The 57,671-nt window shown below is 37.7% G+C and carries 49 protein-coding genes (1 of these 49 running past the window's edge); 30 read left to right on the forward strand and 19 right to left on the reverse strand.

Annotated elements, in window-relative coordinates; translation table 11 throughout:
• Positions 1-36: 36 nt before the first annotated feature.
• From ccmE to AC0QT4_RS06250, 10 genes are all read left to right on the forward strand, one after another.
• On the forward strand, positions 37-516 hold the full coding sequence (gene ccmE / locus AC0QT4_RS06205) for a cytochrome c maturation protein CcmE (RefSeq protein WP_473200853.1): 480 nt from the start codon (positions 37-39) through the stop codon (positions 514-516).
• A 7-nt stretch (positions 517-523) separates the two neighbouring features.
• A complete protein-coding gene (locus tag AC0QT4_RS06210; RefSeq protein ID WP_473200854.1) occupies positions 524-2,509 on the forward strand; it encodes a heme lyase CcmF/NrfE family subunit in 1,986 nt (661 codons plus the stop codon).
• On the forward strand, positions 2,506-2,931 hold the full coding sequence (locus tag AC0QT4_RS06215) for a cytochrome c-type biogenesis protein (protein WP_473200855.1): 426 nt from the start codon (positions 2,506-2,508) through the stop codon (positions 2,929-2,931). Before AC0QT4_RS06210 ends, AC0QT4_RS06215 begins: the two co-directional genes overlap by 4 nt.
• Positions 2,932-3,148: 217 nt before the next feature.
• Entirely contained in the window at positions 3,149-4,660 is a 1,512-nt protein-coding gene (locus AC0QT4_RS06220) for a Do family serine endopeptidase (RefSeq protein WP_473200856.1), read from the forward strand.
• Positions 4,661-4,739: 79 nt separating this feature from the next.
• Positions 4,740-5,426, forward strand: coding sequence for a winged helix-turn-helix domain-containing protein (locus AC0QT4_RS06225; protein WP_473200857.1), 687 nt, complete (start codon positions 4,740-4,742; stop codon positions 5,424-5,426).
• Positions 5,423-6,805: a sensor histidine kinase gene (locus tag AC0QT4_RS06230; RefSeq protein ID WP_473200858.1), complete on the forward strand. Its 1,383-nt coding sequence runs from the start codon at positions 5,423-5,425 to the stop codon at positions 6,803-6,805. The genes AC0QT4_RS06225 and AC0QT4_RS06230 overlap by 4 nt, the downstream gene beginning before the upstream one ends.
• A gap of 95 nt (positions 6,806-6,900) precedes the next feature.
• Entirely contained in the window at positions 6,901-9,825 is a 2,925-nt protein-coding gene (locus AC0QT4_RS06235; RefSeq protein WP_473200859.1) for a bifunctional [glutamine synthetase] adenylyltransferase/[glutamine synthetase]-adenylyl-L-tyrosine phosphorylase, read from the forward strand.
• An 813-nt stretch (positions 9,826-10,638) separates the two neighbouring features.
• The gene (locus tag AC0QT4_RS06240; RefSeq protein ID WP_473200860.1) at positions 10,639-10,854 is read left to right on the forward strand and encodes a hypothetical protein; all 216 of its coding nucleotides are present in this window, start codon (positions 10,639-10,641) and stop codon (positions 10,852-10,854) included.
• Positions 10,855-10,856: 2 nt separating this feature from the next.
• The gene (locus AC0QT4_RS06245) at positions 10,857-10,985 is read left to right on the forward strand and encodes an outer membrane protein (protein WP_473200861.1); all 129 of its coding nucleotides are present in this window, start codon (positions 10,857-10,859) and stop codon (positions 10,983-10,985) included.
• 438 nt (positions 10,986-11,423) lie between these two features.
• Entirely contained in the window at positions 11,424-11,957 is a 534-nt protein-coding gene (locus AC0QT4_RS06250) for a methylated-DNA--[protein]-cysteine S-methyltransferase (protein ID WP_473200862.1), read from the forward strand.
• Here the strand turns inward: AC0QT4_RS06250 and AC0QT4_RS06255 are convergent.
• The 9 genes from AC0QT4_RS06255 to thiC all read right to left on the reverse strand — a co-directional run bounded on the left by AC0QT4_RS06255 (position 11,944) and on the right by thiC (position 23,315).
• Entirely contained in the window at positions 11,944-14,265 is a 2,322-nt protein-coding gene (locus AC0QT4_RS06255; RefSeq protein ID WP_473200863.1) for a sensor histidine kinase, read from the reverse strand. The genes AC0QT4_RS06250 and AC0QT4_RS06255 overlap by 14 nt on opposite strands.
• 287 nt (positions 14,266-14,552) lie before the next feature.
• The gene (gene pepN / locus AC0QT4_RS06260) at positions 14,553-17,180 is read right to left on the reverse strand and encodes an aminopeptidase N (RefSeq protein ID WP_473200864.1); all 2,628 of its coding nucleotides are present in this window, start codon (positions 17,178-17,180) and stop codon (positions 14,553-14,555) included.
• 77 nt (positions 17,181-17,257) lie between these two features.
• Entirely contained in the window at positions 17,258-18,076 is an 819-nt protein-coding gene (locus tag AC0QT4_RS06265) for a uracil-DNA glycosylase (RefSeq protein WP_473200865.1), read from the reverse strand.
• A gap of 126 nt (positions 18,077-18,202) precedes the next feature.
• Complete coding sequence (locus tag AC0QT4_RS06270; RefSeq protein WP_473200866.1) at positions 18,203-18,961, reverse strand: hydroxymethylpyrimidine/phosphomethylpyrimidine kinase; 759 nt, start codon at positions 18,959-18,961, stop codon at positions 18,203-18,205.
• A complete protein-coding gene (locus tag AC0QT4_RS06275; RefSeq protein ID WP_473200867.1) occupies positions 18,952-19,557 on the reverse strand; it encodes a thiamine phosphate synthase in 606 nt (201 codons plus the stop codon). The genes AC0QT4_RS06270 and AC0QT4_RS06275 overlap by 10 nt, the downstream gene beginning before the upstream one ends.
• Positions 19,554-20,327, reverse strand: coding sequence for a thiazole synthase (locus tag AC0QT4_RS06280; protein WP_473200868.1), 774 nt, complete (start codon positions 20,325-20,327; stop codon positions 19,554-19,556). Before AC0QT4_RS06280 ends, AC0QT4_RS06275 begins: the two co-directional genes overlap by 4 nt.
• A gap of 4 nt (positions 20,328-20,331) precedes the next feature.
• On the reverse strand, positions 20,332-20,529 hold the full coding sequence (gene thiS / locus AC0QT4_RS06285) for a sulfur carrier protein ThiS (protein WP_473200869.1): 198 nt from the start codon (positions 20,527-20,529) through the stop codon (positions 20,332-20,334).
• Between the two features lie 3 nt (positions 20,530-20,532).
• Positions 20,533-21,483 (reverse strand): FAD-dependent oxidoreductase, encoded by a 951-nt coding sequence (locus AC0QT4_RS06290; protein WP_473200870.1) that lies wholly within the window; start codon positions 21,481-21,483, stop codon positions 20,533-20,535.
• Entirely contained in the window at positions 21,480-23,315 is a 1,836-nt protein-coding gene (thiC, locus tag AC0QT4_RS06295) for a phosphomethylpyrimidine synthase ThiC (protein WP_473200871.1), read from the reverse strand. Before thiC ends, AC0QT4_RS06290 begins: the two co-directional genes overlap by 4 nt.
• A gap of 1,788 nt (positions 23,316-25,103) precedes the next feature.
• Here thiC and AC0QT4_RS06300 point away from each other — a divergent pair.
• Positions 25,104-26,084 carry a phage tail protein gene (locus AC0QT4_RS06300; protein WP_473200872.1) on the forward strand — a complete coding sequence of 327 codons (981 nt, stop codon included), beginning with the start codon at positions 25,104-25,106 and terminating at the stop codon, positions 26,082-26,084.
• Positions 26,085-26,868: 784 nt separating this feature from the next.
• Here AC0QT4_RS06300 and AC0QT4_RS06305 read toward each other — a convergent pair.
• The 5 genes from AC0QT4_RS06305 to AC0QT4_RS06325 all read right to left on the reverse strand — a co-directional run bounded on the left by AC0QT4_RS06305 (position 26,869) and on the right by AC0QT4_RS06325 (position 33,204).
• A complete protein-coding gene (locus tag AC0QT4_RS06305; RefSeq protein WP_473200873.1) occupies positions 26,869-27,663 on the reverse strand; it encodes a heme ABC transporter ATP-binding protein in 795 nt (264 codons plus the stop codon).
• Complete coding sequence (locus AC0QT4_RS06310; RefSeq protein ID WP_473200874.1) at positions 27,660-28,757, reverse strand: FecCD family ABC transporter permease; 1,098 nt, start codon at positions 28,755-28,757, stop codon at positions 27,660-27,662. The genes AC0QT4_RS06305 and AC0QT4_RS06310 overlap by 4 nt, the downstream gene beginning before the upstream one ends.
• Positions 28,758-28,762: 5 nt before the next feature.
• Entirely contained in the window at positions 28,763-29,665 is a 903-nt protein-coding gene (locus tag AC0QT4_RS06315; RefSeq protein ID WP_473200875.1) for a heme/hemin ABC transporter substrate-binding protein, read from the reverse strand.
• A gap of 16 nt (positions 29,666-29,681) precedes the next feature.
• Complete coding sequence (locus AC0QT4_RS06320; protein ID WP_473200876.1) at positions 29,682-30,728, reverse strand: hemin-degrading factor; 1,047 nt, start codon at positions 30,726-30,728, stop codon at positions 29,682-29,684.
• A 268-nt stretch (positions 30,729-30,996) separates the two neighbouring features.
• Complete coding sequence (locus tag AC0QT4_RS06325; protein WP_473200877.1) at positions 30,997-33,204, reverse strand: TonB-dependent hemoglobin/transferrin/lactoferrin family receptor; 2,208 nt, start codon at positions 33,202-33,204, stop codon at positions 30,997-30,999.
• 237 nt (positions 33,205-33,441) lie between these two features.
• Here AC0QT4_RS06325 and AC0QT4_RS06330 point away from each other — a divergent pair, with 237 nt between their 5' ends.
• Complete coding sequence (locus AC0QT4_RS06330; RefSeq protein WP_473200878.1) at positions 33,442-34,224, forward strand: energy transducer TonB family protein; 783 nt, start codon at positions 33,442-33,444, stop codon at positions 34,222-34,224.
• Positions 34,225-34,320: 96 nt separating this feature from the next.
• Here AC0QT4_RS06330 and AC0QT4_RS06335 read toward each other — a convergent pair whose 3' ends face one another.
• The gene (locus tag AC0QT4_RS06335; RefSeq protein WP_473200879.1) at positions 34,321-36,432 is read right to left on the reverse strand and encodes a lytic transglycosylase domain-containing protein; all 2,112 of its coding nucleotides are present in this window, start codon (positions 36,430-36,432) and stop codon (positions 34,321-34,323) included.
• A 242-nt stretch (positions 36,433-36,674) separates the two neighbouring features.
• Here AC0QT4_RS06335 and dapA point away from each other — a divergent pair, with 242 nt between their 5' ends.
• Together dapA and smpB are read left to right on the forward strand one after the other, a co-directional pair.
• Entirely contained in the window at positions 36,675-37,559 is an 885-nt protein-coding gene (gene dapA, locus AC0QT4_RS06340) for a 4-hydroxy-tetrahydrodipicolinate synthase (RefSeq protein WP_473200880.1), read from the forward strand.
• 15 nt (positions 37,560-37,574) lie between these two features.
• Positions 37,575-38,051 (forward strand): SsrA-binding protein SmpB, encoded by a 477-nt coding sequence (gene smpB, locus AC0QT4_RS06345; RefSeq protein WP_473200881.1) that lies wholly within the window; start codon positions 37,575-37,577, stop codon positions 38,049-38,051.
• Between the two features lie 40 nt (positions 38,052-38,091).
• Here smpB and AC0QT4_RS06350 read toward each other — a convergent pair whose 3' ends face one another.
• Positions 38,092-38,760 (reverse strand): uracil-DNA glycosylase, encoded by a 669-nt coding sequence (locus tag AC0QT4_RS06350; protein WP_473200882.1) that lies wholly within the window; start codon positions 38,758-38,760, stop codon positions 38,092-38,094.
• 451 nt (positions 38,761-39,211) lie between these two features.
• On the opposite strand from AC0QT4_RS06350, the gene rpoZ reads away from it, so the two are divergent.
• From rpoZ to panB, 11 genes are all read left to right on the forward strand, one after another.
• Positions 39,212-39,610 (forward strand): DNA-directed RNA polymerase subunit omega, encoded by a 399-nt coding sequence (gene rpoZ, locus AC0QT4_RS06355; protein WP_473200883.1) that lies wholly within the window; start codon positions 39,212-39,214, stop codon positions 39,608-39,610.
• A 106-nt stretch (positions 39,611-39,716) separates the two neighbouring features.
• Positions 39,717-41,942 carry a RelA/SpoT family protein gene (locus AC0QT4_RS06360; RefSeq protein ID WP_473200884.1) on the forward strand — a complete coding sequence of 742 codons (2,226 nt, stop codon included), beginning with the start codon at positions 39,717-39,719 and terminating at the stop codon, positions 41,940-41,942.
• A gap of 16 nt (positions 41,943-41,958) precedes the next feature.
• A complete protein-coding gene (gene pyrE, locus AC0QT4_RS06365; RefSeq protein WP_473200885.1) occupies positions 41,959-42,537 on the forward strand; it encodes an orotate phosphoribosyltransferase in 579 nt (192 codons plus the stop codon).
• 94 nt (positions 42,538-42,631) lie between these two features.
• On the forward strand, positions 42,632-43,234 hold the full coding sequence (locus tag AC0QT4_RS06370; protein WP_473200886.1) for a DUF2062 domain-containing protein: 603 nt from the start codon (positions 42,632-42,634) through the stop codon (positions 43,232-43,234).
• On the forward strand, positions 43,231-43,632 hold the full coding sequence (gene acpS / locus AC0QT4_RS06375; RefSeq protein WP_473200887.1) for a holo-ACP synthase: 402 nt from the start codon (positions 43,231-43,233) through the stop codon (positions 43,630-43,632). The genes AC0QT4_RS06370 and acpS overlap by 4 nt, the downstream gene beginning before the upstream one ends.
• A 71-nt stretch (positions 43,633-43,703) precedes the next feature.
• Entirely contained in the window at positions 43,704-44,516 is an 813-nt protein-coding gene (lepB, locus tag AC0QT4_RS06380) for a signal peptidase I (RefSeq protein ID WP_473200888.1), read from the forward strand.
• Positions 44,497-45,204: a ribonuclease III gene (gene rnc, locus AC0QT4_RS06385; protein ID WP_473200889.1), complete on the forward strand. Its 708-nt coding sequence runs from the start codon at positions 44,497-44,499 to the stop codon at positions 45,202-45,204. Before lepB ends, rnc begins: the two co-directional genes overlap by 20 nt.
• The gene (era, locus tag AC0QT4_RS06390; protein ID WP_473200890.1) at positions 45,197-46,102 is read left to right on the forward strand and encodes a GTPase Era; all 906 of its coding nucleotides are present in this window, start codon (positions 45,197-45,199) and stop codon (positions 46,100-46,102) included. The genes rnc and era overlap by 8 nt, the downstream gene beginning before the upstream one ends.
• Position 46,103: 1 nt before the next feature.
• A complete protein-coding gene (gene recO, locus AC0QT4_RS06395) occupies positions 46,104-46,850 on the forward strand; it encodes a DNA repair protein RecO (protein ID WP_473200891.1) in 747 nt (248 codons plus the stop codon).
• Between the two features lie 27 nt (positions 46,851-46,877).
• Positions 46,878-47,723 carry a pantoate--beta-alanine ligase gene (gene panC, locus AC0QT4_RS06400; RefSeq protein WP_473200892.1) on the forward strand — a complete coding sequence of 282 codons (846 nt, stop codon included), beginning with the start codon at positions 46,878-46,880 and terminating at the stop codon, positions 47,721-47,723.
• An 11-nt stretch (positions 47,724-47,734) separates the two neighbouring features.
• Positions 47,735-48,550: a 3-methyl-2-oxobutanoate hydroxymethyltransferase gene (gene panB / locus AC0QT4_RS06405; protein WP_473200893.1), complete on the forward strand. Its 816-nt coding sequence runs from the start codon at positions 47,735-47,737 to the stop codon at positions 48,548-48,550.
• Between the two features lie 411 nt (positions 48,551-48,961).
• Here the strand turns inward: panB and AC0QT4_RS06410 are convergent, their stop codons facing one another.
• Together AC0QT4_RS06410 and ygfZ are read right to left on the reverse strand one after the other, a co-directional pair.
• Positions 48,962-49,582 (reverse strand): YfbR-like 5'-deoxynucleotidase, encoded by a 621-nt coding sequence (locus AC0QT4_RS06410; RefSeq protein ID WP_473200894.1) that lies wholly within the window; start codon positions 49,580-49,582, stop codon positions 48,962-48,964.
• A gap of 3 nt (positions 49,583-49,585) precedes the next feature.
• Positions 49,586-50,449, reverse strand: a complete 864-nt coding sequence (ygfZ, locus tag AC0QT4_RS06415; protein WP_473200895.1) for a CAF17-like 4Fe-4S cluster assembly/insertion protein YgfZ — start codon at positions 50,447-50,449, stop codon at positions 49,586-49,588.
• A gap of 64 nt (positions 50,450-50,513) precedes the next feature.
• On the opposite strand from ygfZ, the gene AC0QT4_RS06420 reads away from it, so the two are divergent.
• On the forward strand, positions 50,514-51,842 hold the full coding sequence (locus AC0QT4_RS06420; protein ID WP_473200896.1) for a dihydroorotase: 1,329 nt from the start codon (positions 50,514-50,516) through the stop codon (positions 51,840-51,842).
• A gap of 160 nt (positions 51,843-52,002) precedes the next feature.
• Here the strand turns inward: AC0QT4_RS06420 and AC0QT4_RS06425 are convergent, their stop codons facing one another.
• Positions 52,003-52,407: a TIGR02301 family protein gene (locus AC0QT4_RS06425; RefSeq protein WP_473200897.1), complete on the reverse strand. Its 405-nt coding sequence runs from the start codon at positions 52,405-52,407 to the stop codon at positions 52,003-52,005.
• 513 nt (positions 52,408-52,920) lie between these two features.
• Between AC0QT4_RS06425 and cysS the strand changes: the two genes are divergently transcribed.
• The 4 genes from cysS to AC0QT4_RS06445 form a co-directional block, all read left to right on the forward strand.
• Positions 52,921-54,429, forward strand: a complete 1,509-nt coding sequence (gene cysS / locus AC0QT4_RS06430) for a cysteine--tRNA ligase (protein WP_473200911.1) — start codon at positions 52,921-52,923, stop codon at positions 54,427-54,429.
• A 42-nt stretch (positions 54,430-54,471) separates the two neighbouring features.
• The gene (locus tag AC0QT4_RS06435) at positions 54,472-55,143 is read left to right on the forward strand and encodes a DUF421 domain-containing protein (RefSeq protein ID WP_473200898.1); all 672 of its coding nucleotides are present in this window, start codon (positions 54,472-54,474) and stop codon (positions 55,141-55,143) included.
• A gap of 112 nt (positions 55,144-55,255) precedes the next feature.
• Entirely contained in the window at positions 55,256-57,133 is a 1,878-nt protein-coding gene (locus tag AC0QT4_RS06440; RefSeq protein WP_473200899.1) for an ABCB family ABC transporter ATP-binding protein/permease, read from the forward strand.
• A gap of 114 nt (positions 57,134-57,247) precedes the next feature.
• Positions 57,248-57,671, forward strand: partial view of a phosphatidylserine decarboxylase gene (locus tag AC0QT4_RS06445; RefSeq protein WP_473200900.1) — the 5' portion only. The gene runs 275 nt beyond the window's last position; only the first 424 of its 699 coding nucleotides appear in the window; it begins with the start codon at positions 57,248-57,250; the stop codon falls past the right edge of the window.

Here is a 57,671-nt window from a genome sequence, read left to right on the forward strand (position 1 = left end):
ACACCGCATTTATAAAAGAAATTTTGTAGATAGTCTATGAGTAGCTTCTCCTTCCATAACGCCCCTTCATTGAGGGACATTTTAAAGCAGCGGAAAAAAAAGCGATTGCTGTTAACCTTATCATATTGTTTGATTATAACAATTGCATCGAGTCTTATTATGTATGCAATGCGTAATGCAGTTAGTTTTTTTCGAATACCATCTGAAATCACAAGAGAAGATATTTTAACTGGGCGTTCTTTGCGTTTAGGTGGTTTTGTTGAAAAGGGGACGGTTGAATATATCGGAGAGATGGGCGTTATTTTTTTTGTAACGGATAACATAAAACGTGAAAAAGTGATTTTCAATGGTATTTTACCCGATCTTTTTCGGGAAGGTCAGGGGGTTATCGTAGAAGGATATTTCGATAAAAAGTTTTTTTTCGTAGGTACGCGTATTTTAGCAAAACATGATGAAACTTATATGTCTAAAGAAACAGCTGATCGTTTGAAAAAACATCACAATTTGGAGAAATAATTCGGTTGTGTTTGTTGAATTGGGTCATATTTTTTTATCTGCAGCTTTTGCAGTGAGTTTATTAGGGGCTTTCCTTCCTATTTTAGGTTTTTTGTGGAAGGAGCGCTCGTTAATGCAAACAGCTGTTCCCCTAACATATATTACTTTTACATTATTGTTTTTATCTTTTTTGATTATTGTTCACGCCTATATCGTATCTGATTTTTCTGTTTTGAATGTTGTTGAGAACTCTCATTCAGAAAAACCGATGCTGTATAAGATCACTGGTGTTTGGGGAAACCACGAAGGATCTATGTTATTATGGGTTTTAAGTCTCGCTTTTTTTAGCACATTGATGGCCTTATTTAGCCAACATTTTCCAGAACAGCTTAAAGCCCTTATTTTAATATGCCAAAGTTGGATTACTAGCGCTTTTCTTTTTTTTATGCTTTTTATGTCCAACCCCTTTTTACGTGTTAATCCACCGGCATTACAGGGAAAAGATCTCAATCCTCTTTTACAAGATATCGCGTTAGCAATTCATCCACCACTTCTTTATTTAGGCTATGTTGGTTTTTCACTTTGTTTTTCTTTTGCAATAGCAGCATTGATTATGGGACATGTTGATGGGCTTTGGGCACGGTTACTTCGTCCTTGGATTCTCCTTGCGTGGTGCTTTTTGACTTTAGGTATTATGGTTGGGTCTTATTGGGCTTATTATGAGCTAGGATGGGGTGGTTATTGGTTTTGGGATCCAGTTGAAAACGTTTCGTTTATGCCATGGCTTTCGGGAACGGCTTTTTTGCATTGTGCTCTTGTTCTTGAAAAGCGGGAGACATTAAAGAGTTGGACTTTATTTTTAGCTCTCCTTACTTTTTCCCTTTCTCTTATGGGAACTTTTCTTGTTCGTTCTGGTCTTTTAACGTCTGTCCATAGTTTTGCTGTAGATCCAGCACGGGGACGAGCAATTCTTGCACTTTTATCCTTTTTCACTGGAGGGGCTTTTTTTCTTTTTGCATTACGCGTCCCTGTTTTGAAAACAGGGAAATTATTTCAGCCAATTTCGCGTGAAGGTTTTATTGTCTTAAATAATTTATTACTTACAACAATAACAGCAACAGTCTTAATAGGAACACTCTACCCTTACTTAATTGAAGCATTAACTGGGCAAAAAATTTCTGTAGGTGCTGCCTTTTTCAATATTACTTGTGGGCCGTTAATGGTGTTATTGTTATTATTTGTTCCGTTCGGATCAATGATGGCATGGAAACGTGGTGATTTCCTTGCAGTTGTTGAGCGGTTGTGGCTTGTTTTTATATTAGTTTGTGTAATCTGTTTTATAACATTTTATGCAGCACCTTTGCGTGATATTTTTGCTACTTTAGGAGTTGGACTTGCAGCCTTTGTTTTCTTAAGTAGTTTAGTTGATCTTTGGGAAAAAAGCGGACACCGAAAGACAGCGTTTTCGGTGCGGATTAAGAGATTTATTGGATTACCATGGTCAATTTTTGGTGCGGCAATGGCCCATATGGGATTAGGTGTTACATTGTTTGGCATTGTTTGTGTTGCGACTTTCTCACAAGAGCGGATTTTAACCATGCAGATAGGAGATATGGTCACAATAGCAGGTAAAACACTTCATTTGGATAAAGTCCGCGATGGTGCTGGACCAAATTATTCTATAATAGAATTTCATTTTACAATATATGAAAATAAAAATGGTGTGCGCAATATAACGGCATCAAAACGTTTTTATTCAAGTCAAAACACGTCAACAACAGAAGTTGGTATTCAAAATCATGGCTTATCTCAGCTATATATTGTGCCGAGACGGATGGATAATAAAGGGCTTGTTGTGTCTATATGGTGGAAGCCTTATGTAATTTGTGTTTGGTTAGGGGCATTGATGATGGCTATGGGCGGATGTTTTTCTCTTTTTTGTTATTGGCTCCGTAGAGGGTTGCATCAACGTATAGCCTTCCGCTTTAAATTTTTTGAGAAGGTATCGAGATGAAAAAGGGTCTATTTTGGACTTTGCTTTTTTTTGTTACTCTTTTTTCTTTGTCGTTAGCAAGAGCAGTGGAGCCGGATGAAATTTTAAACGATACAGTTCTTGAGTCACGTGCACGTGAGATTTCATCATATTTGCGTTGTCCAATTTGCCAAAGTCAATCAATTGATGATTCAGATACTCCCTTAGCACGTGATTTACGGTTGTTGATTCGGGAACAATTAAAAGTGGGTCATACTAATCAAGAAGTGATTGATTTTCTTGTTGAGCGATATGGTGAATTTATTCTCTTAAAGCCACCATTTAATAAAATAACTTGGTTTTTATGGTTGTCTCCTTTTATAATTCTCTCTATTGGTGTGAGTGCCATCTTGTTTCGGATAAGATGCTGCAAGCAGAAAAATAATGATTTTGAGTGTTTTTGAGGGAAAAAAGTCAAAAATACTGTTGTATTAGAGGAAATACTGTATGAAAAAATTTAGGTTGTTTAAATTAGCAATTCAATCTTATTGATAATTATACGTTGTTGTGACCTTAAACCTTACAAAACTTTAACGATTTAGACAGAAAACGGTAAGGTCTGGTGTCTTATACATGATCGCCATCTAGAGAAGAATATGATTGAATAGGAGCGTATACCAAATGGTTAAAAAAACTTTCTTTAAAACATTAGTTGCAGTAAGCTTTTCTGCTGTGTTGGAAAGTGCACTGTTTTTTAGTGGATGTGCATCAAGCTTGTGGACGACAACGGCTCATGCAAGTTCTGTATTTACTTCGTTAATGCAGCAGCCGGGATTTGCAGATATTGTTTCTCAAGTGAAACCTGCAGTTGTTTCAGTGCAAGTGAAGAGCAATAAAAAGAAAGAAGATTGGTTTTTTAGTAATTTTTTTAGTGGACCGGGTATTGACCAACTACCAGATCAACATCCTTTAAAAAGATTTTTTAAAGAGTTTTATGAGTTGGATAAGCCTAAAAACAAGTTCCCCTCACGCTCACATAGACTCCGTCCTATAGCTTTTGGTTCCGGCTTTCTTATCTCATCTGATGGTTATATTGTGACCAATAATCATGTGGTTTCTGATGGCACAAGTTATTCTGTTGTTCTTGATGATGGTACAGAGTTAAACGCTAAGCTCATTGGATCAGATCCAAAAACTGATCTTGCTGTCTTGAAAGTAAACGACAAAAGAAAATTCTCCTATGTTGATTTTGGTGATGATTTAAAGCTTCGCGTTGGTGATTGGGTTGTTGCTATCGGTAATCCTTTTGGCCTTGGAGGAACAGTGACAGCAGGAATTGTTTCAGCGCGTGGACGTGATATTGGGACAGGTTCCTATGATGATTTTATTCAAATTGATGCTGCTGTTAATAGAGGAAATTCTGGTGGACCAACTTTTGATCTCAATGGAAAGGTCGTAGGAGTTAATACAGCAATTTTTTCTCCTTCTGGAGGAAATGTTGGGATTGCTTTTGCTATTCCGGCAGCGACAGCGAAACAAGTTGTGCAACAACTTATCGAAAAAGGTTCCGTTCAACGTGGTTGGCTTGGGGTGCAGATTCAACCTGTAACAAAAGAAATTGCTGACTCGATAGGTTTGAAAGAGGATAAGGGTACTTTAATCACTGATCTATTAAAAGGGCCCGCAGAGAAGGCTGGTATCAAGGCAGGAGATGTCATTATTTCAGTGAATGGTGAAAAAATTAATGATACTCGTGATTTAGCAAAGCGTATAGCAAATATTAGACCAGACGAAACAGTAACGTTGGGGATCTGGAGATCTGGTAAGGAGGAAAATATAAAAGTTAAACTTGCTTCAATGCCTGAAGATGAAGGGAAAAAAGAGGGAACAAAATATTCAAATGAACGGAGTAATTCAGATGAAACATTAGAAGATTACGGTTTGATTGTTGCTCCTTCTGATGATGGTTTAGGATTGGTCGTAACGGATGTAGATTCGGATTCAGATGCAGCAGATAAAGGTATACGCCCTGGTGATGTGATTGTGACAGTGAATAATAAATCTGTTAAAAAGATTTCTGATATTACCGATACAATCAAGAACGCTCAAAAGCTAGGACGAAAAGCTGTCCTTCTACAAGTGCGAACAAATGGTCAAAATCGTTTTGTCGCTCTTCCAATTTTAAAAAAATAACACTTTTTTTGTGTAGGATAGAGATCTTGTGGATTTCTGTCCTACTACACGATTTGATAAAATAACGGAGATGTGTTTTATGAAGATACTCGTTATCGAAGATGATCGTGAGACGGGTCGTTATCTCGAAAAAGCTTTCTTTGAAGCGGGACATTCAGTTGATGTTGCCTATGATGGGGACGCTGGGTATGCTTTAGCTGATACAGAAAGTTATGATGTTATGGTTATTGATAGGATGCTTTTGCATCGGGATGGTCTTTCTATTATTTCTGAATTACGTGCTAAGGGCAATGAGACACCAGTTCTTATCCTTTCAGCTTTAGGGCAAGTGAATGATCGTGTGACGGGTTTGCGTGCAGGGGGTGATGATTATCTGACAAAACCTTATGCTTTTTCTGAGCTTCTTGCTCGCGTTGAAGTGTTACAACGGCGGAAAAATCCTAAAGAGGCAGAAACTGTTTATTGTGTAGGAAATCTCGAACTTGATCGGTTAGCACATACAGTAAAACGAGGGGAAAGAAATATCATATTGCAACCACGAGAATTTCGTTTACTTGAATATTTGATGCGTTATGCTGGTCAGGTTGTTACACGCACTATGCTTTTGGAAAATGTTTGGGATTACCATTTTGATCCGCAGACCAATGTCATTGATGTGCATATATCCCGTTTAAGAGCAAAAATTGAAAAAGATTTTGATATTCCACTTCTCCATACTGTACGTGGAGCTGGGTATATGCTGAAAACACCAGATGATAAAAAATGAATCGTTTGATCAATATAATCCGTACGACTGCTTTCAGGCTTTCAGTACTTTATATTTTATTGTTTGGGCTCGTTGCAACAGGACTTTCTATTTATATGACAGCATTTTCTGCTTCGTTGTTAACGGAGCAAACGGAGCAAGCTTTACATGAAGAATTGAGGTATATTGAAAATGCTTATAATTATGGTGGTCTTCCTTTATTAATGCGCACTATTGATTATCGTTCACGACAACCGGGGGCTTTTCTTTATCTTGTTGCTGATCCGATGGGGCGCATTTTAGCAGGCAATGTTGCACGGATTGAATTAGGTCTTTTGAATCATAACGGTTTTATTGCAAATTCTTTTTTGTATTCACGTTTTGGGGAACATGGCAAAACAAGTGAACATCGCGCTTTGGCTATTGTTGTTGATTTGCCCAATGCTATGAAAGTCCTTATAGGGCGAGATTTGGATGAACCAGAGCGTTTTGCAGTGGTTATTCGTAAAGCAGTTATGATTGCTCTTGTGGCAATGCTTGGAGGTGCTTTACTCATATGGTTTTTTGTTGGTAGGCGAGCCTTGCAAAGGATTGATCATGTGACAGATGCATCGCAGCGCTTGATGGATGGTGATTTCAGTGGGCGGTTACCTGTTTCTGGAGTAGGCGATGAGTTTGATCGATTATCCGCTAATCTTAATGTTATGTTAGACCGCATTGAAGAATTAAATATTGGTTTGCGTCAAGTATCAGACAATATTGCTCATGATCTGAAAACACCGCTGACACGCCTTAGAAACCGTGCTGAAGAAGCGCTTTCTGGACAAAAGACAAAGCTTGAATATCGTCAAGCACTTGATGGGGTCATTTCTGAATCAGATCAACTTATTCGTACTTTTAATGCTATTTTAATGATTTCACGCATTGAAGCGAGTAGTACAATTGAACATCTTGAAGTTATGAATATGAAGTTAATCCTTGAAGATGCCGTTGAACTTTATGAGCCTTTTGCTGAAGAATTAGGTGTTTTGCTTCGCTTAGGGGATACGTTTGATAAAGAGCTTAAGTTGAATCGTGAACTTGTTGCTCAATCAATTTTTAATCTTATCGATAATGCAATTAAATATGCATCTAAAGATGGAAGGAAAGCAAAGGTTTGCTTATCGATGGAATATCGTGGTGAACATTTATTGGTTGTCGTGAGCGATAATGGTCCAGGAATTGCAGCGGATAAACGTGAAAAAGTAACAGAACGTTTTTTTCGCCTTGAAGAAAGTCGCACACAGCCCGGTTTTGGTATTGGTTTAAGTATAGCAAAAGCCGTTATGAAACTTCATGGTGGTGAACTTTTACTGGAAAATGCAAATCCAGGGCTTAGGGCTGTTTTATTATTTCCTTAAAGGTGTTTCTGCTTCATTATTTTAATAACTCTAGCTCTTTTTATTTGCCGTATAATGCAAAGAAAAAAGGGACAATGCCTTTTAAGGGAGGGCAGATGAAAAATGCTTTTTTAAAAAAACAGCTTCTCTCGTTATGCCCCCTTGATGAGAGTGGTTCTCAATGGTTGAGGGATCTTGAAGAACAAGCAAGGAAGGAAAAATTAGAATCGCTTGTTTCTTATATTTCAAATAAGGGAAAGCAAATTGAGTTTATAAGCTCGGTTATGACTTTATCTCCTTTTTTGCGTGAGGTTTTAATTGCTAATCCATCTTATCTTAGTCCCTTATTAAATGTTGATATAGAAACGAGATTGAGCGAAATCATCGATGATATTGCAAAAATTGATAAGAATGAAGTTATACAGGAAACTTCATTAATGGCTGCTTTAAGGCGCAAAAAACGAGAAGCACATGTTCTCATTGCGTTAGCTGATTTGAGTGGTATTTTTACTTACGAAATTTCATGCACTTGGTTGACTCGTTTGGGAGAAATTGCGTTAAGTGTAGCTCTTCGTTTTCTTTTAAAAGAGGCACATGATCATGGTAAGATAAGTTTGTCGAGTCGTGATGATCCAGAAAAAGATTGTGGTTTAATCATTTTAGGGATGGGAAAATTAGGGGCAGGAGAACTTAATTATTCTTCTGATATTGATCTTATTGTTTTCATTGATGAAATGTCCCCTCATATTGGTAATCTTTCTGACAGTGTTGATGTATTTTCTAAAATGGTCCGTCGATTGATCCGCATCATTCAAGAACGTACTGCGGATGGATATGTCTTTCGTCTTGATTTTCGACTTCGACCAGATCCAAGCTCAACTCCTTTAGCCTTACCGGTAAGGACTGCATTGCGTTATTATGAGGGGCGTGGGCAAAATTGGGAGCGAGCCGCTATGATTAAAGCACGTCCAGTGGCGGGCGATAAAAAGGCAGGTTTTAACTTTCTCAAAGAGCTTTTTCCTTATGTATGGCGGAAATATTTAGATTATGCTGCTATTGCTGATATTCATTCGATCAAACGTCAAATTCATGCATATAAAAATTATGGTCAAATTGCTGCTTATGGTCATAATATAAAATTAGGGCGAGGTGGAATTCGTGAGATTGAGTTTTTTGTTCAAACACAACAACTCATTGCTGGTGGACGTTTTTCTCAATTACGTGGACGTCAAACAGTTGCAATGTTAGCAGAACTTTACAAACTTGGTTGGATCAATGAAAAAACGAAAGAGAGCCTTATAAAAAGTTATGCTTTTTTACGAAATGTGGAACATCGTATTCAAATGCTTGCAGATGAACAAACGCACCTTCTTCCAAATGATATTTCTCAATTTACGAGTGTTGCCTATTTGATGGGCTATCAAGAGAGCAGTAGCTTTATCCGTGATTTATTAAAAATACTTCAGGTTGTTGAAAAACATTATGCTGCGTTGTTTGAAAATGAGCAAGAACTTGGTTTAGAAATTGGCAATTTAGTTTTTACGGGTGAAGAAGATGATCCAGAGACATTAGTAACATTAAGTCGTTTAGGTTTTGAAAGAGCAAGTGATATTTGTCGTATTATGCGCACGCTCCATTGTGGGCGTTATAAAGCAACACAATCTGCGGAAGCACGTGAGAGATTAACGGAATTAACCCCAGCACTTTTGAAAGCTTTTGGTGCGACAAAGCGGGCTGATGAAGTGATGTTGTGTTTTGATAGCTTTTTACAAGGTTTACCTTCAGGAATTCAGCTTTTTAGTTTATTACAATCTAATCCCTCTCTTTTAGATATGTTGGTGCTTATCATGGGAGCTGCGCCACGTCTTGCTGAGATTATTACACGTAAGCCACATGTTTTTGATGGAATGTTAGATCCAACTCTTTTTTCAGAATTGCCCACAAAAACTTACCTAGAAAAACGGCTTGAATGTTTTCTTGAAAATATAACGTCTTATGAAGAAATTCTCGATCACTTAAGGGGGTTTGCTGATGAGCAACGTTTTTTGATTGGTATTCGAATATTAAATGGTACAATTACAGGAGAAAAAGCAGGTTTTGCGTTTACTGCACTTGCGGATACTGTGATTGCGAAAACATTTTCTGCAGTTCAAAAAGAATTTTCAAGTCTTCATGGTAGTATTAAAGGAGGACGTTTCGGCATACTAGGTATGGGGAAGCTTGGAAGTCATGAATTAACTGCGGGTTCAGATATTGATCTTATTTTGCTTTATGAACATGATGAGGATGCGGAAATATCTGATGGAGAAAAGCCGCTTTATATTTCTCAATATTATACTCGTTTTACACAGCGTTTGATTGCAGCTTTATCTACTCTTACAAGCCAAGGGATTCTTTATGCTGTTGATTTAAGATTACGGCCATTAGGAAATAAAGGGCCTGTTGCTGTTTCTTTTCAATTTTTTAAAAAATATTATCGTAAAGAAGCATGGATATGGGAACATCTTGCTTTAACACGGGCACGGGGTATCGCAGGGGATCCTGATTTTTTACAAAAATTAGAAAATGAAGTATGTGAAATTATTTCTTTTCCTCGTCATAAGAAGGATGTAGCAAAAGCAGTATGTGAAATGCGTGCTTTAATTGCAAAAGAAAAACCGCCAGAGAATCGATGGGATTTGAAAACAATGTCTGGTGGTATTATGGACTTAGAGTTTATTGCTCAATTTGCTCTTATTACGCATGTGATTGCATTTCAAATTGGTGCGACGACAGCGGAGATTTTAGCTCAGTTACCGAACAGTTTTCTTAATCAGTCATTTATTTCTGATTTACATCATGCCTATAGCCTTTATACAAATTTGAGCCAAATTATAAGACTTTGCTTAAATGCTTCTCTCGATTCTCATGATATGCCACCTGGATTAAGTGACCTTTTGTTAAGAAGTGTTGGAGAGCCTGATTTGCTTCGTGTTGAAAAATTACTTGAGGAAACAGGGCAATCAGTCTGTTCAATTTTTACACGCGTAATGAAATATTGAATGTATCTTATAATAATTTATGAAATCATTCTGTATGATTGTTAGTTAAAATGCAAAAATTAATATATGATAAGAAGCTATTGAATAATAGAAACTAAAAATATGAAATAAATAATTTTTATGAGTAGTATTTACAATGTTTTCATTATTATAGATTTTTATTTATATATTTCTTTCTTATATTTTATCTAAGTATCTTTTTTAAAGAGCATAATCTGTATATCAGCTTTGTATTGTATCTTTCATGCTTAGTGTGATGAATTTTTCTCTAAAATCAGCTTATTCTCACTGTTATTGTTTATGCAGAAAATTCGAGTAAGACTTTTTACCTATTAGCAGAGGGTCCTTTTTGTTTATTTTTTAAGGTATATCTGTGATATTGTCCCTTATAGAGAGATACATATCAGACAGACATCTTCATGAATTCTTTGGGATTTTTTCAATCGATATTTTATTTTTTTTATAATGTATCATTTTTGCTACAGATTTTTTTTTAATATGAAAACATCCAGCCATTGTGTGTCACATTAGCTTTTAGGGGAGCCTTATGACTACAAAATATTTAATCACAAATTCTATTTTTTTAAACTTTAGTTTCTACAGTGCAGACGGTGGGTGTTATAGCTTCGGAGCAGCCAGCATCTGTTATCGCAATTTCAGCGTTTTCTTGAACAGGTCTTTACCTTGGAGGTCAAATTTGTAATTTTTCAAATGAAATCAGTGCAAGTTATTTAAGAAATAATACGGTAAAATGGACTCCAATGAGCAAAAGAGTCTCTGCCAAAACTTTCTAGTTTTGTAGGGAGTATCTATATGGGTTCCAATATTGATGTTGGCAGTGGTTTTATTATAGGTATTGATACGGATATAATGTGGTCTGATAAAAAGGACACAAAAGATGTTAAATCGTCGAGGAAGAAGAAAACCAAAGTAGTTTCAGAAGAGCTCGGAAGAGCCAGTCGAACAGAGGATTTCGTGCAAGAAGAGAGCGCGGTGTTTGATCCAATTATGCATCATACTTTAAAGTAAAAATGATTTGGTGCTACGTGCGTGCGGAATATCGTTATTCAGATTATGGTAAGAAAAAATTAGCCCATGACCAAATTGAAATTGGTTATAAAACAAATGATTTTCGTGTTGGTATAGCTTATAAAATTTAATTTATTACAAGCTTAAATTTTTAAAAAACCCCATTTTTAAATGGGACTCTTATCTTTATTAGAGATATAGAGCATTCTCTTTTAAGAGAGAAGTTATTTTATTTGGAGTATCTTTTAGACTTGCTTTTCTCTTTCCTTAGAAATTTGTTTTTTGTGTTGTTATAAAGGTTTTGTTTAGATGGAAGAAAATACAAATAGAAAAACTTTTGAGATAAAAAATTATATTCATGATATATTTAACGAATAGGATTGAAGTATAACAGAAATTGAGATTCTTACTATTTTATCTATTATTCCATAAAATGGGGCAAGTATGATTATTGAATAATCCTTCAGGAGATGAATTTGAAGGAGATTTTGTTTTCCCTTTTAGAGAATGTGATGAGAAAACTTCTTTTATTTATGGTGCTGAAATCCTTTAAAATATAAAAAGTCAAAATGCCAAACATTTCCCAACAAAAAATATTTTATTTGAAAAACGTCTCGATAGGCGGGCTTTTGGTGGCAAAGTCTCAAAAAGGAATTTGTAATATAGCGTTGGGAGATACTACAGAACAATTATTACAGGAATTCATGGTACGTTTTGGTGATGCAAAACAGGTGGATAATGATAAGACATTTAAGAGCGAAGTTGCACATATTGTAGCAATGATAGAAACGCCTCAGTTGGTAAGAAAATATAATTTTCCCTTAGATATAAGGGGTACAGTCTTTCAACAGAAAGTCTGGGAAGTTTTACGTAACATTCCATGTGGTGCAACAATTTCATATGAAGCGTTAGCGCAACGTATTGGTATGCCCAATGCTTTTCGTGCAGTTGCTCATGCATGTGCGTGTAACAAATTAGCATTAATTATTCCTTGCCATCGTGTTGTGCGCAAGAATGGTTTTATCTCTGGATATCGTTGGGGGGCTTGGCGGAAACAGATTTTGCTACAACGAGAACAAAAGGAGGAATTTAACTTTGTTTGATTGGCATTGTAATGGTAACAGTTGTTCCCTTCATTTCTTTGGAGATAATTTCAAGTTTCCCTTTATGGAGTTCTAATAGGGAGCGCGAAATGGCCAGACCAAGTCCTGAACCAGTATGGGTTTTAGTGAGCTGATTTTCAACTTGTTCAAAAGGCTGTCCAAGTTTTTTTATTGCTGATTGAGGAATACCAACGCCTGTATCTTTAATTCTACAAATAAGGTTATTTTTTTTCCTAAAAGCGTAGATATCAATACTCCCTCCAGAAGGTGTGAATTTAACAGCATTAGAGATGAGATTAAGAAAGATCTGTTTCATAGCACGGCCATCCACTTCTGCGAGCAGTTCTGGAGCAATATTTGTTGTAACAGAAATATTTTTTTCTTGGGCCTGTGGCGTGAGTGTTCGTACAGCTTCACTGATGATGGGCTCGAGATTGATATTTTTACAATCAAGAGAAAATCTACCAGCTTCGATTTTGGACATATCAAGGATATCGTTAATAAGTGTGAGGAGATGTGTTCCTGAATTGTAAATATCATGCATATATTCTTTGTAGCGTTGTGAGCCAAGAGGACCAAAGGTGGATTGCAACATGATATCCGAAAAGCCAAGAATAGCATTAAGTGGAGTGCGCAATTCATGGGACATATTCGCTAAAAACTCTGATTTAGCTTTGTTAGCACTTTCAGCGCGCTCTTTTTCTGCTTTCAGACTTTTATTAAGTTTTTCAACTTCTGTTGCACGTTGTTGCGCGTTTCCTCGAGCACGTTTGAGCTCTTGAATAAAAGAAAAAAGGCGTCTTTCACTATCTTCAAATTTTTCTTGTTGTTGTTTAAGTTCGGAAATATCTGTACCAATGCAAACAAGTCCTCCATCTTGTGTGCGGCGTTCATTAATTTTAAGCCAACAACCATCGGCAGTTTGGCGAATGCTCGTTAAGTTACCATCACCATCATCCTTGAGAGGATATTCACTGATTGCAGGGCGAGCCATAGCTTCGACGGTTGCACGTTGGATTCCTGATTGTAAAACCTGTTTAGGGATAGCTGCATATTCGCAAAACTTGCTATTAGACATAACTAAACGCTCCTCGGCATCCCATAAGACAAAAGATTCTGAAATATTTTCAATTGCATCGCGAATTCGAAGATCAGCTTGCGCTGTTTCTTCTGCGATTTGCCGTTGTTCACTGACATCGAAGGCAATACCGACCAAATGGGGTTCTTCTTCGTCGGTAACTTCAGCACGAATACGCATCCATATATAATGGCCATCAGCATGACGCATGGGGACATTAAGATCAATATGCTTTTTTTTACCACTCATTAATTCTTGAGCAAGATCAAAAAAATTAGCATCATTTGGGTTGATAATAGCAGTAATTTGGGAAATTGAGAGGAGTGCATCTTGAGGAACATAGCCAAGCATTTCATAAATTGCTCGCGACCAGTAAACACGTCCGCTTGCCATATTCCAATCCCATAGACCGCAGCGTCCACGCATCATTGCCATATCAATGCGATTTTGAGTTTTTTCTGAAATCAAATCTGTATTGCGTGCTCTTATAATTTGATTGTAATAGGCGTAGAGGAGAGCTAAAATAACACCGCTTGTTCCTATCAACAGGGTCATATTTAATGAGAAAATTTTGCGCCATTGCGTGTAGATATGCTGTGTTTTTTCACTGATGAAAACACCATAGTGTCCATTTTCTGTTTGCTGAAAAGCAGCAAGGGCGGCAACATCTTTACCTATTGTGATTTTCATGACTTCAGCATGTTTTTCCAGAGCTTGTAAAGCAATGCTTTCAGAGATAAAATCTTGTAAAGGTTTTCCTACAATAATCTCGGAATTTGATGAAGCTAGGACGTTACCTTTTTGATCGACTATGGCCATAACAGTGTTGGGATTGACAAGGCCTTGAGTGCTAAAACTAGTAAGGATATTTTGCAAATGATTGTGAGAAAGGGTAACGACTTTGCCCTTTTGCGTAGCAGCAAGTAAATCATGTTCAATTATATTAGTAATATGAGAGGCCGAGAGAGTGAGAGTAGAACGTGTGCTTTTATCAATCGCATGGCGCCAATCATAGATTGATATAAAACGAATTGCTGCTAGCACGACAAGAAATACAAGAATGACAAAGGGGAGTGAACGTCGCAGCCAAGGTTCAATAAAAAGAAGTTTTTGATAGGCTGAGCCAGAAAACAGGTTGATATGCTCCTTGTGCGCTTTATGATTGTCAGCGCCTGATTTTGAATTAGCATACCCCTCTGTTGGCGCATTATATGCGTCCAATTTAGCCATTTCTCGTTCCTTTAATTACGGAATAATATATTTTAAAAACTGCTTCGATATTCATAACAACCCCATAAAGTGCAATGAATCAAAACAGGAGTCCTCTGTCCAGTCTTTTTTTAGAAAAAATAATTTTACTGTTATTGAATGTGGATTATGGAAGTGGAAAGGTATTCTAATGTGGCCTATAAACAGGTTTAAACTTCCTGTTTATAGGCTCAGCGTTCTCGCCTAGTGTGTTGATATGATTTTACAAGGTATGTTATAACATATTGATTATAAGTATTTTTTTTATTTCAAGCGAGGAGACGATCGATGATATCAGCGACATCGCTTGACAATTGGTGAGCTTCTGCAATTATTTTTAATGCAGTTTCAAATTTTTGTTGCCGAACAGGTTCTAATTGTCGCCAAGAGCGCATTGTTGTTAATAACCATGAAGCAAGCTGTGGATTTTTTTTGTCAATTTCTAAAATGATTTGGCAAAGGAAATGATAGGATGCACCATCAGCTCGATTAAAGCCTGTTAGATTATTAGAGGCAAACACACCAATCAAGGCTCGTACGCGATTGGGATTATCTTTTGAAAAAAGTGGATGTTCCATGAGTTTTTGAACATGGACAAGTGTTGATGTTCCTGCAACCATTGCTTGAATGGAAAACCATTTATCCATGACCAAAGGATCATGCCGGTAGCGGTTTTCAAAGTCATTTAAGGCATTTTGTGTCTGCTCACTTTCGGTAAAGTGCTGCACTAAAATGGTAAGACTAGCGATGCGATCAGTCATATTATCAGCTGTTGCATATTGTATGGCAGCACGATTTGGTTGGGCTTCCGCAATGGCAAGATAGTCTAACATAATGTTGCGTAATGCTCGTTTTCCAACTTGTACACTATTTGGTGAATAGGGTTCATCGGTTTCCATTTGCATATAAACTTTTGTGAAGAGTTCCTGATGTGTCTGTGCGAGTGAAGCTAAAAACTGATTGCGCACGTGGTGAATCCGCTCTGGATCAATATTTTTACCGATAGCATAGGCAAGTTCAATTTCGCTCGGTAAATTTAAACAAAATGCGCGAAATTCCGGTTCAAGACTTTCATCTTTAAGGATGTTTTCAATTAATTTTAGTAAAGCAGGGGGCATGTTTTCTTTTGTTTGTGTTTTATCCTGAATAGCTTCAATAAGAGCTTGCGTCATCAAATGGTTAAGCGACTGCCAACGATTAAGCTGATTGCTGTCATTTTGTGCAAGAAAGGTGAGTTCGCTTTCATTGAATGGAGTTTGTAAATTGATAGGCGCCGAGAAATCTCGAAGCAGTGATAAAACAGGCTTTTCGTGTAATCCCCTTAATGTGAACGTTTGATTTTCTTTGGAGAGAAGCATAACGTCTGATTGAATATCTGTATCAGATTCATAAGTGAGAGATTCTCCATTATCTCCCAAGAGCCCAAAAGCGATAGGGATAAGCATAGGCTTTTTTGTGTCTTGTTGCGGCGTTTCTGGAATACGTTGTTTTGCGTGAATTGTTAGAACACCGTCATTATAATCCGTATCAATTACCACATGAGGTGTGCCAGCTTGTTCATACCACAGCATGAATTGTGAGAAATCTTGGTGAGAAACTTCAGCAAAACAGGCGATAAAATCTTCAATTGTGCAAGCTTGCCCATCATGGCGTTGAAAATAGAGATCCATCCCTTTACGAAAAAGAGCAGGGCCTAAAAGAGTGCGCACCATACGAACAACTTCCGCACCTTTTTCATAGACCGTTGCGGTATAAAAATTGTTGATTTGTCTATATTGACGCGGACGTACAGGATGAGCAAGAGGACCAGAATCCTCAGTAAATTGTTTAGCTTTCAATGTTTTTATATTTTCAATTCGCTGTAAGCTGCGTACATTTTGATCTGAAGAGAATTCTTGATCACGGTAAACCGTTAAGCCTTCTTTTAAACAGAGTTGAAACCAATCACGGCAGGTAATACGATTACCAGACCAATTATGAAAATATTCATGTGCGATAATACGTTCGATATTTCTATAATCCTGATCAGTCGCTGTTTCAGGATCTGCAAGAACATATTTATCATTAAAGATATTAAGCCCTTTGTTTTCCATTGCACCCATATTAAAGTCGGAAACAGCAACAATGTTGAAAACATCAAGATCATATTCGCGTCCAAAACATTTCTCATCCCAACGCATAGAACGTTTGAGCGCATCCATTGCATAGGTTGCACGTTTGGTTTTTCCTTTTTCAACATAGATGCCAAGTTTAATACGCCGATCAGAGACGGTGGTAAAATGATCTTCTAATTTATCAAGATCACCACCAACTAAAGCGAAGAGATAAGATGGTTTTGGATAAGGATCTTCCCAAAGAGCAAAATGACGGTTATCTTCAAGAATTCCTGTCTCTATAAGGTTTCCATTGGAAAGCAAGATGGGAATTTTCTGAGAATCTGCTTCAATTTTTACTGTATAAGTGGAAAGAACATCTGGGCGATCATAAAAATAGGTGATACGACGAAATCCTTCTGCTTCGCATTGTGTACAATAAACACCATTTGAAAGATAAAGCCCCATGAGTTGGCGATTGCTTTCGGGATTCAGTTCTGTGACCAATTGCAATGTAAAAGGAGCTGCTGGTGGGGTTGTAATCTCTAAGCATGAAGGAGTGCTTTTATAGGCATCGTCAGATAATTTTGTGCCATTAATAGCAACAGAAATTAATGACAGATCATCGCCAGAAAGCACAAGGGGCATTCTCTCTTTTGTATTTTGGCGTGCTTCAATGAATAATGTTGCTGTCACAAAGGTTTTTTGGGGGTCTAAACAAAAGTAAAGCTGTGTTTTAGGGATAGCATAGGGTGTTGGTTGATAATCTTCCAAACGATAGATGGGCGTTTTTGGTTGTTTCATAATTTTTTCCTATCTGTATTTAAGTGCGAATGAGCGAAAGGGTCTTTATATTGTGGGGTAGGGTGAAGTTTAAGAAATTACGAGAGGTTGTTTAAGAGATTTTTTACTTCTAAAAAGTCCATCCATGTAAGCTTTTTTTGACTCGGTGTTCGAAGAAGGTAAGCAGGATGAAAAGTTGGCATAACAGGGATTTTTATATTATTTTCGCTCTCATAGGTAAACCATTTTCCCCGAGTCCGAATAATTCCATTTTGAGATCCCGTAAGAAATTGCATAGCAATCCCTCCCAGCGCTATAAGAACACGCGGATTAGCTAAGTAAATTTGTCGTTCAATGAAAGGACGGCATAATGCGACTTCTCTTGGCGTTGGTGTACGGTTTCCTGGTGGGCGCCAAGGAATGGTGTTGGCTATGTAAACATTATTTCTTGCTAAGCCAATTGATGCGAGGATTTTATTAAGTAACATTCCTGCTTTTCCTACAAAAGGAATTCCCTGTATATCTTCCTCTCGTCCGGGTGCTTCTCCTATGAGCATGAGAGGACTTCCTGCTGTTCCATCTGAAAAACAAGTATTTTTTGCTGTTAGTTTTAAAGAGCAGCCATTAAAAGCGAGGAGGGCGGACTTTAATTCATCAAGTGTGTGAGCATTTTTTGCCATTTCTATGGCTGAGAGAGTGTGTTGTATCGTATCAGAGTTACGCGGTGGGGAGCTATGCTGCTTTATGATTGGTGGTATTTTTTGATGATGAGAAGTGTTTATTACTTGCTTTAATTTTTCCTCTGATTGACTAAAGCGGTCAATGGGTGCTTCAGCCAGCACGGCATCAGCACCACTTTCTTTGTAGAAAATGAGAAGCTCTTCATAGGAGAGTGAGTACTGAGTTTGGTTTGACATCGTATTTTTTTATCCATAGATCTCTTAAAGGAATAGACCAGATAGCATTATTCTTCAAGCTGTATGATGTTTTCGTTGCTAATCTCATTATAAGAATACTAATCAATCATGATAAGATATATGAGTTTAGAGCTCTTTTTTACGGTGGTTTAATAATAATGTGTAGATATATGTTTTTGCTTTTTTGACGGCTTCAACGAGAGATTCATTTAATGCCAAATGTGCAGCAATAGCGCTTGATAGGATACAACCTGTTCCACGCATTGTTCCCTTTAAGCGTGGAGTGGAGATATGTAGAATTCCAGTTTCATCGATTAAGCTATCGATTGCAAGAGGGCCCTCGGCATGTCCACCTTTTATTAGGATAGAGCGCGAACCAAAAGAGAGAAGTTTTTTGGCTTGTTCTATTGCTTGTTCATCATGAGATGCCAAGGGGCTTGTGCTGAGAAGAGAAAGTTCTTCTCTGTTTGGTGTTAGAAGATCAACATGAGGAAGAAGTGCATTAATCATAGTTTCAATAATTGTTTCTGTTGTTAGTTTTCCTCCTGATGAGGCGATAAGTACAGGATCAAGAATAACGGGAATATGGGGATAGTCTTCTAATACATTACAGATTGCTGCTATAATTGCTTGTGTACCGGTCATACCGATCTTTATTGCGCTTATGGGATTAGCCTCTAAGGCACAGCGCATTTGCGCAGCGATAAGTTTGCCATCCATAGGGACAATTTCCGTCACGTGGTTATCATCTTGTACGTTAACGCAGGTAAGAGCTAAATTTGCTTTTATTCGAAAATGGGCAGCTGTTTCTATATCACGAACAACACCCGCCCCTCCTGTTGGATCTGTTCCTGCAACAATAAGAATAGAAGGTCTTAACGCCATTCTTGCGTTACCTTTATCCATTGTTTTGCACGCTGTTCAGGTTTTTTATGAAGGATAATATCGGTTACAACAGCAGCACTGTTGGCGCCTGCTTTTAAAACACCAATGGCGCGTTTTGGTGTTAAGCCCCCAATGCCCACTAAAGGGAGAGCACCAATTCTTTTTTTCCATTGTTTGATTCTTTCCAATCCTTGCGGTTTCCATTTCATTTCTTTTAAAATTGTTGGATAAATAGGACCAAGGGCGATATATTCAGGATTAACGGATATTGCAATATCGAGCTCATGTTCATCGTGTGTACTCAGACCAAGTTTTATACCGTTTTTACGAATTGCAGGAAGATCTGCGTTGCTTAAGTCTTCTTGTCCAAGATGAACAAAATTGCACTTTTCATCAATTGCTATTTTCCAATGATCATTAATAATTAATTGTGCTCCTAATTTATCGCATACATTTTTTGCACGCTTAATATGTTGGCTAATCGTTTTTGGATCTTCATTTTTCATACGCAATTGTATGAGTTTTATTCCAAGAGGAACCAAGCGCTCAACCCAATCAGCAGTGTCAACGATAAGATAAAATGGATCCAGTTTCATGAAAATACGGCTTTTCCAATGACTGGTGTTGAAGGAATTGCTGTATCACGTGCTTCGAGCAGTCCTGCTTTATACCCTATCCGTCCGGCCTGAACAGCTTTAGAAAATGCTTCAGCCATTAAGACAGGATCACCTGCTTTTGCAACAGCAGTGTTAAGAAGGACCGCATCATACCCCAGTTCCATAGCAACAGCAGCATGGGATGGGCGTCCAATTCCGGCATCAATAACAAGAGTAACATCTGGAAGGTAAGCGCGGATAGAACGCAATCCATCGGTATTATGAGGACCTTTGGCAGAGCCAATAGGAGCGCACCAAGGCATAATAACATGGCATCCAACGTCCAAGAGTTTTTCCGCAACGATGAGATCATCGGTTGTATAGGCAAAAATTTCAAAACCTTCACTATTTAAGATTTGCGCTGCTTCGATTAAGGAAAAAACATTCGGCTGTAAGGTGTCCGGATTCCCAATAATTTCGAGTTTAATCCAAGATGTTTTAAAAAGATCTCGTGCTAGTCGAGCCGTTGTAACAGCTTCTTTAACAGTATAGCAACCTGCGGTATTGGGAAGCACTGTTACATTAAGGTCTTTAATAAATTGCCAGAATTGTCCACCTTGTTTTCCACCTGCGGTTTCTCGGCGCAATGAAACGGTTACAATTTCTGTATTTGCTTTATAAATAGCATCACGAAGGATTGCTGGTGAAGGATATTGCGCTGTACCTAACATAAGACGAGAAGAAAATTTACGTCCATAAAGATTCAGCATAGTTTTAGCCTCCTTGCATTGGGCTTAAAATTTCAATTTTATCTCCTTCATGCAAGATAAATTGGCTTCGTTCCTCGACGGGAACAACTTCTGCATTGACAGCGGTTGCAAGCCAATTTCCATCATAACCCAATTCTTCAAGCACTAGACTGAGAGTCATAACTTCTGTTTGGATTCTTTCACCATTAACAAATATTTGCATGTTTTATTCCAATGCCAACTTCATTGCTCGTTTTGCCATCTCTGGAGATAAAAGGAAACCATGTCTATAAAATCCATTAATAGAAATATAATTACCATGTTTATACACAGAAGGAAAGTTGTCAGGATAGCATGGTCGTATACCAACGCCAGATTCAATAATTTCCGCTTCGGCAAAAGCTGGATGCAAGGTATAAGCCGCATTGAGTAATTCCATCATTGACCTCACAGAGATGGCACCATCAAAATCACTCTCAATCATTGTTGCTCCAATCATAAAAATATTATCTTGCCGAGGAACAATGTAAAGAGGAATGCGTGGATGAAGGAGGCGAATTGGTCGAGAAATTTTAATATCTGTACTGCGGACAAGAAGCATTTCTCCACGTACACCCCGTATATTTTTATCTTTTCCTAAACGCGCTATTCCAGTTGCATCAATAACAATATCAAAATTTGATTCAGATATTTCTATATCAACAAAACACGCCCCATTTTTTATAAGATTTTCCTTTAAAGCCATCAGTGCTTTGCGAGGATCAAAATGTGCTTCCTTTTCATAGAAAAGTGCAGAGTTAAAGCGTTCAGCAAGATCAGGTTCAAGCTGAGCTATCTCTGAACGGTTCATAGTTTTATGATTATGTGTGCGCATTGAAAATCGTTCAAGCTCTACCCTATCGCGTATAGGTGCGACAACGAGAGTCCCTTGTCGTATAACAAGATTGGGAAGCGTTTTGTCCCACCAATCTATAGCCTGTATACCAAGGTCTTCAACAATTTGTTCGGCACTTTCTCTTTCACAGTAAGGTGCTAGCATTCCTCCCGCATACCAACTGGCTGTCCCTATAGGAGAATGAGCAGGGGCCGAGAGAGTAACAGCAACACCTTTTTGTTGTAACATAGAGGCAATTGTTAACCCTCCTACACCTGCGCCTTTGATAAGAATATTTTTCAACTGTTGACACTCTTTTTTTGAGCAGGAAGGGCATCTATATAAAGATCACCATTTTTTTGATATTTCTTAGACATAACAATCATCCCTTCATCTTTTGTTTTTCTCATTGTTGCTGCATCACGAATATCATGAGAAAGACGCATGGAACAAAATTTTGGCCCACACATGGAACAAAAATGCACCAATTTATGGGCTTCTTTAGGCATTGTTTCATCATGAAAAGTACAGGCTGTATCTGGATCAAGAGAAATGTTGAATTGATCCTGCCATCTAAAATCAAATCGTGCACGCGAAAGAGCATTATCGCGCAATTGTGCCCGAGGTAAACCTTTGGCAAGATCAGCGGCATGGGCGGCAATTTTATAGGTGATCACACCAGTTTTAACATCATTTTTATCTGGGAGTCCTAAGTGTTCTTTAGGCGTTACATAACACAACATGGCTGTTCCAAACCATCCAATCATAGCGGCACCAATTGCCGATGTAATATGGTCATAACCAGGAGCAATATCAGTGGTAAGCGGTCCTAAAGTATAAAAAGGTGCTTCATGACAGAGCTCTAATTGTTGCTCCATATTTTCTTTAATTTTGTGCATTGGAACATGTCCAGGGCCTTCAATCATAACTTGGACGTCTTTTTCCCAAGCAATTTTTGTTAATTCTCCTAAAGTTTTAAGTTCAGCAAATTGGGCTTCATCATTGGCATCGGCGATAGAGCCAGGACGCAGTCCATCTCCCAATGACAAAGAGATGTCATATGTGCGTGCGATATCACAAATTTCATTAAAATGCTCGTAGAGGAAACTTTCTTTGTGATGATGAAGACACCATTTTGCCATAATAGAACCACCACGTGAGACAATACCTGTTACCCGATCAACAGTCAAAGGGATAAAAGGTAATCTTAATCCTGCGTGAATGGTAAAATAATCAACCCCTTGTTCTGCTTGTTCAATGAGTGTATCACGGAAAATATCCCATGTTAAATTTTCCGCAATACCTTGTACTTTTTCGAGCGCTTGATAAAGAGGAACTGTTCCAATCGGTACTGGCGAATTTCTAATAATCCACTCACGAATATTGTGAATATTCCGCCCTGTTGAGAGATCCATAACTGTATCTGCTCCCCAACGAATAGCCCAAACCATTTTATCGACTTCTTCTGCCATTGATGAAGTAACGGCTGAATTGCCAATATTAGCATTAATTTTAACACGAAAATTGCGTCCGATAATCATTGGTTCGCATTCTGGATGATTGATATTTTGAGGAATAATAGCGCGTCCACAGGCAATTTCATTGCGAACAAATTCGGCAGTATACACTTCTGGTATTGCATTATTAAAGTTTTTATTTGATTGCACTTTTTTCTGATCGTGTATCACAAGTCCTTCATTTTCTCGTATAGCAACATATTCCATTTCTTCGGTAATAATACCTGCACGAGCATAAGCCATTTGCGTAATTGCTTTGCCATTTTTTGCTCGCAAAATAGGACGCTTTTGTTCAAAGATTGGGATAGGGGAAGGATCATAGGTTAACCCATTATCTTCAGGTTTAATGGCGCGCGCAGGATAAGGCTCAGTATCAGCACGTTTAGAGAGCCAAGATGAACCAATTGCTGGTAAACCTTTTGTAATGTCAATCCTCATATCTTTATCGGTATATGGGCCGGAAGTATCGTAGGTGTTCAAAGGTTCCTCACCACTGCCATCGGTCAATAAAATCTCACGCAATGGGACACGGACATCAAAAAAGACAGGACTTTGTTGGTAAATTTTACGTGAGGAAGGAAAGGGGGGGCAGCTGATTGATGGAATATTTTTCTGCATAAATTTTTTCCTTATAAACATATGGTTCAAAAACAGATTGCTATGTTAATGGAGAAATATTCAAAGTCTTAATCAGGTATGCCCACATTAAGGAGAACATATAAGATCACCTTCATACCAAGATATATTAAATGAAAATCAAAAAGCTTCATTGAAAAAAATGATGCAATCTCTTTCATAATATTCGTGCTATCCCCCACTTAAAGGCTTTCTGTTAGCGTAACTATGGTTGTGCTTAAATATTTATATTGTCAATCGTAAAGATATGTTTTGAACGATTTTTATGTATTTTGGAGAATGAAAACAGGTGCTATGAAGTTGAAAGTTAGATACTAAAGTTTTTTATAAAGAAAAGAATAGGAAGAGTAAAAATTTATGACTAAAATGATAGAACGTATGCTTATCACTTTTTGTATATTGTTTTAATTTTTAGCTTAAGTTATGTTATTTACCTATTCCTAACTTTAATATACTTCTAACAAATTTTTGATTAGTATTTTATCACTTTTATCTCACGTAATCATTTTATTTTTAATATGATTAGAATGTTGGTTTTATAAGACAGGAGCGGTGAACAAATAGTTTGGCGAATACTGATTCTGATATTACGATGAGGAAGAAAAAAAGACGAATAATGCCAAAGTGCTGTTCAGCATGGTTTATTGCTCTTGCAAAAAAAATCTGTATGTAATAAAATATATATAAGGGTAGCTCTGCTAAGTATTAATAGGGGAGAAGGCAACTACGTAAGCGGGTGTTTGGAGAGCCGTGGTTTACGTTTATAGGGGGAGCAGCCTTTACGGTTTTTAGTTAATCTAAAGAAATTGTTTATATTCTTCAGTTTTGATGAATATATTATGCATTTTTTAGTATTTTTAGATATAATTCCTACGTTATTGAGTTAAATTGTGGGGTAATTGGCTGTCTTGAAGACATCCTTTGCTATGCGTTAGATTAAAAGCAGAAGCTATTCAATTAAGAACGTTGGTCTTTATTCAGTAAAAACAGTTTTCAGGGTAAATTTACAAATGAGTTTTGTTTGAAAAGGTTTTTCTGTGCAGATGAAAATGCGATGGGGAGGGTAGAGAGCGTAAAGTAAATTTTTTTAGCTTGTGTGGTATAGAAAAAATCAACTGAAGTCATAGTTTATTTGCAAGGATGATGCAAAACAAGCTCTGTAAATTTTGCAAATACCGATTAAAAGATCTCTATTGTTTGCATAATTTCTAAGACTGATAGAGAAAAGGATTAGTATATACTAAGATATTGTAGAATAAAGCATTTAAAAGTGCCGAGGGTATTAGCAGATATGGCAGGATTTATTAAGTGCGCAAGTTCATCAATGAGTTTTTTATTTTATCAATAGGTAACTTCCTCCGACTGCAGTCATGTTAAATCCACAGCAAGGGATTTTATGAATAATCTTGTAAACTTTACAAGAAAACAGAAGATTCCAAAGTATAATTGCATAATTACAGCGAGATAATAATAGGCGAGTCTTACCAAAGGAAGTGATTGCATTAGTAACGCAAAGCAGGGGTGCCGTTTTTATTAAAAATGTAGTGGATTGAATTCATTTGATTGGGGGAAGAATAAAAGAGAAAAACAAATCACAAATGGGTACAGCAGAAATGCTGTATCGACTAATGATAGCGTTTTTCCAGATTTTGGGTATGTATCTACAGTCTTATCACTCTTAATTGATGCATTTGTTATGAGGAAAGATTGCTTCATAGAGATCAGCAAAAAGAAAAGAAATTTCCAGAAGAGTTATTGAGGGGGATTATAATGTCTAATATTTATGATTGGTCGTTAAAGGCTGATGAAAATGCTAATTCAGATAGTATCATTAATTGGGCAGAGGGGCAGCCACCTAGTTCTGTCAATGATAGTGCACGAGCGATGATGCAACGTGTGCGTGAATATCTTGCAGATAGTGGTGGCTCTATTGACTCAAGTTTTATGGTGAATGTGGAAGATAAAAAAACATTTATCACCTTGAAGACAGCTTCGCCTATAGAGAAATACAAAAATGATATTATCATACGTTTTAAGTCTCGTGGTGTAAACATTGGTACGACAACAATAACCGTTAATAACATAGGAGAAAAGCTACTCTATAAAGCGACAAATACCGGTGTTATACCATTAGAAGGTGGAGAGCTACAAACAGATGGTATTTATGAAATGGTATATAGTGCTGATGTTTCAATGAAAGATCGTGAGGGTTGGTTTTTATTGAATCCCACACCTCTTCCACCACCGAAAGTAGAACTTTTTCCTTCAGGGTTTATTGCTACATTTGCTATGCAAGAAATACCAAATGGCTGGCTTTTATGCGATGGTACTGCTTATAGGCGCAAAGATTATCCGCAGTTATTCAAGGCAATAGGTGATAAATGGGGAAAAGACAATGATACAACCTTTAAAGTTCCTGACTTTAGAGGGATGTTTTTACGTGGCTTTGATGATGGCCGTGGTCTAGACGCAAATAGACAATTTGCACATGAACAGCAAGATTGCATAAAATCACATTCGCATGTTTCTACCATTGAAAGTGCAGGTGAACATACACACAATTTTCAGTATCACGGAGTTGCACGGGGTGCTGATGATCTTGGCAGAAGGAACCCAAGTTATCAGTATCAAATCATTACAGGGATGACGCAATCGGCAGGTGCACACACGCACAAGGTAACCATTTCTCCAACAGGTGAGAGAGAAACACGACCTGTTAATATCACTGTTGTTTATGCTATAAAATCATGAAGATTATAAGGTGGTGACGACTAATCTAACTATTTTGATGCTCTTGTTAACGCGGAGTCATTCCGCGTTATTTTTTATGCAAGTAATAAAAAGTTCACCTCTCATTAATAAAATATTTGAGAGTATTAATAAATATTTTTGAAGTGTTCTGGAAGTATATTCAATCAGAACTTCCTGATCGTAGAGAGAAAATATGTAAAGATTATCAAAAATTTGTTGTTAAAAAGTTTGAAGGTAGAGTTTTTTTTAAGCTCTTTTTAAGAGGAATTATACTACTGTTCAATGTATAGTAAAAAGAATCCTATTTGTAATATCTTACATTGTTTGAAAAATGGTATGATGAAAGACATATTCTTTACATTATGAAGTCTACAAGAGACATTCTTGAGTTCATTTTCAAATAAGTTCTATGTATTATATCAATCCCTCTTGTGAAGTGCCAATAAATGATTTTGCATAAGAACAAGGGAAAAAAATGACTCTATTCATTGTTATAATTCAAGATAAGGCGGGCGATATATTTTCTTACAAATCAATATTTTTTCTATTTATAACAACAGCTAAAGTGTATGACTATTATGAGAAAACAACATTATAAAGTTACGCGTGAAGGTACTATGAACTAAAGAGAGGGGGCTGAGTTCCTTCCAAAATAGTGTATCACGATACAGAAAAGCGTTCATTTATGAAAAAGATGATTTCTACACACATTTGTGTACTTCACTTTGCTAGGGAGTTTAGTTTTTTGATTTAAGAAAAAAGATTTCAGAATAAACCGATTATTTTATAGGCAGGATACCGTTTGAGGTAATATAAATGGAATATCCGCTTTAGGTAATTCAGAAACGATTAAAGGACAATGATAAACATCGCGTATATTTTGTGTTGTCAAGACGGTAGAGGCATTTCCTTCACAATGAACCTTTCCTTGTTTTAGCAATATCATTTTATCTGCATAATGTGAGGAAAGATTGAGATCGTGGAGAACGGCAAGAACACCTCCACCACAACGGGCAAAATTTTTAGCAATATCCATCACAACAAGCTGATGTTGAATATCAAGGCTAGCAATAGGTTCATCTAAGATCATCCAACGAGAAATTCCATTATCAACGGGCTTCCAAACTTGGCAAAGCACACGAGCAAGTTGCACCCTAGCTTGTTCTCCTCCTGATAATTTATGATAATATTGCTTGCTATAGTTAGCAAGTCCAACACGATCTAAAGCTTTTTGAGTAAGATTTTGTAATTCAATTTTGGTAAAAGTAAATTTGTTTACAGATAGACCAAGTTCTACAACTTCATGGACTAGGAATGGAAATGCCAGTGTTGTTGATTGTGGGAGCACTGCACGCATTTTTGCCATTTCATAAGTTTTTGTCTGACGAACATCATAACCATTTAAGGTTATTTTCCCATTGTAGGAAAGTTCTCCACTCAGTGCTTTAATGAAAGTACTTTTCCCAGATCCATTAGGACCGATAATGATGGTAAGATCACCACAATTCGCTTGAAGGTCGACATGATTAAGAATTTGTTTTTTGCCGCGTTGAACGCAAATATTGGTTGCTTCAATCATGAAAATTCTGTTCCCCTTTTGCATATAAGAATCCACAGGAAAAAAGGAGCACCAAAAAGTGCTGTCACGATGCCAATTGGTAATTCTGCTGGAGCAACAATTAAGCGTGCGAAGGTATCAGCAAAAATAAGTAACGCTGCGCCCAATAGAGCAGAGCAGGGGATAAGATAACGGTGATCTGGACCAATGAGCTGACGCAAAATATGAGGAACAACAATACCGATAAAGCCAATGCCCCCACTAATAGCAACCGCACTACCACACATGAGGGCAACAAGGAGAATAGCAACATTTTTAATCCATTGAATATTAAAACCAATATGTTTAGCAACGGCTTCTCCAAGAGCAAGAGCGTTAAGTGCTCGCGATAAAAGGGGTGAAAAAAGAAGACCAATACAGATAAAAGGGAGAATAAGCCAAACTTTTAACCATGTGGCACCTGCAAGAGAGCCAAGATTCCAAAAAGTAATATCACGGAGTTGTTGGTCGTTTGCGATAAAAATAAGTGTTCCCACAACCGCACTGCTTAAAGCACCAAGAGCAATACCTGCAAGAAGCATTGTTGCAATAGAGGTAAAACTGTGATGGGTTGCTATTATATAAAGGACAATTGTTGAAAGAAGTCCACCAAAAAAAGCACCTATGATAACTTTATAAGGTTCTAGAAAAGGCGTTAATGAAGCAGGAAAGGCAATGCCTATAACAATTGCTAAAACAGCGCCAAGGCCAGCACCTGCTGATACGCCTACAATTCCAGGATCTGCAAGAGGATTACGGAAAAGCCCCTGCATGAGCACACCAGAGACGGCTAAAGCTGATCCAATCAATAATCCTAAGAGAATACGGGGAAGCCTAATGTCGATAAGCACGAGATAATCACGTGTTCTACTGCTTATGGAAAACTCTTTGGTAAGCATTACATGAAGAAAATCAAAGAAAGAAATGTTTGAAGGGCCATTCAAAATTCCAGCAAAAATGCTAAAGATGAGGAATATGATAAGACTTAATAATACAATCTTTCTCAAATTCGCACGTTCTATGTTTTTATTTTCTTTTGTTTCAGGTGTATACATTAGGGATGGACTATCGACCATTTCTATCAGCTCTTACCATTTTGATTTGCACTATAAAGCATATTAATAAGTTCTCTTGATGCATCTGCGGTGCGTGGACCAAACCCTAAAAGATACATAACATCCATCTGTTTAATAGCATGATTTTTTGCTGCATTTGTTGCTTGAATTGCTGGTATAGCTAAAATCTTTTCAAGGTTAGTGGACTTTTCACCATGCTTCACAAGTAAAATAACATCAGGATTTGATTTCATTAATGCTTCGCCATTCAGTAACTTGTATCCTTTATAATCGTTGATGGCATTGATACCACCTGAGAGTTTTATCATACCATCGGCAGCTGTATCTGTTCCAGAAGCCATAACACGCCCATTTTGTACGGAGAAAATAAAAAGAACACGCTTTGGTTTTGTTACTTTTGCCAAAAGAGCATCATTATCCACAAATGCATTGCTTATTTTTTTAATTAATGTCGCTGCTTCTGCTTCACGATGAAGGGCTTTACCAACGAGGCGTATCTTTTCTATAACACTTTCGCGGGAATAGTTTTCTGGCACAATCACAATAGGGATTGACGTTTTTTTTAGAATTTCAATTGTTGAAGGTGGACCGCTTCCTTCAACTAATAAAACACCTTCTGGAGCAAGTGATAAAACACCTTCAGGTGAAAGAGCACGCATATACCCAAGGACAGGAAGTTTAAGCGCTTCTTGCGGATAAACGCTTGTACTATCGCGGGCAAGAAGTTGATCTTGTGCTCCTAATGCATAAACGATTTCTGTAAGAGAGCCGCCAATAGAGACAATACGTGCATTTTTAGAAAATTGCGTTGTAGGTTCAGCCGTTACTGGTTGAGAAAAGATGGAAAGAGAAAACAATATAAAAATAAAGAAAAATTTTAGTAGTTTATGCAAAAAAAGTGTAAGCATATGATATCACCTTGATTTAAGCGATTGCTGTTTCTCTATACGAGGGCAAACTATTCAATAAAAAGCGCCAATCCTCACGTTCTTTTTGGCCTTCCTTTCGCAGGCCAAAGAATTGAATAATCATCTCACTTTTTTTATCGAAGACTTCAAGAGAACTGACATAACCATCACTCGTAGGTTTGCGAACATGCCACACTTTATCAATTCCAGAAAGCAACAAGTGCATATCGAATTTATGATCAAGAATATTAATCCAAGGCCCCATTTGCTTAATATTTTTTATTTTTCCACTGAAAATTTGGATACAACCTCTGTTGCCGATAAAGCACATAATTGGGATTTCTTGTTGTGCAACTTTATTGAGCATAATTTCAATAGCGTCCCCCCCTAATTCATCAGCAAATTCACTACCGGCATATTTCACAGCATCATGTCGATTAATTTTTAGTTCAGAAATAATTTTATGAAGCTGATGGACATCGGTCATTTTCCGCCAACGATCTCGGAATTTTTCAATATCTATTTGTGCTATATCATATGGAGCTGAAGTTGGAGCAGGAAGAATCTCAAGAACAGGGGATTGATCTTCACGAAGAAGTTTATCAACAAGTTTGCTCCACTCTTCCATATTTGTCGTATCTGTAGGATAGAGTTTAAAAATAGAAACACCACTTTGATCAAAGAATTGCAAACTTTTCGTAGGTTTTCCAAGAACAACCATGTCATATTCGAAACCAAATTTCCATTGTTTTGGAAAAATACGCAAGTCGATTTCACCAAGTGTAATTGGGATATGTTGACTTTGAACAATCTCTTCAAAACGTCCTGTTATTTCGTGAACAGCGTACTCATTACGTGTTAATGCCATAACTGTTCCAAGTTTAGGAGCATTTTCTAAGAGTATAGCAACATCAGCTTCTAGTCTCTTGGCTTTTCCGATTGTACAATAAGCAGCAATAAGTTCCGCTTCAGATATACCAAGAGAGAATGCAAAATCACGATTTCGCATTTCTTTTTTTTCTTCACGCAAACGAAGAATCATTTCGGCTGTATATAATGACATGGGCTTTCCTTATGTTATTTTAGAGAGTTAATTTTCAAAATTTTATAATTCTAAGATATTAAGTTGAACCACTCTCAATGAGTGATTCAACCTTTCAAAAAACAAAGCCGCTCTTATTAACAGCATAACAACCAAAAACCGATCAATTAGGAAGAATGAAAGATTTTCTTTCAAGTCATTGTAATTTAAAGAACAATGATAACAGAAACACGATAATTCATTCCTTTACTGATAAAATTTTATATTGATCTAATAGTTAAGAAAGTGACTAAAATTTCTGTACGAACGACACCTTAAAATTACGCCCAGGTTGACTATAATAATCATCTGGTGTTGCACTTTTACTTGCAGGAAGATCAGATACATTCCAATATTTTGTATTGAAGAGATTATAGACACCAGCTCTCATAACAAATCCTTTTTCACCAAATGGTTTCCACCACCCTGAGATATCAACAATGTTATATCCCGGAATTTTGGGATAGTTAGATTCTTTAGTAGCTTTATCACGTTTTGCAGAGGAAGTGAGTACAACATCTGCTCCCCAAAATTCTTTTGCATACCCCAATCCAACAACTGTTTTCAAAGGTGGAATTGAGCTTAGAGTTTCATTTTTATCAAGATCTTTTCCTTGCGAATAGACAAGGGCAAAATTGCTATGCAACCCACTCTTAAGAGCTAGATGTACTTTTGCTTCAACACCAAAAATCCGGACATTTGAACGATTCATGTAATGCCGACGCGCAAACCGAAACTCTTCTGATGGCCCTTTATCTATAGTATCTATGAAATTCTTATATTGATTGATAAAGCCGTTGAATGAACCACCAAAGTTCTTATCTCCATATTTTATACCAACATCATATCCATTGCTCGTTTCTGCCTTAAGGTCAGGATTTCCTTTCACGTAATAAGCAGAGGGTTTGATATAAGAGACGTAAAGCTCTGAAACACGTGGTGCACGAAAAGCCTGCGCCCATTGAGCATAGAGCGTTATTTGATCACGAACATCCCACTCCATCCGTAATTTAGGAGAAAAATGCGAACCATTTCTTTCCGGAGGAAATTTGTCAGAAATTAGAGCTTTCTCATAAGCGGAGGTTTTCTGAGGGATATGCCTATACCAATCATAACGAACACCAGGTGTTACACGGAAGCGGTTATGGGAAAAGCCAATTTCATCTTCAAAAGCTAAACCAAAATTGTAGCTCCTCGCATCTGGTGAGTCTGATCTATTAGCAGGCATAAAGAGACATCCCTGTGCATTTTCCTCCAAATGACAATTATCTCTCGCTAACAAATAATGATGAAATTGAGATAACGAAACATTAGTGATAAGCTTTAATATATGGCTTACAGTGCTAACATTCACGTTTTTAAAAGCGTGAGCATTTAAACCATAATTGGTATTGCGCACAAGATTATCTGCCAAATAATCTCCTTTTGGCGCTTTAACACGAACCCCGCTCATAGTATCATTATTTGATTGCTTTAACCAATAAAATTGCCCGTGAAATGCATCAAAAAGCGTATCTCCATTGCCATTATAATTATAAGAAAGAGAAAGACGCTCACGGCGTTTATTTTCCTGATTATAAACGGAACCAAGGGAGTATCTTTCGCTCATATTTAATGAATGCGTATTTTTATTATAATCAAAGCGTTCCGCTGTAAAACCAAGTCGATGTTTTCCATTGAAATACTGATGAATTTTAAAAAGCAAATTATTTTGGTCAAAATAAGCGGGATTTTTACGTGTACGTTCTTGATATCCCTCTATAGTTCCCATATTTTTACGCTCATTTCCTTGCTCATGGGAGCCTTGGAAGAGCAAAAATGTTTGTTGAGCATGCACAGCAAAAGCTTGATTTATGCGCCAACTATTATCAACGGAATGATAACCACCTTTTATAAGACTCCCCCAATTCTTTTCTTCAGTGATAAGGTCTTCAGGATTAAGAGTACGCAAAGCGATGACACCCCCTAGTGCACCAGACCCATAAAGACTAGAATCCGACCCTTGAATAACGTCAAATGTGGAAACGCTACTAAAATCAAAAGCTGCATTTCCCGTGGTGGTAGTCCCAGTGCTTCCACGCATCATATCATCACGCAATATATCACTAAGCCACGGAAGAACAATGCCATCCATTGTTGTGAGAACACGGCTTCCATTCAAACCACGAATTACAAAACTCTTCTTTTCTGAGTTATAAGCTATGGACGGATCGAGACGACTAATTTCATGGACATCACTTATTTGCTTTTCATCAATATCCTTAGCAGTTTTACGATCGGTTAGAATGGTTATTGAACCTGAATTGCCCTCTGTTTTTTTTCCTTTAATAACAATTGGTTTGAGCTCAGTTATAGAACTTCTTTCATTGCTTTGTGCAAAAACAAATGAAGGTATAAAGACAGACAGCGCACTTAAAATCACGCAGCTTTTATGAATATTCTCTTGTCTTATTCGCATAACACATTTTAACCTTTTCTTAAACATCCCCTCTCTCGCTTAAAACTATAAAAACGCTTGATTCACCGATGGTAAATTAGCCAGCCAAGTAAAAGTGATTTAATTAAGCAAAAAACCACACAGAGACCATATTAAACATGATAAAATCAGTCAAGAAAAAAGTTGCAATTTCAAAATAGCCTGTTTTAATTAAACTTGAACACAAATGTTGGGCTTAGAATAGCGATTGAAAAAACTATGATTTTAAAAAATACGAGGCGGTTATTAATCCTTTGGATTGGTGCGTTTATTTGCGCTTTTTCTTTGCATCTAGCATTGGCAGCACGGTTTTATTTTTACAGTACCGGTGTAAGCAATGGCGTACTTTCACCGACAGCTCTGCTGTCTTTTGTACAAGAGACTGTAGAGCCGGATGTTGACACAGATTCTTTCGATATTGATATAGATTTATCGAATGTTAGTTCAGAATCAGAACTGTTGCAGTCTGATCTTTTAGAGCAGAAATCAGAGAGATTAGAAGCAATGGATAAGGTTCAACCCGAAGAGCCTCAGAATATTGTAGAAAAAGATGATTTTGCGGTTCTCAAGTCTTTGGAGAAGCCTCTTCCTCAAAAAGTGGAACGTAGAGTGCCCGATAAAAAACCAATACCGCTGCGAAAGGCTATGGTCAAACGCCTGACGATGAAGGCAGTGCGCTCGTCTACTAGCAGTCAGGGCGGTGATACAGCGGCACTTGAAGATGCTTTGTTAGTAGAATGGTTAGCAAAAGTACAGGCGCAATTAGAAATGCAAAAAGAATATGTTGTAAAACAGCGTATCAGTCGTGCAAAAGGAACGGTAAAGTTAGAATTTAGAGTGCGTGAGCAGGGGAGTATTTTTTCTAGTCGTATTGTCATCTCTGCTGGTGATCCGGAACTTGATCGATTAGCTATGGTGGCACTTCATCGCGTTGGATCTTTTCCTCCTCCTCCATTATCAAAGGTAAACAAAATCATCAGAGTATCATTGATATTTAGCTGATTTTTATTTAATTTTCCTCTATTTTATAATTTCCGTGATGATATGGTTTGTGAGCTGAAAAACGAGAGTGGACAGCTTTGGGATAGACAAGTGATATTATTTCAAACGTCCAGAGAGAAGGTCGGCTTTTATGTCTATTTTTCCAGTAAGCCTTGCTTTATAGACTTCATAATTTTCCATGACACGCATCACGTAATTACGTGTTTCTGTATAAGGAATACGTTCAATCCAGTCGATAACTTTATCAAGGGCTTGTCTTCGAGGATCGCCATAACGTTCGATCCATTCATCGACACGACGGGAGCCTGCATTATAACCAATAAGGGTCAATATATAGGACTCGTTAAAGCGTTCCAATTGCTCGTTGAGAAAATAGGTTCCTAATGTGGCGTTATAACTGGAATCACTGCTCAGTTTTTTTGAAGACCATGGGATTGAATATTTTTTTGCAAGTGTTTTTGCTGTTGTAGGCAGTAATTGGAGGATACCTTGTGCACCTGCTTTTGATATAGCTGTTGGATTAAATTCACTTTCTTGGCGCGCAATAGCATAAACAAGTGCTTGTCTTGCGGCAGAAACATTGGCAAAGGCTGGTATAGCACCTATAGGATGGGAAAGTGCACCAACATTTTTCCCTTGAAACACAGCAGTTTTTCCGATTTTGAGACTGGTATAATAGTCTCCATTTTTTTCTGCCATTACAGTGAGAAGAGCTAATTCACCAGGGCTTTCTATTTTTTTACCGAGTTCTCTATAAAAGATTTTAGCTAAATAAGCATAATCAGCTGCTTCGAGGCGTTGAATTGCTTTAATAGTATTACGTGTGCTAAAACGTTGTCGTTCATTGGCTGTTGGTTTAGGAAAAGGAATTTCGAGCTTTTTTTTGTTAAGATGTGCTAATGCTAATTGACCATAATAAGTTGCTCCAAAATGAGCAGCGCGCTGAAAATAATTCTGAGCATTTTTCTGTTCGCCTAGAGTTTCTGCTGTTCGTCCCATCCAATAGTATCCACGGGATGCAGAAAGAGGTGTAGAAGATAATTGAGGAATACGCGAAAAATGGTGCATTGCTAATTTAGGATCATGAAGAAACCGTAATGCATACCATCCTGCATGAAATTCAGCATCGATTGCCAATGAGGGGGGCATACTAGGGTGTGTGGTAACGAGTTGATAAGCAATTTTAGGTTTGTTTAAATCAAGCATTTCGCGAGAAAGCGCACGTTGCTCTTTCCACAATGCATGAGGAGCCATAAGTTTTAATACATCTCTTGGTATTCTCATCATGAGTGTTGCAGCGACATTATATTGCCCAGTTCGCCGAAGATGGCGAATTCGAGCAAATTGTAAGAGGGAATCTTTTTGCCATGATTTCTCCACAGCGCGTAATTTTTCTGCAGCTTTAGGATCATTTTTTTCAACGGCAACAAAAGCGTTGAAAAGAGATTGAGCAAGGGCTAACTTTGCAACGCGCTCAGCGGAATCGAAACGATGTGCATAAAGCATAAATTTCATACGTTGCAGGTGATCGATAGGTTTTAATGCAACTCTCGCACTTTTAAGAATAAGCTCTTCTTCTTTTGCATTAAGTTTTTCTTTATGCCACCATGGTGCAATGATTTGTCGAGCACGGGTGGTTTGTCCAGTTGCAATAAGTGCTTTAGCGTATATTGCCATACCTTTTGCTGTGAGAGGGAGATGATGAGAAAATTTTTGGATGATTACATGTACGGAATTAGTTTCATTAATAAAAGCACGTTCAGCATTACGTTGCATAATATCTATGCCTGGCCATCCTTTTAGCTCTTTGATTGCATTAAAGATTTCAGAGCTTGGTACATTGGCTTGGCTAGATATACCGATTGCCCATGTTAAAATCTGACGATCAAGGCTATCTTTTTCCATTGAATTACGAAGGCTTATTGTTTTTGCAATATTGTTGTTTAAAAGTGCATCTAAACCAGTTTTAAGTTGTTTGAGAGTAGAATCATTACTGGATGCAGGGGGATTGTGTGGAAGCATATGAAACTGTCTAAGGGGTTTCTGAACTTCTTTTTTTATGACAACAGAGGTAGGACGTTTCAGAGGAATTGGTGCTTTCCCATATGAAAGGCGTGTTTGTGCCCATGAACTTGAAAATAAAATTGTTGTTTCCAGTATAAGTACAGTAAGGATTTGTACAAAAAAGGGCAGAGAGAGTGTGCGCATAGAGAAAACCTAGAGACCTCGCTTTTTGGAAACACTCAAGAGTTTTTAGCGCACAAGCATGAAAAACGGGTTAATGTAATCTGATACTTTAGAGAAATATTCTGAATTGAAGGAGAAGCATGTTAAATCTTGTAAGAGTTATTGTGAAATTCATCTTGCTTCAATGAGAGAGCAAGATTATGCTCTATCATTAGTAATTTTAAAGGCTAAAAAAATAAAGAGAACATTATAGGGAGTTTATCATGCTCAAGGGAGCTGTGACCGCGCTTATCACACCATTTGATGATGAAGGCGCTATTGATGAGAAAGCATTTTGCAATTTTATTGAGTGGCAGATTGCGGAAGGTATTCATGGTGTTAGCCCTGTTGGGACAACAGGTGAATCACCCACTTTAAGTCATGAAGAACATAAGAGGGTTATAGAATTGTGTGTTGGGCAGGTTGCTAAGCGTATTCCTGTTGTTGCTGGAGCAGGATCAAATAGCACGAGTGAAGCTGTAGAGCTTGCGCAACACGCGCAAAAAGCTGGTGCAGATGCAGTTTTGGTTGTCACGCCCTATTATAACAAGCCTAGTCAGGCTGGTTTATACACGCATTTTTCTTCTATTGCGAAAGCGATTTCTATCCCTATTATAATTTATAATATTCCTGGTCGTTCTGTTATTGATATGTCTGTAGAAACGATGAGAGACCTGTGTCGGGATTTTAAAAATATCATTGGTGTTAAAGATGCAACAAGCAAAATTGAGCGTGTGAGTGAACAACGTGAAAAGTGTGGTACAGATTTTGTACAGCTTTCCGGTGATGATTGTACAGCGTTAGGTTTTAATGCACATGGAGGTGTAGGATGTATTTCAGTTTCTTCCAATGTTGCTCCAAAACTCTGTGCAGAGCTTCAAGTTGCTTGTTTGCGTGGTGATTATAAAACAGCTCTTAAATTAAATGACTGTTTGATGCCTCTCAATCGTGCAGTCTTTATTGAACCCAGTCCTGCAGGTATTAAATATGCTGCTGTGAAATTAGGAATTTGTGGTAGTTCTGTTCGTTCACCGATTGTTCCACTAAAAGAGAGTACAAAGAGAATTATTGATGCGGCTTTGCAGCATGCGGGTCTTCTTAAAGAATAAAATGATATTGTAGCCATGAACAAAAAAAAGAACGTGCCAGTACGAAAAATAATTGCTGACAATCGTAAAGCTCGTTTTAATTATGAAATTCTTGATAATCTTGAAGCTGGTGTTGTTCTTCAGGGAGCAGAAGTGAAATCTTTGCGTTCTAATCAGGCGAATATTGCTGAGAGTTATGCAAGCTTTGAGAATGGGGAATTATGGCTCGTAAATAGCTATATTCCTGAATATACACAAGCTAATCGTTTTAATCATGAGCCACGCCGTTTGCGTAAATTATTAATTTCAAAACGTGAAATGGAACGATTTTTTAATGCGACTTCTCGTGAAGGAATGACTCTTGTCCCTCTCAAGCTTTATTTTAATGAAAAAGGGCGCGCAAAGTTGGAAATTGCTTTAGCACGCGGAAAAAAGCTTCATGATAAGCGCGAAACGGAAAAGAAACGTGATTGGGGACGTGAAAAAGCAAGACTTTTAAAAAGATATGGGTGATAAAGTTGATTTCGATGTCTTTTTTATCACTTTGAAGATTTCAGCATTGATCCAGATATGTTTTTGCGGCTTCAAAAATCTGATGAAACATAGCATCTGTTAAACGCCCAGTGTTGGTGTTATAACGTGAACAGTGATAGCTTGAAAAAATACGTAATCCTCCGATATTGTTTATTTCTCCGTGTCCGAAAGGATGAGCCAAAATTTTTGCATTGAGAGCACGTAATGTGGAATGATGTGCAATAGTCCCGAGGGTAATAACAGCTTTAAGTTTGGGAAGATTTGTAAGAAGAGGAGAAAAGAAGTACCGGCAAGTGTTAATTTCCGCACCAGTGGGTTTATTTTCTGGTGGAACACAACGAACTGAGTTGACAATTGCTACATCAATTAATTCAAGAGTGTCATCTGCTCTTTCTTCGAAGGTGCCTTGAGCAAAACCGAATTTTTTTAAAGTGGAATAAAGTAAGTGTCCCGCATAATCACCAGTGAAAGGGCGTCCAGTTCGATTTGCTCCTCGTAATCCAGGAGCAAGACCAACAATGAGAAGGCGTGTTGTTGCTGCACCTTTATAGGGAAAAAATGGACGCACCGGTGCGTTATGCCAATTTGGTTCTTTTACACGCCACTCAGAGATAAATTTATGTAAGCGTGGGCATAAATTGCAATTTTTCGGCGGTTCTGGGCAAAGTGATGTTAATTGGCTATTCATGAGGTGGCATTTATCATTTTTATAAAAATTATTTTGTTTATAGAGTGTATGACGGATTATGTCTTTGTAAACAACTATGATGAATGCAAAGGAACTATTTAGTAACAGAGTTTACCATTAAGCTACTGCTCATTATTTTTAAAGAGTGATTATTCAATAGCTAAGATAGGAATGAAGATGCTATTTAATGGGAAAACTTTCTTATTGATAAGCAATCATTATCATAAACAGTGTTCATGAAACTATTGTTATTGAGAAAGATTTTTAATAAACTTGATAGAAGAGAGAGTGAGTTTATCAAAGGAATGTGCTTTTATAAAGCGTCCAAGCTTTTTAATAAGCTTTTGAGCAAAAAATAAAACTTGCGTTGTTTTTCTTGTGTTTTATTTTGATTATTGTATATACTCTACACCCACTATGAAATTTTTTAAGCTTTAAGAAAGAGAGATAAATGGCCCGCGTAACGGTAGAAGATTGTATTGATAAAGTCGATAATCGCTTTGAGCTGGTACTTTTAGCGGGACATCGAGCGCGACAGATTTCACAGGGTGCACAGATTACAGTTGATCGTGATAATGATAAAAATCCAGTTGTTGCTTTGCGTGAAATAGCAGAAGAAACATTATCACCTGCTGATTTGAAAGAAGATCTTATTCATTCGTTGCAAAAGCATGTAGAAGTTGATGAGCCAGAAGTGGCAAATGAATTTATTTCTCACTCAAGTGAATCTGAGAATGTTTTTGGAGCATCGTCAGAAGAAGAGAACGGTTCATTTGATTATATGTCAGAAGAAGAGCTTTTAGCAGGCATTGAAGGTTTGGTTGTTCCGGAGAAAAGTGACGATTATTAATTGCAGCGATTTATATTATGAAAACGTATAGAGATTGTCATGCGGTAGCGGTTATTTTTCTTGTTCGATAAGGATGAAATTGTAAAGAGATAAAGGATATGCTCGTATGATGCGTCAGTGTGAGCTTGTTGGGCGTGTTCAACGTTACAAGTCTGACGTCGATGAGGTTCTATTAAATAAAGCCTACAATTATGCAATGCGAAAGCATGCTCATCAGAAGCGTGCTTCGGGTGATCTTTATTTTTCTCATCCTTTAGAAGTTGCTGCTATTTTGACAGATATGCGGTTAGATGAAGCGACGATTGCCGTTGCTCTTTTACATGATACAATTGAAGATACGAGTGCTACACGAGCAGAAATTGATCAGCTTTTTGGTTCTGAAATCGGTAAGTTAGTTGAAGGGCTCACAAAACTTAATAAGCTTGATCTTGTATCGAAGAAGGCAGTACAGGCAGAGAATCTCCGTAAACTTCTTATCGCTATTTCTGATGATGTTCGTGTTCTTTTAGTCAAACTTGCTGATCGTCTTCATAATATGCGTACTCTTGGTGTTATGCGTGATGATAAGCGTCGCAGGATTGCTGAGGAGACAATGGATATTTATGCGCCACTTGCAGGTCGTATGGGAATGCAAGATATGCGCGAAGAATTAGAAGATCTTTCTTTCTTTTATTTAAATCCAGAAGGTTATCGTACGATAACCAATCGTCTTTCTGAATTATCGAAGCGCAACCGTGATTTGCTTTCTAGGATTGAAAATGAACTGACAAAGCTTTTTTTCGAGTATGGGATTAAAGCAGATGTTAAAAGTCGTCAGAAAAAATCTTATTCAGTTTTTCGCAAAATGGAAAGTAAAGCATTATCTTTTGAACAGTTATCGGATATTTTCGGTTTTCGAGTGATTGTTGAAACAGTGAATGATTGTTATCGTGCTCTTGGTGTTATCCATACGACGTGGCCAATGGTACCCGGTCGTTTTAAAGATTATATTTCTATACCAAAGCAGAATGATTATCGTTCCATTCATACAACGATTGTAGGTCCTTCGAGACAACGTGTAGAATTGCAAATTAGAACTGCTGCTATGGATGAAGTTGCTGAGTATGGCGTTGCAGCACATTCTATTTATAAAGATCATGGTTCCAATTATTCAACTTCGAAGTTATCAAGCGAAACCAATGCCTATGCATGGTTACGTCAAACGATTCAATCTTTATCAGATGGGGATAATCCAGAAGAGTTTTTGGAACATACAAAACTTGAGCTTTTTCAAGATCAAGTTTTTTGTTTTACCCCGAAGGGCCGGTTGATTGCTTTTCCAAAAGGCGCGACTCCGATTGATTTTGCTTATGCTGTTCATACAGACATTGGTAATTCTTGTGTGGGGGTGAAAATCAATGGTCGTATTATGCCTTTAATGACAAAATTAAAAAATGGTGATGAGGTTGATATTATACGTTCACAAGCCCAAATTCCACCAGCAGCATGGGAATTTCTTGTTGTAACAGGAAAAGCGCGTTCAGCTATTCGTCGAGCAACTCGCGCAGCTGTTCGTAAGCAATATTCAGGTTTGGGGTATCGTATACTCGAGCGTTCGTTTGAACATATGGGAAAACAATTTTCAAAGGATATTCTTAAGCAAGTGTTGCCTCGTTTGGCACGCAAAGATGTGGAAGACGTCTTAGCTGCTGTTGGGCGTGGTGAATTACCTTCTGCTGATGTGGTTAAAGCGGTTTATCCTGATTATCAAGATCATCGTGTTGTACAAAAACCGTCTTTTAAGCCTGGAGAAGAAGGCTGGTTTAACATTGAAAATGCTCAAGGGATGATTTTTAAAGTTCCAGAAAATGAAAAGGATGCAATTGCCAACAAACGTCAATCCAAAGCATTACCTATCCGAGGAACGCGTGGAGATATTCCTGTCCGTTTTTCTCCTGAAGGAGCGGTACCGGGAGATCGGATTGTTGGCATTATGCAACCAGGATCAGGAATTGTTATTTATCCGATACAGTCTTCGGCTTTGATGGCGTATGATGATCAACCAGAACGATGGATTGATGTCCGCTGGGATATTGATGCCCAAATGAGTGAACGTTTTCCCGCTCGAGTTAATATCTTAGCTGTTAATAGTCCAGGCTCATTAGCAGAAATTACCCAAGTGATTTCTACTAATGATGCCAATATTCAAAATTTGTCATTTATCTGTACCGCACCGGATTTTACAGAAATTATGATTGATCTGGAAGTTTGGGATTTAAAACATTTGAATCGTATTTTTTCTCAGTTAAAAGAGGCCGGTTCGGTTAGTGTAGTACGGCGCGTTCATGGATAAGAAGAGGAATTTTACGATGAATACACAAGATGTAATTGATATTTTTAAACAAGCAGATGCTATTCTGGAAGGGCATTTTATTTTAACATCAGGCCGTCATAGTGCTACTTATATGCAGAAAGCGAAAGTATTCATGCATGCTGATTTGACGGAGAAGTTATGTCGTGGGTTAGCTGAAAAAATCAAAAAATTGATTGAAGAAAAAGTTGATTATGTGGTTGGTCCTGCGATTGGTGGTCTTATTCCTTCGTACGAAACTTCACGTCACCTTGGTATTCCTTCTCTTTGGGTAGAACGTGTAAATGGTGTTTTTGAGTTACGTCGTTTTGAAATCAAAAAGGGTGCACGCGTTGTGATTGTTGAAGATATTGTTACAACAGGTCTTTCCATTCGTGAGACGGTTGAAGCTATGGTGGCAGCAGGGGCAGAGGTGTTGGCGAGTGCATGTATTCTTGATCGTTCTGGTGGTAAGGTTGATGTTGGAGTTCCGTTAATTGCCCTTGCTGAATATGAGATAGCATCTTACGCGAGTGATGCTCTTCCTGCTGAGCTTGCTGTAATCCCAGCAGTTAAGCCAGGAAGTCGGAATATTTAATTGTCTTTCTCTTTTTTTTTATGCAAAGGCTTGAAGAAATTAATTTGAATCATACGCATTATTTTATTGTCACAAGATAAGTATTAGGAATCATATGCTTTTTCGTCGTAGAGAATCAATAGATTTGGTAAAGCGTATTCGGCTTTGGTTATGGCCGCGTCGTTCATTCTCTCGTTCATTTTGTTACATACGTAAACGTATTTTACGGATATCAGCAACACCGCATAAGGTTGCGTTAGGGTTTTCTATTGGTATTTTTTTAGCTTGTTCGCCTCTTTTTGGGATGCATATTATTTTGGCAATATTTTTTTCTTGGCTTTTGCGTGGAAACTTTGCGGCAGCAATTATTGGGACGGTTTTTTCTAATCCACTTACATTTTTATTAATTGTAATGGCCGATTATAAGGTGGGCTCTTTCTGTTTATCGCTTTTTAGCGATGTAAACGAGATTTCTCTTTCTCAAATTCGCATTTTGTTTAATGGTTTAACACTAACAAATGTACCTTTGCTTTTTAAGGGCGCTTGGGATTCTATTATGAGACCAATGATTTTAGGTGGTACCCTTTTAGGTATTGTTTTTGGTACTCTTTCTTATATAGGGGTTTACAGAGCAATCGCCCGTTTTCAACAAAAGCGATACCAAAAGATTATAAAAAAAAAGCACTCGCTCCAAAGAAATTCGGGTAATAATTTATGATCATTGGACTTGGAAATGATCTCATTGATATCAGACGCATTGAGAGAATGTTGATTCGTTATGGCGATCGTTTTATTCAACGTATTTTTACCGATATTGAGCAGATAAAGTCTGAAAACCTCAAAGAAAGATCTTCTTCTTATGCCAAAAGATTTGCCGCCAAAGAAGCGTGTGCTAAGGCTTTAGGGACAGGAATTTCTTGTGGTGTATGGTGGAAAGACATGGGAGTGGTCAATTTGCCCTCTGGTAAACCAGTCATGAAACTTACAGATCGTGCACAGATGCAATTACAGAAATTGTTGCCTCCTCATTATGAAGCTGTCATTCATCTGAGTATAACAGATGATTTTCCTTGGGCACAGGCATTTATTATTATCGAAGCGCTTCCGCGTGGTTAGAGATTGTGCTTTTATTATTTGAATATTATGATAAAAAATGAATTATATCTACGATGGGAAGGTAGTCTGTAATGATGCAGAAAGAGAAAATATATAGAAAGAAAGAAAAAGGTGGAATTCTTGAATTTATTTGGGTTCTAATACAGGCTCTGTTTTTAGCAGCACTTATTCGGACCCTCTTTTTTCAACCTTTTAGTATTCCTTCTGGTTCAATGCGTCCTACTTTGCTTGTAGGAGATTATCTGTTTGTTTCTAAATATGCATATGGATATTCTCGTTTTTCTATGCCCTTTTCGCCTCCTCTTTTTTCGGGACGTATTTGGGCATCCCAGCCTCAACGTGGAGATGTTGTGGTTTTTCGTTTACCAAGTAATCCTAGTATTGATTATATAAAACGTGTTGTTGGTCTACCGGGTGATCGTGTACAAGTTCGTCAAAGTGTTCTTTATATTAATGATCAGGCTGTTACGCGGCATTTTATTGGGAAGATTGATAATTCTGATATAACAGAAGTTAATTACCCTGTTGATGTTTATCGTGAGACTATGCCGAATGGTGTTAGCTACGATACACTTGATCTGGCTTTTATTCCACAAGTTGATGATACGAAGGTCTTTGAAGTTCCACAGGGACATTATTTCATGATGGGGGATAACCGCGATAATTCAGATGATAGTCGTTTAGCTGTAGGCTATGTTCCAGAGGAGAATCTTATTGGTCGAGCAAGTGTGATTTTTTTCTCTATCAGCAATGGTTCAAGTGCTTGGCAGATTTGGCGCTGGCCGTTTGATGTGCGTTGGAGTCGTCTGTTCTCCTTTATAAATACTGTTCATGATTTGCCGCTTGTCAAGCAAGGAATCAACGATGAAACGTCCAATCATTGATCAGCTTGAAAAGCTGACAGGGCATCGTTTTAAAGATGAAGAGAGATTAAAGCGAGCATTAACGCATTCTAGTGTACAAGATTCGGAACAAGGGAATTATGAAAGACTAGAATTTTTAGGTGATCGGGTTCTAGGACTTTTAATTGCAGAAATGCTCTATCAATTTTTCCCGCAAGCAAGTGAAGGTGAGTTATCTGTACGTTTAAACGGTTTGGTCAATGCGCAAACATGTGCTGATATTGCACGAGAGATGGGGCTACCTGATATGATTCATGTTGGTTTTGAAATGAGAAACTTTGAGGGACGCCGACTCACCAATATGCATGCTGATGTGATAGAAGCTTTGATAGCTGTGATGTATTTAGAGGGAGGCTTGGAAAGCGTCCGCCCTTTTATTCAAAGATATTGGAAAAATCGGGCAAAACAAATGGATGCTGGTCGACGTGATGCTAAAACGGAATTACAAGAATGGGCTCACATGCAAGGAAATGCACAACCACATTATAGGGTTATAAAGCGTTCTGGCCCAGATCATGATCCTGTTTTTATGGTAGAGGTCAATGTTTTGGGGTTTGCTCCAGAAATTGGGCAAGGCAGCTCTAAAAGATATGCTGAAAGAATGGCAGCTGAGAAAATTTTACAACGAGAAGGTATATGGAAGACAATGGGAAAAAATGATCATGGATGACGTTATTAAAACGCGTTCTGGTTTTGTTGTACTTATTGGAATGCCTAATGCCGGAAAATCAACATTAGTTAATCAATTAGTTGGAACAAAGGTTTCAATTGTAACGCATAAGGTACAAACAACACGAACTTTGATCCGCGGTATTGTCATGCATGATAATACGCAAATTGTGTTGATTGATACACCAGGTGTTTTTTCTCCTCATAAGCGGTTAGAACGTGCAATGGTGTCTGCTGCATGGGGGAGCGCTAAGAGTGCTGATGTTCTTTTAGTTTTAATTGATGCTCAAAATGGTCTTTCGGATGATGTCTATGCGATGTTAGATATTGTAAAAAATATTAAACAGGATAAAATACTCGTTCTTAATAAGGTTGATACAGTTGTTAAATCGTCCCTTTTAGCACTAACCACTAAAATTAATGAGCATGTGCCGTTTGTGCAGACTTTTATGATTTCGGCTCTAAATGGGTCGGGTTGCAAGGACTTGCTTTATGCATTGAGTAACATGATGCAGGAGGGACCGTGGTATTATCCAGAAGATCAAATTTCAGATATGCCTATGCGTCATCTTGCTGCTGAAATTACCCGTGAAAAACTTTTCCTTCGCCTTCATGATGAGTTACCTTATTCTTCGACGGTTGAAACAGAAAACTGGGAAGAACGCTCAGATGGTTCAGTTAAAATTAATCAAGTGATTTATGTCGAGCGTAATAGTCAGAAAAAAATTGTTTTAGGAGCAAAAGGCGATACAATTAAAGCGATTGGTCAGGCAGCACGTAAGGAACTAATGGAAATTATGGAACAGAAGGTTCATCTTTTTCTCTTTGTGAAAGTGCGTGAGAATTGGGGTACTGATCCAGAGCGTTATCGTGAAATGGGGTTAGATTTTTTAAAATAACATGAGATGGAAAGAACAAGCCATTATCCTTGGTACACGCCAATATGGTGAAACAAGTGTTATTCTTGAAATCATGACACGTCAGCATGGCCGTTATATGGGAGTGGTAAAAGGAGGACGTTCGCGTCGTATGGCAGCTCTTCTTCAACCTGGGAATCTAGTTGAAGCTGAATGGGGTGCGCGTTTAGAAGAACATCTAGGACTTTTTAAGCTTGAAGCACTTGATCTATATGCGGCACGATTAATCCTTTTACCAGAAGCACTTTATGCTTTGCAGTTGATAGCTTTCCATTTGCGTCTTCTTCCTGAACGTGATCCGCATCCCATTTTATATGATCTTTTACATCTTTTTATGCAGAATTTTGCTGAGCCATTTGTAAATGCAGAATTACTTGTGCGCTTTGAAATGCGACTTCTTGAAGAACTTGGCTTTGGACTTGATTTGTCTCATTGCGCAGCAACAGGGCGTTCAGAAAGGCTTTGTTATGTATCGCCGAAGTCGGGACGAGCTGTCTGTGAGGAAGCAGGATATCCTTGGAAAGAGAAACTTCTAACTCTACCACAGTTTCTTGTGCAAAGAACAACACGTCCTGCAGATTTTAAAGATATAATAAATGGTTTCATTTTAACAGGTTTCTTTTTAATGCGTCATGTCTGGGAACCACGGACTATAAAACAGCCATCCGTGCGTATGAATTTAATACAATTGTTTGAACGGCAATTTCAGATGCAGAAATTAATTTGTTGATTTGATAAAAATGAAAAGAATATGAAGATGCAAATCTTGAAAACAATTGCCGAGGTACGCCGGTGTCTCGCAGAAGAAAGACGTTTAGGACACTCTATTGGTTTTGTTCCAACCATGGGGGCACTGCATAAAGGTCACCTTGCATTAGTACAGCAAGCAAAGGCTATGTGTGACGTGAGTGTGGTTTCTATTTTTGTCAATCCAAAGCAATTTGGTCCCCATGAAGATTTTGATAAATATCCAAGAGATTTGGCCGGTGATTGTTCTTTGTTGAAGCAAGCAGGTGTTGAGTATGTTTTTGCACCTTCTGTAGAAGAAATGTGGCCACAGGGAAATGACACAATTGTGAAGGTAGAAAAATTATCGCGTATTTTGATGGGAAGATTACGTCCAGGACATTTTTGTGGTGTGACCAGCGTTGTTGCTAAGCTTTTTAATATTGTTCAACCCGATAAAGCTTTTTTTGGGGAAAAAGATTTTCAACAAATTTTGATTATTCGTCGTATGGTTGAGGATTTAGCTTTTCCTATTGAAATTATTGGTGTGCCTATTTTACGTGATGCAGATGGTGTGGCCAGCTCTTCACGTAATCAGCTTTTAACATTAGAAGAACGCAAAGCGGCAAAAATTATTCCTGAAAGCGGCAAAGCTGTTGAAAGGCTTTATCGCCAAGGGGAACGCTCCATTGATAAATTGTGTCAAATTGTTCGTGATATTTTACAGCAAGAATCCCGCGCGATCATTGAATCAATAGATTTACGAGATATGGAAACTTTATCTATAGTTAAGGGGATGTTAGAGAAACCCGCAGTTTTATTACTCACTGTTCGTTTTGGTGAGGTTAGGCTTATTGATCAATATATTTTGCAATAGAAGGGCTTAAAATGAGTGTACAGAAAACCATAAAGCGTATAACTGCTTCTGAAATAAAGTCGAGAAAAGGACAAAAACCAATTGTATCCTTAACAGCTTACCAAGCTTATAGTGCGCGGATTGCTGATCCATATTGTGACTTTCTTTTGGTTGGTGATAGCGTTGGGATGGTTGTGCATGGGTTTGAAACAACACTCCCTGTCAGTGTTGATATGATGATTTTGCATGGGCAAGCAGTTATGCGTGGGTCTAAAAAGGCATTAGTGGTTGTTGATATGCCTTTTGGTTCTTATGAAGAAAGTCCAGAACAAGCTTTTTCTAATGCGTCACGGATTGTTGCAGAAACAGGGTGTGGTGCAATTAAGCTTGAAGGTGGTGTTTATATAGCAGAAACAATTGATTTCTTGTGTAAACGCGGTATTCCCATTATGAGCCATATTGGTCTTACACCACAGTCCGTAAATCGTTTTGGTGGTTTTAAGACGCAAGGGCGTGATGAAAGTAATTGGCGACAAATTGAAGAAGACGCGATAGCGATTGAACAAGCAGGGGCCTTTGCTGTTGTTGTGGAAGGGGTTATCGAACCATTAGCGGTAAAGCTTACAAAAATGCTTTCTATTCCTACTATTGGCATTGGAGCATCTAATCAATGTGATGGGCAAATATTGGTGATGGAAGATATGTTGGGCTATGGCACTTTGGTTCCTAAATTTGTACGCCGTTATGGGGCTCTTGAACAAGCAATGGAGACTGCAATTAAGAACTATGCAGAAGATGTTACATCTCGTGCTTTTCCAGCGGATAAGGAAGTTTATAGATTTAAATAAAATCTTGTTTCATTTAAAATCTTTACAAGAGAGAATTTATTATTGAAACTTTGATAAAATTAATGAGCATTCTCTCATATGTCCTTTATTCATGTATTCATGTTCAATTTGAACTCTGATTTTTTTGCTTGCCATTCGTTGATATTATGGAAATGAGTAAATTTCTAAGTCTTCTGGGATATTACTGATAGTATTTTTCAGAAGAGCTTGGCATTTAACAGCAGTTGCTTTTGTTTGTTTAAAGCGACAAGTTATTATCAAGGCAAAAATTTTAGGCTATCAGATACTTATAGAGTAGCGGATTTATTCTTTTGTTATTGTATTCAAGCAGGTAATAAGGAAAAAAGGTAAGAGGACCAATATTCGTTTTTTAAAGGAGAGCGATAAAAGATGAATGATGGAAGGAGAATATTAGTATGATCTCTGAGTATCAAGAGTACTAAAACGGATTAAAAAGGCATTTTCAATTTGTTGTGTAGAGTAGGGTTGCAAATTGAGATCATTGGATAGGATATTATTTGGAGAACCAAAATAGCGGAGAGCTTCTTCTGTATTAAATCCAGCAAGCGTAATAGCTTCGTAAAATGCAGCGATACGGTCAGCTTGTTTGATTTTTTTTAAAAGCTTTTGAGAAAGATCAACAGGGAGAGAAAAGCGCATGTGGACAGCATCTTGTATTCGTTTTTCGATAAGTTCATATTGTTTTCCTATCACAGCTTTAAAGGGTGAAATCATATCACCGATGACATATTCCGGTGCATCATGAAGAAGAGCACACAAGCATTCATCACTATGCGATTGCGGAAAAAGCTTTTGGAATATTTTCTCTACCAAAAGTGAATGTTGTGCGACGGAATAGGCATGTTCTCCTCGTGTTTGACCGTTCCAACGTGCAACGCGGGCGAGTCCATGGGCAATATCTTCGATTTCAACATCAAGAGGAGAAGGGTTCAGCAAATCAAGTCGTCGACCAGAAAGCATTCTTTGCCAAGCGCGTGCTTGTCCATTTCGTGATAATTCAGCTTTAGCCATGAGTTAAGTTCCTATAGTGCTTTCAGGAAAGGTAAAGTTCATATTTTCAGCAATACTTATGGTGACGGGAAGATTTTCTACTGTCAAGGGAAGAGCTTTGTCCATAGCATCTTTGACATGATCAATACGCATTAAAGCGAGAGCTTCATTTGCAACACATGTTCCCAAGTAACCAAGTATTTTTGTTCCAGCTGCAATGCTAGAACCTAAGGTTAATTCATGCTGACTTTTGATAATTAAAATACGGCGTCGCGCCGCACGACGGTGATGCATTCGTGAAACAACTTCTTGCCCTATATAACAGCCTTTATCAAATGCTAATCCACCAATTTGATCGTAGTTAATATCATGAGGAAAGACTTTCCCTATTTCATAGTCTTGACCGCTTTCAGCAATTGCATAACGGATACGCAATCGCTTCCAATGGTCATGAGATTCTGGAACAAAAAAGGGCGTCTTCCCATAGATTCGTATTATTTTTTCGTTTTGTGGAAATCGTTTATCTATAAAACTTGAATCAAAATCTAAACTATCTGATTCATTATTCCAACAAACTGTAACAACTTCTTGTAATGGTTGTGTAATTTCCACTTTTTTATGAAGTTTATAGAGGAGCAAGCGTTTATAGAAGATATCAGCTAAAGAGACAATAATCTCAATGAGATAACCATCCTCTCTTTTTCCGATAAGGAAATCAGCAATCACTTTCCCTTGTGGTGATAAAAGAGCTCCAGGAAACATTTCTTGTGCACCGATTTTTGTCACATCGGTTGTGATAAGAACTTGCAAAAAATCTGTTGCTTCTTCACCAGTAACTTTAATAACTCTACGGTTTGTAAAAAAAATGGCATTTTGTTTTTCAATCATGGTGCTTGCCTTTCTACCAAAAGTTACATAATCGATAAAGAGATGATATGTAAGGAGCACGGCTATGTTTAAAATATTTGATACAATTTTTAAAGGCGCAACACTTGTAAATCATGATGGAAGTAGTAAGCGCGATATTGGTATTACGAATGGCCGTATTGCTGAGATTGGTGATTTGACATGTGCATCTGCTGGTGAGGTCATTGATTGTACAGGGCTCCATATTTTGCCAGGGATTATTGATAGCCAAGTTCATTTTCGCGAACCGGGCAATGAACATAAGGAGGATTTAGAAAGCGGCTCCTATTCTGCAGTGTTGGGAGGGGTGACAGCAGTGTTTGAAATGCCTAATACCAATCCATTAACCACGTCGGAAGAAGCATTGGCCGATAAGATGAAACGCGCATTTCATAGGATGCATTGTGATTTTGCATTTTGGGTTGGAGGGACACGTGAAAATGCACATCAGATCTCTGAATTAGAAAGACTTCCTGGTGCTGCTGGAATTAAAGTCTTCATGGGGTCTTCTACCGGTGATCTCTTGGTAGATGATGATGAAAGTGTACGTCTTATTTTGCAAAACACACATCGTCGTGCAGCTTTTCATTCTGAAGATGAGGCAAGGCTTAGAGAGCGTAAAGTGTTACAAATTGAAGGGGACGCCTCATCGCATCCGGTTTGGCGTGATGAAGTTGCAGCATTAAAATGTACGCAGCGCTTAGTAAAAATTGCGCATGAAACAAAGGCACGTATCCATGTGTTGCACCTTTCTACAGCAGAAGAAATTGATTTTCTAAAAAAACATAAAGATGTGGCAACAATTGAAGTTACGCAGCATCATTTGACTTTAACTGCGGATGATTATCAACGATTTGGCACATTGATTCAAATGAATCCACCGATTCGTGAGAGTCGCCACCGTGAATCTCTTTGGTACGGCCTTCAGCAAGGTATTGTTGATGTGTTAGGCTCTGATCACGCTCCTCATACGCTTGAAGAAAAGAGCAAGGCTTATCCTGCTTCACCTTCGGGGATGACAGGTGTGCAAACAACAGCAGCAATTATGCTAACCCATGTCAATGCGGGAAAGATATCTCTTGAACGTTTTGTTGATCTCACTTCACATGGTCCTAGCCGCGTTTTTGGTATAAGCTGTAAAGGGCGTCTTGCTGTTGGATATGATGCTGACTTAACCATTGTTGATCTTAAACGAGAAGAAGTTATTACAAATGCGTTGATTGGTTCGCGTGCAGGGTGGACACCTTATGATGGTCAAAAGGTTAAAGGCTGGCCTGTTGGGACCATTATCCGTGGTATGCGCGTTATGTGGGAAGGTGAAATTATCACCCCTTCGCAAGGTGAACCTGTTAAATTTATAGAGGCTTTGGTGTAACCACATAAAATTGATGAGTTTTATGAAATAATTTTATGGGTGAAAAGGTGCTTATGGTGGTTATTATACGAAGATAAAAGCATATTGAGGCTTTATTCTTAAAAACTTACCATACTTTATACAAGGCAAGCTTATTGAGCTATTCATTTTAAGAATATTATCAGTGGAATAGATTAGATCGAGTGTTTGGTAATTTTTGTACAGGTTGATTGTCATAATAGGTGAGAAGATTTTCAGATAAGGCTCTTCCTTCTTGGATGTATCTTTGATGTGCTGTAACTGCTGATTGTGTACAATGATGATAATTTTCTGAAAAAGCACGATAGGCTCCATTAAACGCTTCGTAAAAATAAGCGCGTCTTTGCGGCATTGGCTGTTCTGCCTCAATAAGTGCACTCATGTAGTCATACCATTGGTTTGTTGGAGTACTGCAAAGATTTTGCAGAGAGTGAAGGGATCCAAAAATTTCTGCTAGCCGTAGCAATTTTGTCTCATAGGGCGGAGATTGTTGAGCAAAAGCTGGTGTTAAAGTTAAAAAAATGATATTTATCAAAATATTACGCATTAATTTATTTGCTTCCTTTTAATAAATTTTTCTACCATTACAATCACGAAAATGGTTCTCTTGTAGAGCATATGTTAAAAGATAGGGCGCAAATAAATTTATGCGTCATTATCAATGAGCAAGCGTGTTATACAATCTAGGGCATAAAGAGAGTAAGGAAAGCGTCATAGAGATTTATTAAAGATTCTAAAAAACTTTGTGTGGTTAAAAATTTCAATTTTTTTGGATACAATTTTTTTTCTGTCAATTTAGAAAGTGTTTTGCAGATTTTTCTCTAGGATGTTTTTTTATCAAGAAGAAGGGTGGTTTTTATCGGTAGATTACTCTTATCCAAGCAAATAAAGCGGATTGTTTTTGTGATAGATGATGGATACAGCATTCGATGGAATGGGTTAAGGATAAGAATTTTACATAAGATATATGAAAGTTTTAACTTAAAACTACATAATGCAATGATTTTGGGTAAAATTCATCTTAAAGAGCGGTAAATAATATCGCTAATGGAGTATTATGATGAGAGAGTTGCGATTCTATAACACGCTTACACGTAAAAAAGAGATTTTTACACCAATAGATACAACGAGAGTCCGTCTTTATGTTTGTGGTCCAACGGTTTATGATTACGCTCATATAGGGAATGCACGCCCAGTCATTGTTTTTGACATGTTATTTCGTTTATTGCGTCATATTTATGGTAAAGAGCATGTTCTATACGCACGTAATATTACAGATGTAGATGATAAAATTAATGCACGAGCAGCTTGCGAATATCCAGAATTAGCACTTAATGATGCTATTCGTCGATTAACGGAGCGTACCTATTCTCAATTTCAACAAGACACGATAGCGCTTGGTTGTTTATTGCCAACCAGTCAGCCCCGTGCAACAGATCATTTAGAAGAGATGCGCTCTTTGATTGAACGGTTGCTTGAAAAAGGACATGCTTATATAGCGGAAAATCATATCTTGTTTTCTGTAAGCAGTATAAAAAAACATCCCTTTTATGGATCATTTGCAAAACGCTCCTTAGAAGAAATGAGGGCGGGGGCCCGTGTCGATGTTGCTGCTTATAAAAGGGAGGAGATGGATTTTGTTTTATGGAAGCCCTCTGTAGAGGGAGAACCAGGTTGGACATCGCCAGCAGGTATTTCTGTTTTAGGTCGTCCAGGATGGCATATTGAATGTTCTGCAATGTCAATGGCAAAACTATTGGCACCCTATGGTGGTGGTTTGTCTTGTGACGATCCGACAGCAAGTATTTTTGATATCCATGGTGGTGGCATTGATTTGATTTTTCCTCATCATGAAAATGAGATTGCGCAAAGTTGTTCGGCTTTTGGAACTGAGCGAATGGCTAATCTTTGGATGCATAATGGTTTTCTGCAGGTTGAAGGCCAAAAGATGTCTAAAAGCCTTGGCAATTTTATTACTATTCGTTCTGTTTTAGAGAATGATTTTTTTAAGATTAATGATGTTTTATCAAATGAAATGAAACAAAATTGGGCTGGTTTGTCTGCACGTTTTTCAATGTTACAGACGCATTATCGTGAACCATTAAATTGGACAACTCAACGTTTAGTGAACTCTAGTAGAGAGCTGCATCGTTGGTATAAATTGCTTCGTCGTGACAGAAGATGTGTAGAGAAGAATGAAGCTCCTGATAATTCTTTGATCAATGCATTAAGTGATGATCTTAATACTCCGAATGCATTTGCTCTTTTGCGACAATTTTATAAAATAGGTGATGCTGTAGCTCTGGCAAATGCGATGAGTTTATTTGGGTTGTTAAACCAAGAGTGGGTTCGAGACGTAGAGTGCCCATTATTTATGAAAAAAACACTTTTTGATTCAAAATTTATCGAACAACGCATTGCCGAAAGGCTACAGCTTATCCATAATAAAGAGTGGGCAGCTGCGGATATTATTCGTGATGAGCTTGCAGCCGGGGGGGTTTCTTTAAAAGATGAAAAAGATCCACAGACTGGCGAGCGTATAACTGTATGGGATATAAGACACTTATAATTCCGATATTCTCGCAGCTCCTATAACAAGGGAGATAATTTGATGGAATTTTTATATCATTATGGTCATATTGCACTTAAATTAGTTGTAGGTCTTATAGCCTTCCTCTTCATTTTAAGAACAACAGGGCGTGGAAGTCTTAGTCAAATGACACCGGTTGATTTGGTAAGCAATTTCGTGATGGGGAGTATTATTGGAGGCGTTATTTATAGTCAGGATGTTAGCAGCGTTCAATTGTTGCTTGTTTTATTCATTTGGCAAGCTCTCATTGCATCTCTTAATTTTTTGGCATGCTATTCAGTTTTTTTTCGTCGTCTTATTTCTGGGCAAAACATTGCATTGGTTTTAGATGGTGTATTTCAAATGGATGAGATTAAAAAGTTAGGTATCAGCGTGAATGAACTGATTACGATGTTGCGTATTAAAGGCTGTAGTTTACATGAAGCCGCGTTTGTTCATTTAGAAACCAGTGGGGATTGTTCTGTTGTTAAAAAAGAAGAAGGGAAAAAGTCTGTCATTTTGGTAGAAAATGGTGAGGTTATAGATGGTGGTCTTCAAGAAATTGGTAAATCAAAGACATGGCTTAAAGCAGAATTAAAAAAAAAGCATGTCAAGGTTGAGAATTTATTTGCAGCGGAATGGTATGAGAATAGAGATCAAAATAATAAACCTTATAGTGGATTATTTCTTGTCCCCTTTTCAAAAACAGTCTAGGCTCAAATGCTGATGCCTATAGTTACTAAAAGTGTATAATGATGATCTGTAAATGGCAAGAGGGGAGGCGTTATCGTGCTTGTTAAGTGGATGATAGAGAAATAAGAACTGTATGAAACAGAATGAAATAACAAAAACTGTATCGTCAGATACAGGTCAGACTTTTCGCACACTTTATAATTTATGGCCTTATATGTGGCCAGCGGATCGGCGCGATCTAAAAACGCGTGTTTTATGGGCAATATTTTATCTTGTTTTAGCCAAGCTAGTTCTCATATCTGTACCGTATTTCTTTAAATATGCTATAGATGCTCTTGCTGCGAGCCTTTCTGTGTGGAGATCATCTAGTTATATCGTTCCTATCATGCTTGTTTTGGCATATAATGTTGCACGGATTGTCCAAGCTGCATTAAATCAGTTGCGCGATTCTCTGTTTGCAACCGTTGGTCAGCATGCTATTCGCCAATTAGCCTATAAGACCTTTATACATATCCATGAATTATCTTTGCGATTTCATTTGGAAAAGCGAACTGGTGGGCTTTCTCGTGTGATTGAGCGTGGCACAAAGGGAATTGAAGCAATCGTTAGATTTTCGATTCTAAATACAGTCCCAACGGTTTTCGAATTTGTTTTGACAGCACTTGTCTTTTATATAGGTTATGGATGGCATTATCTGCTCATAGTTGTAATAATGGTTGGTCTTTACATTTGGTTTACAATTAAGGCAAGTGATTGGCGCATTCGTATTCGGCAAGAAATGAATATGGCAGATACTGAAGCCAATACGCGTGCTGTTGATTCTCTTTTGAATTTTGAAACGGTTAAATATTTTTGCAATGAAACTCTGGAAGCACATCGATTTGATTCCTCGATGGAAAATTATGAAAAAGCAGCAACAAAAATTTGGACATCGTTAAGCTGGCTTAATTTTGGTCAGGCTCTTATTTTTGGTATTGGAATGGCTATTCTGATGTTGATGTCAGCTTATGAGGTTTTTTATGAGACACAAACTTTAGGGGATTTTGTTTTTATTAATGCACTTTTAATACAGCTCTCTATTCCATTAAATTTTATTGGGTCAATTTATCGTGATGTTCGTCAAGGCTTAACTGACATTGAAGCTATGTTTGATCTTTTAGATGTTCAGCAAGAGATTATCGATAAATCAGATGCTCAACCATTAACGGTGAGTTGTGGTACTATTCGGTTTAATCAAGTAAGATTTTCTTATGAAGCGTCTCGTCAGATTCTCAAAGATGTTGATTTTGAAATTCCTGGAGGAAAAACAGTTGCGATTGTTGGACCATCTGGTGCTGGCAAATCGACAATTTCTCGATTACTTTTTCGCTTTTATGATGTCGATTCTGGTTCCATCACAATTGATGGACAAGATATCCGTGATGTAACGCAAAAAAGTTTACGTGAAGCTATTGGCATGGTACCACAGGATACGGTGTTATTTAATAATACAATTGCTTATAACATTTGCTATGGTCGTCCATCTGCTACAGAGGAAGAAATGCGCAAAGCTGCCGAAATGGCACAGATATCAAAATTTATTGAGGTGCTTCCAGAAGGCTTTCAGTCTATGGTAGGTGAGCGTGGACTTAAGCTATCAGGTGGTGAAAAACAACGTGTCGCTATTGCACGGACATTGTTAAAAGCTCCTCCCCTTCTTATTCTGGACGAAGCAACAGCGGCTCTTGATACGGCAACAGAACAGGAAATTCAACAAGCCTTAGATATTGTAAGCCGTGGGCGTACAACATTAATAATTGCTCATCGTCTTTCTACTGTTATCAATGCTGATGAAATTTTGGTTCTTAAAAATGGCCGTATTATTGAAAATGGGACGCATATACAACTGTTACATAAGAAGGGTCTTTATGCTTCAATGTGGAATAAGCAGCTTGAAGCATCGCAAGCTGAAGAAAAATTACGTAAAATGCGTGAAGAAGATGAGATAGGTATGGTTAATCATAAAAAATAAGCTGTGCAAATGTGACCTATAACTTTATATGGAGTGGTTAATTAAGTACATAAAAGGGTAAGGAAGAACCAAAAAATTATTACTTGTTTCAATTATCTATGAATAGGAAATTATATGAGTATTCTACAATCTATCCATAATAGCTTTGTGCCAATTCATAAAGAAGGTTACCCTTTTATCGTAGCATTTTTTATCCTTTCGCTCATTCTTGGTTGGATATGGAGTCCGTTATTTTGGTGTGGTTTACTTCTTACTGTGTGGTGTATATATTTTTTCCGTGATCCATATCGTATCATTCCTTTGAATGCAAATTGGGTTATCTCTCCTGCTGATGGGCGTATTTCATTCGTTGAACCCTGTGTTCCTCCTGAAGAATTGGGATTAGGGAAGGAAGAAATGATCCGCATTTCTGTGTTTATGAATGTTTTTTCATGCCATATCAATCGTATTCCCATAAGTGGGACAGTAGAATCTATAATTTATCGTCCAGGTCATTTTATCAATGCTGAGCTTGATAAGGCTAGTCAATTTAATGAGC

It is taken from the genome of Bartonella sp. EBT8 (genome assembly GCF_055796165.1).

Coding starts and splice junctions, on each gene's coding strand:
- smpB (WP_473200881.1), top strand. CDS start 37,575: ATGAACAAAAAAAAGAACGTGCCAGTACGAAAAATAATTGCTGACAAT.
- thiC (WP_473200871.1), bottom strand. CDS start 23,315: ATGCAGAAAAATATTCCATCAATCAGCTGCCCCCCCTTTCCTTCCTCA.
- AC0QT4_RS06255 (WP_473200863.1), bottom strand. CDS start 14,265: ATGGCTAAATTGGACGCATATAATGCGCCAACAGAGGGGTATGCTAAT.
- AC0QT4_RS06250 (WP_473200862.1), top strand. CDS start 11,424: ATGCCAAACATTTCCCAACAAAAAATATTTTATTTGAAAAACGTCTCG.
- AC0QT4_RS06270 (WP_473200866.1), bottom strand. CDS start 18,961: ATGGCGTTAAGACCTTCTATTCTTATTGTTGCAGGAACAGATCCAACA.
- AC0QT4_RS06315 (WP_473200875.1), bottom strand. CDS start 29,665: ATGCTTACACTTTTTTTGCATAAACTACTAAAATTTTTCTTTATTTTT.
- AC0QT4_RS06435 (WP_473200898.1), top strand. CDS start 54,472: ATGGAATTTTTATATCATTATGGTCATATTGCACTTAAATTAGTTGTA.
- AC0QT4_RS06230 (WP_473200858.1), top strand. CDS start 5,423: ATGAATCGTTTGATCAATATAATCCGTACGACTGCTTTCAGGCTTTCA.
- recO (WP_473200891.1), top strand. CDS start 46,104: ATGAGATGGAAAGAACAAGCCATTATCCTTGGTACACGCCAATATGGT.
- AC0QT4_RS06245 (WP_473200861.1), top strand. CDS start 10,857: ATGATTTGGTGCTACGTGCGTGCGGAATATCGTTATTCAGATTATGGT.
- AC0QT4_RS06410 (WP_473200894.1), bottom strand. CDS start 49,582: ATGGCTAAAGCTGAATTATCACGAAATGGACAAGCACGCGCTTGGCAA.
- era (WP_473200890.1), top strand. CDS start 45,197: ATGGATGACGTTATTAAAACGCGTTCTGGTTTTGTTGTACTTATTGGA.
- AC0QT4_RS06350 (WP_473200882.1), bottom strand. CDS start 38,760: ATGAATAGCCAATTAACATCACTTTGCCCAGAACCGCCGAAAAATTGC.
- AC0QT4_RS06265 (WP_473200865.1), bottom strand. CDS start 18,076: ATGTCAAACCAAACTCAGTACTCACTCTCCTATGAAGAGCTTCTCATT.
- acpS (WP_473200887.1), top strand. CDS start 43,231: ATGATCATTGGACTTGGAAATGATCTCATTGATATCAGACGCATTGAG.
- thiS (WP_473200869.1), bottom strand. CDS start 20,529: ATGCAAATATTTGTTAATGGTGAAAGAATCCAAACAGAAGTTATGACT.
- AC0QT4_RS06305 (WP_473200873.1), bottom strand. CDS start 27,663: ATGATTGAAGCAACCAATATTTGCGTTCAACGCGGCAAAAAACAAATT.
- pepN (WP_473200864.1), bottom strand. CDS start 17,180: ATGAAACAACCAAAAACGCCCATCTATCGTTTGGAAGATTATCAACCA.
- ygfZ (WP_473200895.1), bottom strand. CDS start 50,449: ATGATTGAAAAACAAAATGCCATTTTTTTTACAAACCGTAGAGTTATT.
- AC0QT4_RS06310 (WP_473200874.1), bottom strand. CDS start 28,757: ATGGTCGATAGTCCATCCCTAATGTATACACCTGAAACAAAAGAAAAT.
- dapA (WP_473200880.1), top strand. CDS start 36,675: ATGCTCAAGGGAGCTGTGACCGCGCTTATCACACCATTTGATGATGAA.
- cysS (WP_473200911.1), top strand. CDS start 52,921: ATGAGAGAGTTGCGATTCTATAACACGCTTACACGTAAAAAAGAGATT.
- AC0QT4_RS06275 (WP_473200867.1), bottom strand. CDS start 19,557: ATGAAACTGGATCCATTTTATCTTATCGTTGACACTGCTGATTGGGTT.
- ccmE (WP_473200853.1), top strand. CDS start 37: ATGAGTAGCTTCTCCTTCCATAACGCCCCTTCATTGAGGGACATTTTA.
- AC0QT4_RS06300 (WP_473200872.1), top strand. CDS start 25,104: ATGTCTAATATTTATGATTGGTCGTTAAAGGCTGATGAAAATGCTAAT.
- AC0QT4_RS06235 (WP_473200859.1), top strand. CDS start 6,901: ATGAAAAATGCTTTTTTAAAAAAACAGCTTCTCTCGTTATGCCCCCTT.
- rnc (WP_473200889.1), top strand. CDS start 44,497: ATGAAACGTCCAATCATTGATCAGCTTGAAAAGCTGACAGGGCATCGT.
- AC0QT4_RS06440 (WP_473200899.1), top strand. CDS start 55,256: ATGAAACAGAATGAAATAACAAAAACTGTATCGTCAGATACAGGTCAG.
- pyrE (WP_473200885.1), top strand. CDS start 41,959: ATGAATACACAAGATGTAATTGATATTTTTAAACAAGCAGATGCTATT.
- AC0QT4_RS06360 (WP_473200884.1), top strand. CDS start 39,717: ATGATGCGTCAGTGTGAGCTTGTTGGGCGTGTTCAACGTTACAAGTCT.
- AC0QT4_RS06425 (WP_473200897.1), bottom strand. CDS start 52,407: ATGCGTAATATTTTGATAAATATCATTTTTTTAACTTTAACACCAGCT.
- panB (WP_473200893.1), top strand. CDS start 47,735: ATGAGTGTACAGAAAACCATAAAGCGTATAACTGCTTCTGAAATAAAG.
- AC0QT4_RS06280 (WP_473200868.1), bottom strand. CDS start 20,327: ATGCTGAATCTTTATGGACGTAAATTTTCTTCTCGTCTTATGTTAGGT.
- AC0QT4_RS06320 (WP_473200876.1), bottom strand. CDS start 30,728: ATGTCATTATATACAGCCGAAATGATTCTTCGTTTGCGTGAAGAAAAA.
- AC0QT4_RS06215 (WP_473200855.1), top strand. CDS start 2,506: ATGAAAAAGGGTCTATTTTGGACTTTGCTTTTTTTTGTTACTCTTTTT.
- AC0QT4_RS06325 (WP_473200877.1), bottom strand. CDS start 33,204: ATGCGAATAAGACAAGAGAATATTCATAAAAGCTGCGTGATTTTAAGT.
- rpoZ (WP_473200883.1), top strand. CDS start 39,212: ATGGCCCGCGTAACGGTAGAAGATTGTATTGATAAAGTCGATAATCGC.
- panC (WP_473200892.1), top strand. CDS start 46,878: ATGCAAATCTTGAAAACAATTGCCGAGGTACGCCGGTGTCTCGCAGAA.
- AC0QT4_RS06220 (WP_473200856.1), top strand. CDS start 3,149: ATGGTTAAAAAAACTTTCTTTAAAACATTAGTTGCAGTAAGCTTTTCT.
- AC0QT4_RS06240 (WP_473200860.1), top strand. CDS start 10,639: ATGGGTTCCAATATTGATGTTGGCAGTGGTTTTATTATAGGTATTGAT.
- AC0QT4_RS06335 (WP_473200879.1), bottom strand. CDS start 36,432: ATGCGCACACTCTCTCTGCCCTTTTTTGTACAAATCCTTACTGTACTT.
- AC0QT4_RS06420 (WP_473200896.1), top strand. CDS start 50,514: ATGTTTAAAATATTTGATACAATTTTTAAAGGCGCAACACTTGTAAAT.
- AC0QT4_RS06330 (WP_473200878.1), top strand. CDS start 33,442: ATGATTTTAAAAAATACGAGGCGGTTATTAATCCTTTGGATTGGTGCG.
- lepB (WP_473200888.1), top strand. CDS start 43,704: ATGATGCAGAAAGAGAAAATATATAGAAAGAAAGAAAAAGGTGGAATT.
- AC0QT4_RS06370 (WP_473200886.1), top strand. CDS start 42,632: ATGCTTTTTCGTCGTAGAGAATCAATAGATTTGGTAAAGCGTATTCGG.
- AC0QT4_RS06225 (WP_473200857.1), top strand. CDS start 4,740: ATGAAGATACTCGTTATCGAAGATGATCGTGAGACGGGTCGTTATCTC.